52 protein-coding genes are annotated in these 53676 nt (G+C 64.1%); 43 read left to right on the forward strand and 9 right to left on the reverse strand.

The window, feature by feature from the left end:
• Positions 1 to 338: 338 nt before the first annotated feature.
• The gene (locus FOA17_RS00995) at positions 339 to 1679 is read right to left on the reverse strand and encodes a DUF7986 domain-containing protein (protein ID WP_149139654.1); all 1341 of its coding nucleotides are present in this window, start codon (positions 1677 to 1679) and stop codon (positions 339 to 341) included.
• 537 nt (positions 1680 to 2216) lie between these two features.
• Here FOA17_RS00995 and FOA17_RS01000 point away from each other — a divergent pair.
• The 3 genes from FOA17_RS01000 to FOA17_RS01010 all read left to right on the forward strand — a co-directional run bounded on the left by FOA17_RS01000 (position 2217) and on the right by FOA17_RS01010 (position 5659).
• Positions 2217 to 3818 (forward strand): hypothetical protein, encoded by a 1602-nt coding sequence (locus FOA17_RS01000; protein ID WP_149139655.1) that lies wholly within the window; start codon positions 2217 to 2219, stop codon positions 3816 to 3818.
• Positions 3805 to 4761: a hypothetical protein gene (locus tag FOA17_RS01005; protein ID WP_149139656.1), complete on the forward strand. Its 957-nt coding sequence runs from the start codon at positions 3805 to 3807 to the stop codon at positions 4759 to 4761. The genes FOA17_RS01000 and FOA17_RS01005 overlap by 14 nt, the downstream gene beginning before the upstream one ends.
• A gap of 298 nt (positions 4762 to 5059) precedes the next feature.
• Entirely contained in the window at positions 5060 to 5659 is a 600-nt protein-coding gene (locus FOA17_RS01010) for a hypothetical protein (protein ID WP_149139657.1), read from the forward strand.
• 25 nt (positions 5660 to 5684) lie between these two features.
• On the opposite strand, the gene FOA17_RS01015 is transcribed toward FOA17_RS01010, so the two are convergent.
• A complete protein-coding gene (locus FOA17_RS01015) occupies positions 5685 to 6950 on the reverse strand; it encodes a tyrosine-type recombinase/integrase (RefSeq protein ID WP_149139658.1) in 1266 nt (421 codons plus the stop codon).
• Between the two features lie 592 nt (positions 6951 to 7542).
• On the opposite strand from FOA17_RS01015, the gene FOA17_RS01020 reads away from it, so the two are divergent.
• From FOA17_RS01020 to FOA17_RS01040, 5 genes are read left to right on the forward strand one after another with little or no spacing between them, the layout of a single operon-like run.
• Entirely contained in the window at positions 7543 to 7785 is a 243-nt protein-coding gene (locus FOA17_RS01020) for a helix-turn-helix transcriptional regulator (RefSeq protein WP_238991682.1), read from the forward strand.
• Positions 7782 to 8021 (forward strand): hypothetical protein, encoded by a 240-nt coding sequence (locus FOA17_RS01025; protein WP_036708684.1) that lies wholly within the window; start codon positions 7782 to 7784, stop codon positions 8019 to 8021. Before FOA17_RS01020 ends, FOA17_RS01025 begins: the two co-directional genes overlap by 4 nt.
• Positions 8018 to 8413: a VRR-NUC domain-containing protein gene (locus FOA17_RS01030; protein WP_149139660.1), complete on the forward strand. Its 396-nt coding sequence runs from the start codon at positions 8018 to 8020 to the stop codon at positions 8411 to 8413. Before FOA17_RS01025 ends, FOA17_RS01030 begins: the two co-directional genes overlap by 4 nt.
• Positions 8410 to 9417 carry a helix-turn-helix domain-containing protein gene (locus FOA17_RS01035; protein WP_149139661.1) on the forward strand — a complete coding sequence of 336 codons (1008 nt, stop codon included), beginning with the start codon at positions 8410 to 8412 and terminating at the stop codon, positions 9415 to 9417. Before FOA17_RS01030 ends, FOA17_RS01035 begins: the two co-directional genes overlap by 4 nt.
• Complete coding sequence (locus FOA17_RS01040) at positions 9414 to 10091, forward strand: hypothetical protein (RefSeq protein WP_149139662.1); 678 nt, start codon at positions 9414 to 9416, stop codon at positions 10089 to 10091. Before FOA17_RS01035 ends, FOA17_RS01040 begins: the two co-directional genes overlap by 4 nt.
• A 58-nt stretch (positions 10092 to 10149) precedes the next feature.
• Here FOA17_RS01040 and FOA17_RS01045 read toward each other — a convergent pair whose 3' ends face one another.
• On the reverse strand, positions 10150 to 10653 hold the full coding sequence (locus tag FOA17_RS01045; protein WP_149139663.1) for a very short patch repair endonuclease: 504 nt from the start codon (positions 10651 to 10653) through the stop codon (positions 10150 to 10152).
• 67 nt (positions 10654 to 10720) lie between these two features.
• Between FOA17_RS01045 and FOA17_RS01050 the strand changes: the two genes are divergently transcribed.
• The 10 genes from FOA17_RS01050 to FOA17_RS01095 all read left to right on the forward strand — a co-directional run bounded on the left by FOA17_RS01050 (position 10721) and on the right by FOA17_RS01095 (position 24228).
• Positions 10721 to 12274, forward strand: a complete 1554-nt coding sequence (locus FOA17_RS01050; protein WP_149139695.1) for a DNA cytosine methyltransferase — start codon at positions 10721 to 10723, stop codon at positions 12272 to 12274.
• A gap of 297 nt (positions 12275 to 12571) precedes the next feature.
• Positions 12572 to 13999 (forward strand): ATP-binding protein, encoded by a 1428-nt coding sequence (locus FOA17_RS01055; protein ID WP_149139664.1) that lies wholly within the window; start codon positions 12572 to 12574, stop codon positions 13997 to 13999.
• Positions 13996 to 16719: a Z1 domain-containing protein gene (locus FOA17_RS01060; RefSeq protein ID WP_162528137.1), complete on the forward strand. Its 2724-nt coding sequence runs from the start codon at positions 13996 to 13998 to the stop codon at positions 16717 to 16719. Before FOA17_RS01055 ends, FOA17_RS01060 begins: the two co-directional genes overlap by 4 nt.
• Positions 16712 to 17692: a PD-(D/E)XK motif protein gene (locus FOA17_RS01065; RefSeq protein WP_149139666.1), complete on the forward strand. Its 981-nt coding sequence runs from the start codon at positions 16712 to 16714 to the stop codon at positions 17690 to 17692. Before FOA17_RS01060 ends, FOA17_RS01065 begins: the two co-directional genes overlap by 8 nt.
• The gene (locus tag FOA17_RS01070; RefSeq protein ID WP_162528138.1) at positions 17685 to 19763 is read left to right on the forward strand and encodes an AIPR family protein; all 2079 of its coding nucleotides are present in this window, start codon (positions 17685 to 17687) and stop codon (positions 19761 to 19763) included. The genes FOA17_RS01065 and FOA17_RS01070 overlap by 8 nt, the downstream gene beginning before the upstream one ends.
• A gap of 523 nt (positions 19764 to 20286) precedes the next feature.
• Positions 20287 to 21549 carry a site-specific DNA-methyltransferase gene (locus FOA17_RS01075; RefSeq protein WP_149139668.1) on the forward strand — a complete coding sequence of 421 codons (1263 nt, stop codon included), beginning with the start codon at positions 20287 to 20289 and terminating at the stop codon, positions 21547 to 21549.
• Entirely contained in the window at positions 21546 to 22049 is a 504-nt protein-coding gene (locus FOA17_RS01080) for a hypothetical protein (RefSeq protein WP_149139669.1), read from the forward strand. Before FOA17_RS01075 ends, FOA17_RS01080 begins: the two co-directional genes overlap by 4 nt.
• The gene (locus tag FOA17_RS01085; protein ID WP_149139670.1) at positions 22046 to 23413 is read left to right on the forward strand and encodes a site-specific DNA-methyltransferase; all 1368 of its coding nucleotides are present in this window, start codon (positions 22046 to 22048) and stop codon (positions 23411 to 23413) included. Before FOA17_RS01080 ends, FOA17_RS01085 begins: the two co-directional genes overlap by 4 nt.
• On the forward strand, positions 23410 to 23619 hold the full coding sequence (locus FOA17_RS01090) for a DUF7220 family protein (protein WP_149139671.1): 210 nt from the start codon (positions 23410 to 23412) through the stop codon (positions 23617 to 23619). Before FOA17_RS01085 ends, FOA17_RS01090 begins: the two co-directional genes overlap by 4 nt.
• Positions 23620 to 23847: 228 nt before the next feature.
• A complete protein-coding gene (locus FOA17_RS01095; RefSeq protein ID WP_162528139.1) occupies positions 23848 to 24228 on the forward strand; it encodes an HNH endonuclease in 381 nt (126 codons plus the stop codon).
• Between the two features lie 14 nt (positions 24229 to 24242).
• Here FOA17_RS01095 and FOA17_RS01100 read toward each other — a convergent pair whose 3' ends face one another.
• Both FOA17_RS01100 and FOA17_RS01105 read right to left on the reverse strand, forming a co-directional pair.
• A complete protein-coding gene (locus tag FOA17_RS01100; RefSeq protein ID WP_149139673.1) occupies positions 24243 to 24809 on the reverse strand; it encodes a DUF3489 domain-containing protein in 567 nt (188 codons plus the stop codon).
• Positions 24810 to 24946: 137 nt separating this feature from the next.
• The gene (locus FOA17_RS01105; protein ID WP_149139674.1) at positions 24947 to 25174 is read right to left on the reverse strand and encodes a hypothetical protein; all 228 of its coding nucleotides are present in this window, start codon (positions 25172 to 25174) and stop codon (positions 24947 to 24949) included.
• Between the two features lie 116 nt (positions 25175 to 25290).
• Between FOA17_RS01105 and FOA17_RS01110 the strand changes: the two genes are divergently transcribed.
• The 25 genes from FOA17_RS01110 (at position 25291) to FOA17_RS01225 (ending at position 48904) form a co-directional block, all read left to right on the forward strand.
• Positions 25291 to 25827: a hypothetical protein gene (locus tag FOA17_RS01110; RefSeq protein ID WP_149139675.1), complete on the forward strand. Its 537-nt coding sequence runs from the start codon at positions 25291 to 25293 to the stop codon at positions 25825 to 25827.
• Positions 25775 to 27817 (forward strand): phage terminase large subunit family protein, encoded by a 2043-nt coding sequence (locus FOA17_RS01115; RefSeq protein WP_149139676.1) that lies wholly within the window; start codon positions 25775 to 25777, stop codon positions 27815 to 27817. The genes FOA17_RS01110 and FOA17_RS01115 overlap by 53 nt, the downstream gene beginning before the upstream one ends.
• Positions 27817 to 28032 carry a phage head-tail joining protein gene (locus FOA17_RS01120; RefSeq protein ID WP_149139677.1) on the forward strand — a complete coding sequence of 72 codons (216 nt, stop codon included), beginning with the start codon at positions 27817 to 27819 and terminating at the stop codon, positions 28030 to 28032. The genes FOA17_RS01115 and FOA17_RS01120 overlap by 1 nt, the downstream gene beginning before the upstream one ends.
• Before the next feature lie 2 nt (positions 28033 to 28034).
• On the forward strand, positions 28035 to 29546 hold the full coding sequence (locus tag FOA17_RS01125) for a phage portal protein (protein WP_149139678.1): 1512 nt from the start codon (positions 28035 to 28037) through the stop codon (positions 29544 to 29546).
• Positions 29546 to 30862, forward strand: coding sequence for a S49 family peptidase (locus FOA17_RS01130; RefSeq protein WP_149139696.1), 1317 nt, complete (start codon positions 29546 to 29548; stop codon positions 30860 to 30862). Before FOA17_RS01125 ends, FOA17_RS01130 begins: the two co-directional genes overlap by 1 nt.
• 53 nt (positions 30863 to 30915) lie before the next feature.
• Entirely contained in the window at positions 30916 to 31296 is a 381-nt protein-coding gene (locus FOA17_RS01135) for a head decoration protein (RefSeq protein ID WP_113900854.1), read from the forward strand.
• Positions 31297 to 31323: 27 nt separating this feature from the next.
• A complete protein-coding gene (locus tag FOA17_RS01140) occupies positions 31324 to 32346 on the forward strand; it encodes a major capsid protein (protein ID WP_149139679.1) in 1023 nt (340 codons plus the stop codon).
• Between the two features lie 12 nt (positions 32347 to 32358).
• On the forward strand, positions 32359 to 32673 hold the full coding sequence (locus tag FOA17_RS01145; RefSeq protein WP_149139680.1) for a head-tail joining protein: 315 nt from the start codon (positions 32359 to 32361) through the stop codon (positions 32671 to 32673).
• 4 nt (positions 32674 to 32677) lie between these two features.
• Positions 32678 to 33301, forward strand: coding sequence for a DUF6441 family protein (locus FOA17_RS01150; RefSeq protein WP_149139681.1), 624 nt, complete (start codon positions 32678 to 32680; stop codon positions 33299 to 33301).
• Between the two features lie 93 nt (positions 33302 to 33394).
• Positions 33395 to 34108 (forward strand): hypothetical protein, encoded by a 714-nt coding sequence (locus FOA17_RS01155; protein WP_149139682.1) that lies wholly within the window; start codon positions 33395 to 33397, stop codon positions 34106 to 34108.
• 9 nt (positions 34109 to 34117) lie between these two features.
• Positions 34118 to 34540 carry an acyl-CoA transferase gene (locus FOA17_RS01160; RefSeq protein ID WP_149139683.1) on the forward strand — a complete coding sequence of 141 codons (423 nt, stop codon included), beginning with the start codon at positions 34118 to 34120 and terminating at the stop codon, positions 34538 to 34540.
• Between the two features lie 24 nt (positions 34541 to 34564).
• Entirely contained in the window at positions 34565 to 35503 is a 939-nt protein-coding gene (locus FOA17_RS01165; RefSeq protein ID WP_149139684.1) for a phage tail tube protein, read from the forward strand.
• 2 nt (positions 35504 to 35505) lie between these two features.
• Positions 35506 to 35943: a hypothetical protein gene (locus tag FOA17_RS01170; protein WP_149139685.1), complete on the forward strand. Its 438-nt coding sequence runs from the start codon at positions 35506 to 35508 to the stop codon at positions 35941 to 35943.
• A gap of 68 nt (positions 35944 to 36011) precedes the next feature.
• Positions 36012 to 36173 carry a DUF7697 family protein gene (locus tag FOA17_RS20255; protein WP_420841669.1) on the forward strand — a complete coding sequence of 54 codons (162 nt, stop codon included), beginning with the start codon at positions 36012 to 36014 and terminating at the stop codon, positions 36171 to 36173.
• On the forward strand, positions 36166 to 38628 hold the full coding sequence (locus tag FOA17_RS01175) for a phage tail tape measure C-terminal domain-containing protein (protein ID WP_149139686.1): 2463 nt from the start codon (positions 36166 to 36168) through the stop codon (positions 38626 to 38628). The genes FOA17_RS20255 and FOA17_RS01175 overlap by 8 nt, the downstream gene beginning before the upstream one ends.
• Positions 38629 to 38637: 9 nt before the next feature.
• The gene (locus FOA17_RS01180; RefSeq protein WP_149139687.1) at positions 38638 to 39264 is read left to right on the forward strand and encodes a DUF2460 domain-containing protein; all 627 of its coding nucleotides are present in this window, start codon (positions 38638 to 38640) and stop codon (positions 39262 to 39264) included.
• Positions 39261 to 40145 (forward strand): DUF2163 domain-containing protein, encoded by an 885-nt coding sequence (locus FOA17_RS01185; protein ID WP_149139688.1) that lies wholly within the window; start codon positions 39261 to 39263, stop codon positions 40143 to 40145. The genes FOA17_RS01180 and FOA17_RS01185 overlap by 4 nt, the downstream gene beginning before the upstream one ends.
• Entirely contained in the window at positions 40142 to 40588 is a 447-nt protein-coding gene (locus FOA17_RS01190) for an NlpC/P60 family protein (protein WP_238991683.1), read from the forward strand. The genes FOA17_RS01185 and FOA17_RS01190 overlap by 4 nt, the downstream gene beginning before the upstream one ends.
• A 9-nt stretch (positions 40589 to 40597) precedes the next feature.
• A complete protein-coding gene (locus tag FOA17_RS01195; RefSeq protein ID WP_149139689.1) occupies positions 40598 to 44596 on the forward strand; it encodes a baseplate multidomain protein megatron in 3999 nt (1332 codons plus the stop codon).
• 11 nt (positions 44597 to 44607) lie between these two features.
• Complete coding sequence (locus FOA17_RS01200; protein ID WP_149139690.1) at positions 44608 to 46530, forward strand: DUF2793 domain-containing protein; 1923 nt, start codon at positions 44608 to 44610, stop codon at positions 46528 to 46530.
• A gap of 33 nt (positions 46531 to 46563) precedes the next feature.
• On the forward strand, positions 46564 to 46872 hold the full coding sequence (locus tag FOA17_RS01205) for a hypothetical protein (RefSeq protein ID WP_068767754.1): 309 nt from the start codon (positions 46564 to 46566) through the stop codon (positions 46870 to 46872).
• A 73-nt stretch (positions 46873 to 46945) separates the two neighbouring features.
• A complete protein-coding gene (locus tag FOA17_RS01210) occupies positions 46946 to 47620 on the forward strand; it encodes a YcbK family protein (RefSeq protein ID WP_149139691.1) in 675 nt (224 codons plus the stop codon).
• Positions 47617 to 47862, forward strand: coding sequence for a hypothetical protein (locus FOA17_RS01215; protein WP_074969954.1), 246 nt, complete (start codon positions 47617 to 47619; stop codon positions 47860 to 47862). Before FOA17_RS01210 ends, FOA17_RS01215 begins: the two co-directional genes overlap by 4 nt.
• A 22-nt stretch (positions 47863 to 47884) precedes the next feature.
• On the forward strand, positions 47885 to 48013 hold the full coding sequence (locus FOA17_RS20260; RefSeq protein WP_269458819.1) for a hypothetical protein: 129 nt from the start codon (positions 47885 to 47887) through the stop codon (positions 48011 to 48013).
• 330 nt (positions 48014 to 48343) lie between these two features.
• Complete coding sequence (locus tag FOA17_RS01225; protein ID WP_083412889.1) at positions 48344 to 48904, forward strand: hypothetical protein; 561 nt, start codon at positions 48344 to 48346, stop codon at positions 48902 to 48904.
• Positions 48905 to 49038: 134 nt separating this feature from the next.
• On the opposite strand, the gene FOA17_RS01230 is transcribed toward FOA17_RS01225, so the two are convergent.
• Genes FOA17_RS01230 through FOA17_RS01245 form a run of 4 tightly spaced genes read right to left on the reverse strand, consistent with a single transcriptional unit; the run spans position 49039 to position 53416 of the window.
• The gene (locus FOA17_RS01230; RefSeq protein ID WP_074969950.1) at positions 49039 to 49626 is read right to left on the reverse strand and encodes a hypothetical protein; all 588 of its coding nucleotides are present in this window, start codon (positions 49624 to 49626) and stop codon (positions 49039 to 49041) included.
• Positions 49623 to 50369, reverse strand: a complete 747-nt coding sequence (locus FOA17_RS01235; protein WP_149139692.1) for a hypothetical protein — start codon at positions 50367 to 50369, stop codon at positions 49623 to 49625. The genes FOA17_RS01230 and FOA17_RS01235 overlap by 4 nt, the downstream gene beginning before the upstream one ends.
• A 32-nt stretch (positions 50370 to 50401) precedes the next feature.
• A complete protein-coding gene (locus FOA17_RS01240; RefSeq protein WP_149139693.1) occupies positions 50402 to 51352 on the reverse strand; it encodes a helix-turn-helix transcriptional regulator in 951 nt (316 codons plus the stop codon).
• A 51-nt stretch (positions 51353 to 51403) separates the two neighbouring features.
• Complete coding sequence (locus FOA17_RS01245) at positions 51404 to 53416, reverse strand: ATP-binding protein (RefSeq protein WP_149139694.1); 2013 nt, start codon at positions 53414 to 53416, stop codon at positions 51404 to 51406.
• Positions 53417 to 53676: the final 260 nt, after the last annotated feature.

Here is a 53676-nt window from a genome sequence, read left to right on the forward strand (position 1 = left end):
TGTGGCGTTGATGTAAACCGAAATGCCTAAAACCCGACGATTTACGTCGGGTTCTAAGTATCTGACATATTTGAGAGATTTGGTTGCGGGGGCAGGATTTGAACCTGCGGCCTTCAGGTTATGAGCCCATGGACGGCCAAAACCGAATAATCAGCGGAACCAGTCACTTACGGGGCAAGCCTTTGTTTTAGCGTGATTTTGACCCTCGCAAACATCCGCGTCAACACGGATTAAGAGGCAAAACCGGCACGAAGCCCGCAGTCGCAGGTTGATGTGGTGTTGATGTAGCCCACGCGCCCATCCCACTTGATCATAATCGCGCACCACTGCATTGGCGATCATCGCCGATGTTCCTGCAGGCCAAGCTCGACCCACATCCAGCCGAAATCGTACTCGGCAATCGGACCCTCGCCGTGCCCGGCGCTCCGGTTCTCCAGCATCTTCAGCCAGTCGATCACCTTCTCGCGCCCAGCGGACGTGCGCACAGCCTGGCGCGGTGACTTGCCGCCCAGCGCCGGAATCGGCGCGTCTAGCGTTTCGCGGTAGTGCTTGTCCAGGTGATCCCGCATGAGCTGGCGCGCGATCTCGGGCGGGATTTCATCCGCCGCCTCGCGTGGCTCGTCACGCCGTTGGTCCGCCCGCATCTGCTCAACCGTCCGGATCGTGGTTAACGGCGCCCTCAGCAGATCCCCGGCAGCCGCGCCAATCAACGTCTGGACCTTGGCCGCGCGCTCGGCAGAGTTGACGGTAACGACCAGCGTCTTGCCCGCCAATTCCAGCGAACCCAGAACGGTGGCGCCCTCCATCTGCGTATCCAGCATGATGCCGCCGCCCGCCTTGCCACCGCGCCCCTTCCGCGTGGCCAGCCAGTTCCAGAACTTCGGTCCTTCCGGCAGGAAGCCGTTCACCCGGTCCAGCCGCTCCGCCACTGCTTTCTGCGTTACGCCGCTGGCAAGCGGGTACCGCAAATCGTGGAACAACACATCGTCGCCGTCCGAATTGGTGAACTGCGGCTGTGCCGGGCTGAGGGCGCGGTCAATCTCGATGAACAGCCAGGCGGAGGTGAAGATGGGCGCGCAGCCCATCAGCTGATCGTGCGAGAGCCGCAGCGCATCTCGCTTCTTCAGCTTCAGGGCATCGCGCAGCCCGGCAAACAGGAAATCCACCGCCTCGGCCCGGAAGGGCAACAGCGCCCCGGAGATCACATGATGATCACGCTCGGACACCACCCGCACGGCAATCCGGTCCCATTGTTTCAGCGTGCGCGTGGCGGATTTCTCTCTCACCATGACCGGCGCGGCATCCGACAGCAGGTCGCGCAGCACCATCGACGTGCCGGGCTGGACATCGCTGACTTCGTATAGACTGACCGGCGCATCCCGCAGCGCGGCGAAATAGGCCCGGTTCAGCGCCGTTTCCTTCCAGCCGCGCCTTTTCAGATAGAGATCGACGATGTTGCCGTCTTCATAGCGCTGTCCAAGGAAATCCTCGAACCCACACCCCCACAGGACGCCTGACCATTGTTCGCCCAGCAGGTCGGCCAAGCCGCCCTGATCGATCTCGAATTCTTCGAGCGCGGGCATCAGGTGTTCGGCGACCACATCTTGCAGCCGTTCCCGCCAGTCCCCTTCCCGGCCGATGAAGGCCAGAAGGCCGGAAATGTCGTTGCGTTCAGCCATAAATCCTCACAGCCGCGGATCACCTTTGCTTAGCAGGATCTGCGACCGTTAGGCCAGACAGTGGGCGGGACAGAGCAAAGATCAGTTTGCCTGCGAGCAGCGTAGCACATCAACCCGAGCACCAATGGAAGATCATCAGAGCGCAGGATGCTGGCAGTGAGTCTGACAAAATCTCCATTTTACTCTTGGAAAGTTTGCCTTTGATGCTGCCAAGACTCCTCCGAACGGCCATCTGGCGTTATGGCTGAGGAAACGTCGGGAGAACCAACATGCTCAGCCACCATGCCTCAGTGCGATGCCAGCAACGCGGCATCAGGCACGACTTGCTTCGTGACCTTCTGTTCCATGCCGACATTGAATTTCACGTTGGCAACAATTGCCGCCTGATCAGAGTGAGCCGGTCCCACGCCGTCCGCGAACGACTTGACCAGCGGCTTTCACGCTACGCGGTCATCGTCAGCGATGACAGCCAATGTGTCGTCACGGCCTATCCCGTAAGGTCCAGGGCGGCCATCTCTCGATCGAGAAGGGCATGAAATGAGTGAAGCCAAGCGAGACATTTTCGAGCAGGTGCATCATCACGACCGGCAACGCTTGCGCGCGGTGCTCGGAGATGCACGGCAAGGCTACACGCTCCGGGATCGCCAGCGGTTCGACGCAGCGCTCGAACTCGGCAAGCGATACAATGCAATCATTCGGGAAGTGAAAGGTGGGCGAAGTGCGTTTGAAGGCCGCGTGATCGAAATCCTCGATGAGTACGGTTACAGGACCGACACGTTTGATGTCGCAAAGTGGAAGTTGTCAAAGGGAGTTGAACAGGTCGACACCACCGTAAGGTCAAATCCGAAATACCGATCAATCCCTCAGAAGTCGCTGATCCACTATCTGTCCGCCATTCAGGCGCTCGCCGAGTTCGCAGGCGAAGATATTGAGAACGCACTCATCTCATTTCTGAAGGCCGCCCGGATGTGGAAAGACGAACCGCTTCCCGATAGCGCTGAAGACAACTGGGATGCGATCAGCCGACTGCACCATATGCTCACCGCAGTCTGTCAGGGGGTCGCAGCACAAACCGGCATGATGGATGTATTCCGCCGTCTCTATTCTATGCCGCTAACGTGGCGATACCTCGAGCAGCGCCTGCAGCTTGGCACGATCAGCAATTTCGCTGGCGACTTTAGTCCAGTCGATCGATCCCCACTGTTCGACATCAATATCGACGAGACCTTTCCTTTTCCATCGGTTCCGCTGTTGCGCATTCCTCTCGCCTGGGGCGACCTCGCCGTCGAAATCGAAGAAGGCAAAACCTGCATAGCGGCGGAACCTGGCGACGCTCGTGGGGACGGCATCTTCATGCGTCGTGAGGCGCGGGTAATCCAATATCGGGACATCCACCTGGCCATCGCTCCGCTGAACGACCGCGACGTTGGTCCAGTCCTGATGTCGCGGGGCCTTGTGGGGCTTCGCATCCCGTCATCGTCGCCAAAAGTGTCAATGGTGTTCGGCACACTCCACTGGTTGGATACATTGGCAATCCAGCAGGAAGTTCTGCATGACGGCGGTTGGCGACGGATCAAGCTGGAGTTCGATCCTGATCAGGATCGACTGGATCATCAAATAGCCGGTCCCGGCGACGATTACTCTTGGGAATGCGATCCCGTCGAATACCCGGGAGTTCTCAATTCCGGGGGTGACTATGTGGTCTATCACCGCATGTCGGTCGATCACTTGCACCATTGGCTCATTGGCGATCACGCACTTGACGGCGAAGGGGCGAACTGCCCGTGGTCCCCGTTTGACGGGGAACCGTGGACTGAGCGTCCCGGGCTCGTGCTCCCGCCGACCGGCAACCTCTGGGAAGATGCATTCCACGATGCGGACGGGAAAGCTTTACCACTCCTGAGTCCAGTTCGCACAAACGCATTCTATGTGGAAGCCGCCCTTCACAAGGGTCGAATCCACAAGGCCTTGCTCAACCAGGCCGAAGCACTTCGGCGGCAAGCCGTCCATCTCGTGGAACAACGCCGTATTGAAGCAATCGCGGCGCAGGAACGGCTGATGGCTTCCTGGAAATCCGCTCAGCATCCTCAGTCGCTCGGGGAAACACAGGACAAAGGGACGAGAAATGACACCGAATAATGCCAAGTTGATCCCCGAAGCGACCTACTGGTGGCAATTACTTCCCGCTCTGCCCGAGCGCGCCAGCCAAGAATACTACGCGCTGCGCCGCATCTGGGCCGACCACACGATGAACACGACCAAACGCGGCCGCGGGTTCTACTGGTGGGGAACGGAAGACAACATGACGCCAGTCCTGTTCCAGAACTGGGCAGTTCTCGAATCTCCCGAGAGCTTCGCCCCGTTCATTGAAGCGTGCGGCCACAAGGTAAGGAACCTCCGCCGGGTCAGGTGGGCATACGCCTGTGAGGAAGCTATCGCAGTCGGCTCTTTCCCGGGCGTTGAGGGTCGATTTCTCATCCCGGACATCGTTCTGCACTTTGAAGATGATCTGGGGCCCGGGCTTTTAGCATTCGAAGTGAAGCGCCCCAAGGTTCGTCCGACCGAAAAGGATGCGAACAAGCTTCGCGCCTACACACGTCTCGGCTCCATGCGCGCCATCGAGCGCAAGGTTGGTTGTTTCCTTGTCGGATCGACCATGGTGAACGAGGCTACCGCGCTTTCAAGAGACGCCCCTGTAGTTTCTTGGGAGCAGCTGCTGGAACTGCAGCGGTCTGCGATGATGCGTGAAAATCCGACCCTCGTACCATGGCTGGAGCGGACCTATGCCTTGCAGGGGATCGGCATGGCCAAGGCGCCGCCACCTGCTGCACGCAACGGGCATGCGTCAGAGGAGGCCAGAACTACCATAGTGAGCCTGAACATGCCGGAACGGCAAAAGCGCTTCCTCCTCGGCGCAGAAACCGTCGAAGCCCATCTCGGTGGGACCAAGGTTCTTGCGCCCATGGAATGGCTGACGCAGGAGCCGAGTCGTGAGCACCTGTCAGCAAGCCGACTGCAAACGACAGCAGCAAGGCGGATTTGTCGATGGGGCGACGGCTGGAATCCGCGGCAGGAGCACTGAGATCGGCCATGCCAAGGTGGGCCGCGCGGCCGCCCACCTGCTTCACCTCGTTTGTCCACAGCTTCATTCGGACCACCCCCTTGCTCCGAATCGAAGCCAGCGTCAGGGTGCATCCTTGAGGAGAGCAGCCCTCAACCAAAAGCATAACAGGTCTATCGGAACACCAGTCGCTCTGACCGAAGGCGCCTCGGCGCCTCTCGAGTCGTTGCGCCCGATCACTTAACCCGTGCCGCCCCCGGCACGGGCTGCAGGCGGTATGAGTTCGGCCCGTCCTCGGTTCATGTGAGGATGATCTGTCATGGCTTTGCCGCCCCGCGTTTACTACACCCTTCAGGAAGTCACCGCCCGTTGGGGCTGCAACATCGCCGACGTCGCAGGCTGGGCCGCGGCGGGCAAATTCCACATCATGACCGGCATCGGCCTGGTGCGTTGCGGCGAGGAGATCGTCGCCGGTCGGGTGGTTCTCTCGCCGATGGACTTGATGCCGTTGTTCCGGCGCTGCGGGACCGGCCCGACCGAGGGCGTAGTGCGCCGAATCATGACGGGCGACAAAAGCCAATGGCAGATCATCACCGATCCTGTCGGCGGGGTCACGGTGGCGGTCGCGGACATGATGATCATGGCCGATGAGGTGCATGGCTTCGAGGAAGAGAACGATATGGTGCGGCGTGTGCCGAGCGGGCCAGGTGCTGCCACTCCCTACGATTGGGAGGGCATGAACATTGCCCTGATCGTGCGGATCCATGACCACGGGCTGCCCGCCACTCAAGCCGAGCTGGTTGCCGAGATGCAGGACTGGTTCGCGGATCGGTCGGACGGCAAGAAGATGCCAGACAGCCGTTCGATCCGGCGCCGGATCACGCCGATATGGAGGGCGCTGCGACGGGAGGAAGCGTGATGATCAGGGTCCGTGCGGGCCCGGGTCAGGCGGTCTTTCGGCCGCCCTGATCGTCAGCGTCATGGACCAGCCGTGGCTTCGGCCGGAAGGCGCTGGCGACCGCGTCCACCCCGGCGCGCAGGGGTGAGTCCATCAGGTGGGCATAGCGCAGGGTCGTTTGCATCTGGCTGTGCCCCAGAAGCTTGCCGATCATTTCCAATGATGCGCCGCCGCTGACCAGAAGCGAGGCGAAGGTGTGGCGCAGGTCATGGATCCGGACGTCCTGCAGCCCGCACTGCTTCTGGACCTGCGCCCAGAAGCGGCGCACCTCCTGAACCGGCTGGCCGGGCGTGTCGCCGGGAAAGAGCCACGGCGATCCCTTCGGCACCAGCAGCTGGCGCTGGCGCACAATGGCAGCGGTCTCGTCCGAGATCGGGACTCGATGGGCGCGGCGCTGTTTCGTCATCGTGGGCGGCTTCGACCAGCTCATGTGTTCGAGGTTGAACTGTTCGAACCGCGCCTGTCGCACCTCGCCCAGCCGGGCGCCGGTCAGCATGCACATCCGGATGATGTCGGCCGCGCGCCGGTCCTCGGCGGCGTCCAGCGCCGCAGCCAGCTTGGCGATTTCCTCCTTGGACAGAAACCGTTCGCGCGGGGTCTCGGTGCGGCGGTGAAAGCGCTGGGCAGGATTGTCTTCGCAACAGCCCCACTGGACCGCCAGCGTGAACATCTTGCGCAGCACCTCGCCGATCCGGTTGGCACGCACCGGCGTGGGCTTCGCGCCCTGCAGCTTGCGCGCCCGGTTGTTGGGCTTTTCCTTGTGGGGCCGCGCCCTGCCCTCGGCGATCTTCGTCAGGAGCTTGTCGACGTCGGTCGGCGTGATCTCCGTCACCAGCTTTCGGCCCCAGACGGGCTCCACCATCTTGCCCAGCGCCGACCGCTGGTCTGCCGCGCTGCGTGCTGACAGTTTAGGAAGATGGTCGGCGCAGTAACGTTCGATCAGGTCGGTCACGCGGGGGGCTTCGCGCTTTGCCTCGCGCTGGCCCAGGGGATCGACCCCGGCGTCGATCTCGCGTCGCAGTTCCTTGGCCCGCTCCCTTGCCGCCGACACGGACCATTCCGGCCAGCGTCCAAAGGTCATCCGGCGCTGGCGCCCCGCATGGCGGTAGTCCAGCGTGAAGGCCCGTCCGCCGCCGCGGTAGATGCAGGCGGCAAAGCCTCGAACGTCGGTGTCGAAGATCTGGTAGTCCCGCCCCGGCACCGGCTCGGCGTCGCGCAGCACTTTCTCGGTCAGCTTGATGCGTTCGGGCATGGCTTCGGTCCTTCTTGCATCCGACATGAGGCGTGGTTTCGCCTGGTTATCAAGGCAAGCATGACGAGGATGGTGGCGGGGAGGCGGAGGGTGGCAGGAAGGTCGCCAGAACCGTGCCACCCCTTGTTTTCATGGGATTTCGGCGCTGGGCGTATCGATGCGCGACTGGCGACGATAGGCGCAATTTGACGTGTGAAAGAGCAAGCACGGTCGTCGCGCTGCAAATCCGGCATTCAATGACCAGCAGAGCGACAAATCCTCAAGGAATTCAATGGGTGGCAGGGGTACTGTGTCGGGTGCCACCCCCTCTTTGCACGTCAATGCCGGTCAAACACGGTCAATGCGACTGTTCGCCGGTGTTTGCGGCCTTGGCGTCCGTTTCGCCCATTTGGCAAGACCGGCCGTTATCGTCCCCCGCCACCCGACCACCATCGGAAACCCCAACAAAACCAGGGGTGGCACAAAGGCGTCATCCTTTCTGCCACCCTCCGCCTCGCCGCCACCCCTCGGGCTCTGCGCTCACTGGTCCCTGCAAGACGTCCCCGATCTTCGGGGCCAGGACCAGGAGACCCCGATGCCGCATCTCGGATCGATGCCAGACCCAAAGGACAAACCCCGCTCGCTGCTGGTCGGCTGGATCAGCCGCCTCGACCTTGCGCTGGAACTCGGCCTTTCGGTCGACACCCTGCGCCGCTGGGAGGCCATGCGGACGGGTCCGCCCTGCGTGCGCGCCGGGCGGAAGGTGTATTACCGCCGTGCCGCCGTCGAGGACTGGCTGGAAGAGCAGGAACAGGCCGCCCCGCGCCGCCGTCGTGCCGGAGGACGCCGGTCATGACCATCCAGCCCCGCAGTTCCGCCTGGCCCGCCGACCGCGTGGCCGAGGCCCGCGCCGTCATCGCCGATGTCGCGCATCACAGCGATCTCCTGATCCGGCTCGCCTGCAACGTGCTCGTCCAGCATGGCGAGACCCCGGGCGAGCGTGCTGATGCCCAGCGCCTGCTGGTGGTCGTCGATGCACGACGGCCGGTACGGCGCGCCCAGCGCGAAGACCAGGGGAGGGCCGCGCGATGATGCGCCGTGGCACACCCGAGGCCGATCTGCAGCGCGCCGTCGTGCAGGCGTTGCGCATCGCCCTGCCTCGCAACGCCATCATCCACCACTGCGCCAACGAGGTGACCGAAGCCGGGCCCCGCGGGGCGAAGCGCCAGGCGATTCTTGTCGGCATGGGCGTGCATGCCGGTTTCGCGGATCTGATGGTGATCTGCGAAGGCCGCGTGCTGTTCCTCGAGCTGAAGGCGCCTAAGGGGCGGCTGCGGCCGGAACAGGAGGCATTCCGCGACGCCGTTCTGGCTCAGGGGTTCGGCTGGGCGCTGGTCCGCAGTCTCGATGACGCGCTGGGCGCGCTGGCCGATCACGGCTTCACCACGCGGATCGCCCCTGCCCCGCGGAGGCCCGCGCAATGAGCCACGAAGCCACCAACTGGGCCATCAAGCAGCGCGGGTTGAAGCCCACGACGAAGATCGTGCTCTGGCATCTTTGCGACCGCTTCAACCCGGACTACGGCTGTTTCCCCTCGCAGGACCGCCTGGCGCATGACTGCGAGATCAGCCGGTCGACGCTGAACGACCACCTCGGCCAGCTCGAGGCCGTAGGCCTGCTGCGGCGGGTGCCGCGGCTCGATCCCGTGACCAAGCGCCAGCTGCCCACCCGCTACATCCTGGGGTTTGAGCCGGGGTTCACACCCGTGGCTGTGGTGCCGTGTCCGGAAATCGGACACGGGGACGACGACGGTGCGGAAAGCCTCGACGGTGCCTATGGTTGCGACGTCGGCGGCATGGCCGATGCCCTGCCGTGTCCGGCTTTCGGACACGGGTTTGGCGGTGAAGCCGTGTCCGATTTTCCGGCCGAGCCGTGTCCGGAAAATCCCGAAAGCCGTGTCCGAAATCCGGACACTAACCCTGTAAGGGAACCTCTAAGTAAACCAGTAAAGGAGGAGGAGGGCGCGCAGGCGCGCGAGGCGATTTCCGACCAGGTTTTCGGAGATCTGCTGGCAGCGCTGGGCCTCGATCCCGCCGCCCTGCCCGGCTGGTGGCAAGGCTGGCCACCCCGGCTGCACGTTCAACGCTGGCGCGACGAGTTGGGGCTGAGCGAGGCGGAGATCATCGCCGCGGCCGAAGCGAGCCGCCAGGAGCACCCCGAACCGCCCGATGGGCCGAAGGCACTGGACCGGGCGATGCAGCGCGCCGCCCAGCGCAAGGTGGAGGATGCCGGGCTGAAACGGCGCAAGCCCAAGACGCCCTCCGCCCCGGCTGCGAAGCCGATCACCGACCTCCCCGCCTTCTACGCCGATCTGGTCAACTCTGACCGCTACCTGCCGGTCAGCGCGATCAGCAACACTATGCGCGACGCCATGCTGGCTCGGGGGCTGGTCACGGCCGAACGTCTGCGCGAGCGCGGGGTGCGATGACCCTGCATCGACCGATCAGCCGGGCGGGCGCACGATCCGCGAAGCGTGCGCTGGGCGTGCAGGCAGCTCTGGAATGGGCGTTCCGGAGCGAAAAGGCGCAACTGGAACTGCCGATGCCCCCAGACGTCACTGAGGAAGGCTTCGGCTTCGGCCTCGAGTACGTCCTGCTGCAACGGGCCGTACTTGGCTGCAAGATCGACGGCGGCCAGCACAAGATCGGCGGTTACACTCACGAGGACGCTGAGGTCATCGCCGCCACCGTCGCCGGGATCCCCGACAGCCTCGGCGGCAAGCGCATGGCGATCCGGGTCGCCGAACTGGCCCGCGCCGGGCTGACCCCGGACTGGATGCCCGGCGCAGTTCCACGCTGCGTGCCGATCATCGTCAAGCAGAACCAGCATGGGGCGCATGTGGGCACCATCGTCGTTGGCACCGAGCGCATTCGGGTGCGTGGTGCTGGCGCGCGCGCCACTTGGAAGACCATCGACATCCTCGCCTGCCCGGTCACGTTCACGCCCCACCCACAGCAGATCGAAGCCGCCCGGCGCGGCTATGACGACTGGTGCCAGGCGCTGAGCTGGGTTCGGGACGGGCTGATTGCGGGCGGGATGTTGCGAGAGGTTGAGGTGACAGGGGCGATGCCGAAGGCGCGGCCGTGGGAGGGGAGCCGGTGACATGTCAGACGGACCGTCATATTGCAGCTCCGGACTGTCCGACCCACGCTCGGCCCTTTCATGTCCGTTCAGACCCTACCGGGCCGCTTCTCCGGTGTTTGGGCGCCCCAATATCCGCCTCTCCGACTTCAAGCTCTCGACCATCACCTTGAAGCCATCCCGAAACGACGTCCCGGACGGCTGCAACACCAGCCTCGGCTCGCAAGGCGCATTCCCAGATTGTCGCAACCCTCCAACCGGCCAGCAACAAAGCCGATCGAACTGCCCCGTCCCGCATCACATTCGCGCTGAACTTCGACGCCCAGAACTCCGGGCGTGTTGCTGGAGTGCTTGCGTAACGGCAGCCCGGGTGCCGGTGCCAGAAGCACCCGTGCACGAAAATAACGGCCTTGTATTTCGGCAGCACAAGATCCGGCTTGCCGGGTATGCCTTTCGCATGGAGGCGGTAGCGGAAGCCCAGCGCGTGCAGGGACCGCCGGAGCACCAGTTCCGGCTTCGTATCCTTTCCGCGGATGCCAGCCATCATCCGGGAACGGGTCTGGCTGTCGACGATGTCGGTCATTTGCCTCCTGGCCTCGGCCGATGGACCTAGTATACAGCCAGTGATCCGAATTCGAGAGGTCTCTGATTTGCCAGCCACTTTCGGCATTGTCGATCTGTTCGCAGGTCCGGGAGGCCTTGGAGAGGGGTTCGCCTCGCTGGAGGCTGGCGGCCAGCACCCGTTCCATATCGGCATTTCCGTGGAGAAGGAGGCATCGGCACATCGGACACTTCGGCTCCGCGCCTTTCTGCGTGACCATGTCTCGCGACACGGCGCCCTGCCGGAAGCCTTCGTGAAGTTCCATGCCGGTCTGACGGACGAACCGGACTGGTCCGGGGTGGATGCCGCCGCATGGGCAGAGGCGACAGCCGAAGCTCGCTGTCTCGAGCTGGGCAGTGAAGCAACCGCAGCAGCCATCGACGAGGCTATAGGTCGGCTGCGACAGCGCTTCGACGACACGATCCTGATCGGGGGCCCGCCCTGCCAGGCCTATTCGCTAGTCGGACGGGCCCGTTCGCGTGGCATGGCGGACTATGTTCCCGAGGAAGACCACCGGCATTACCTGTTCCGCGAATACATCCGTGTGCTGGATCGGCTGCGACCGGCCGCCTTCGTCATGGAAAACGTCAAGGGCATGCTGTCCTCGACCGTCGAAAGCCGCCTTGTGTTCGAGATGCTGATGGAAGACCTGGCCTCGCTTGGCACGGGTCACGGTCATCATTACGAGCTGCGGGCGATCCGTCTCGCGGACGGAAGGGCCATTCTGCAGGAAGCCGCAAAGCCATCCGATTTCATCGTGCGTGCCGAGGAGTTCGGTGTCCCGCAGCGCCGCCACCGCGTCATCATAGTCGGCATCAGGTCAGACCTGGCGGCCCGGGCGGACGGCGCAAGCGTTGCGGTATCGGGCGCCACCCGAACGGTGGCAGAAACCATCGGCAACATGCCCTCCCTGCGCAGCGGCATCAGCCGCGCGACCGATACCGCAGCAGCATGGCAGAGGGAGGTCGCAGGATTCGCAAAGCTTCTCGCGAAAATTTCGAAGGGCGACGAAGACGGTACCCTCGCATCGGAATTCCGGGAGATCAGGGAAGTCCTGAAGCACGGCGCCGAAACCCGCCGCTCCTCCTCCATGCTTCCTGCGGGCTATGGAACATCGAATGACGACCTGATGCGCTGGCTGGAGCGTCCAGGCTTCCACGCACTGGCCCAGCACGAAACCAGGGGTCACATGTCCTCGGACCTCGGCCGCTACCTGTTTGCCGCCGTCTTTGGCAAGGTGCGTGGCTACAGCCCCAAGGCGGTCGATTTCCCGCTTGCCCTCAGCCCGGATCACCGGAACTGGCACAGCGGTGTCTTCAACGACCGCTTTCGCGTCCAGCTTGCGCACGAGCCCTCGACAACGGTGACCAGTCACATCTCGAAGGACGGTCACTATTTCATCCACCCGGATCCGCTCCAGTGCCGCAGCCTGACGGTGCGCGAGGCTGCCCGGTTACAGACCTTCCCCGACGACTATCTCTTCCTCGGCAACCGGACACAGCAGTATGTCCAGGTTGGAAATGCGGTCCCGCCTTTCCTGGCAAGGCAGATCGCAGCGCTAGTCCATGCATCCCTGACAAAACCGGACACCCTCAACCTCTGAGGCACCTCCTGCACCTTGTAACAACAATCCGTTCGCGCCAGAGTAGATCGTGATCGTACTGCCAAGGGTTCGCATGCAGGAAATTGTTGTTTCAAGACGGGCAGATGAGGCGCGTCATACGGCCGCGGCGAGCACTACGGGTTCGTTGATCATCTCCAACAACATTTTGGCGCATTTCGCGTCTGGCAACCGAAGTGCAGACCCGCATCAGCAATGATCAGAAACAGCTGGCTTAGTCTTTAGCCGAGGCAGAACGCATTGAAGTACATCTCAAATCCTCCGGACGCAGCATCGTTGATGACCACTGCACGAAGCTTCGGCAACTATGACCTGCCGGGCGCGCTCGCCGACCTAATCGACAACTCGATCAAAGCACGCGCAAAAAATGTCCGAGTGCACTGCGTCTTCTCCAACGTCGACCCGGTTGTCCGCATCATTGATGACGGCTGCGGAATGAGCCCAGATGAGCTTCAAGTGGCGATGCGCCCCGCTTCGACCAATCCAACAGTTGAGAGATCCCCAGACGACCTAGGTCGTTTCGGCTGGGGCATGAAATCAGCATCCTTCTCTCAATGCATGAAGCTGACAGTAGTATCGCGCAAGAATGGTGAACTGTCTGCTGCTGTATGGGACCTTGATGACGTCGACAATTGGAAGATGGGCGTCCTTTCCGAGAAAGAGATCGAAACACTCATTGATCCCTTACTCAAGGTTTCTGACGGGACAGAGATAATCTGGAATAAGTGCGACAGGCTTTTTGAAGGCGGCACCCTCACTCAGGAGCAATTCAACCATCTGATCGTGCACACCCGAAACCAACTCTCACTCACCTTTCACCGTTTTCTAGCCGGTGAAGTTCGTGGGTGTCGGCTATCGATCTATATCAACGGCACACCGATCGCCCCCTACGATCCGTTTTATAGTACACATCTAGCCACTCAGGCGTTGGGCCGCGAGGAAATTCGCCATGGACGATCGAATAGAGTTCGCATCCAACCTTACATATTGCCACACTATTCAAAATTGGTCCTCGCAGATTTTGATCGTCTCTCCGGCGCTGAGGGGTTGCTCCGCAACCAAGGTTTCTACGTCTACAGGCAAAATCGGCTAATTATCAGTGGGACTTGGTTTCGGCTCGTAAAGCACGGCGAGCTCTCGCACCTCGTTCGAATTGCAATAGATATCCCCAACACTCTCGACTCAATCTGGAAGATCTCGGTCGACAAGTCCGACGCCCAGCTGCCTGCCTTTCTTCGGAACCGCCTTCTGCAGATTATCGGATCGCTTCGCAACAAATCGGCAAAAGTCATTCGCTCCAAGGGAGCGAAGATAGCGACTGGTGGTAATATTTCTGTATGGAACCGCCATGTTCATGATGGTCAAATTCGCTACCTCATCAACCGCACTCATCCCGTCATCGAGGCTCTCTTCGATCCGAAGAGAAATTCAAAAGCGACCACAAATTCAGCGCTGCAGATCATCGAACAGTCAATGCCTGTTAACAATCTTAGTCAGGATCTTGGAGGCGATTCTGTCAAGGTTAACCAGGTCACCTTAAACCCACGGACAATCATCGAGCAGCTTGAAATCGCGCTACCGTCGATGCTTCTCGACGCAGGCGGCGCAATGGAAAGGCTTACAGCTGAATTGCGCAGAACTGAACCCTTTGCGCAAAACTGGAAACTCGTGGAAGGCCACATTCGAGAAAAGGGTTGGATAAAGTGAGAAACCTCGACGCTGAGCGTGCCTACCTGCGGCTGAAGATTGCCGCGAGATTTCAGCAGGAACTCTCTGGTGGAGCTGCCATTCCAAAGGAGGCAATCGCAGAAGAAGTCAACGCGTCGCCCTTTTCATTAACTCCCGACGAACGCGACCTTCTCGTTCGCGAGCTCGAGGAAAGTTTCACTACAACCCAAAAGAGAGGTGCCACAGTCCTTGCCGATTATAAGCCTTGGCTGAACAAACGCCGCGGAGGGATAGATTGGTATTACTGGGACCGACTGCGCCGCTACTACATGGAGGGCAATCGATTGCCACCTCAAGTAGTCGCCACACTCGACATTGTGACTGACGAAGTGCTCGATTACTGCGGCGACCCTAGCACTAAAGAGGAGTGGAAGCGCCGAGGTATGGTTATGGGGCATGTGCAGTCCGGAAAGACAACAAACTACTCAGCACTGATCTGCAAGGCAGCCGATGCTGGCTACAAAGTCATCATTCTGCTGGCGGGGATTACCAATTCGCTTCGTTCACAGACGCAGGAACGAATCGACGATACCTTCATTGGGCGAAAGTCGGTCTTTAATGCAGCCGTTGTCGAGGGCCTCCCTCTCCAAAGCTACGCAGCAAGAAAGCGCACTCCGGCCTACGGAACATCTCGTGACCGCGATTTCACAAAGGATGCAGCGGGGGTGTTCTTCAGTCTTGAGGCACACAATGAGCCAATTATCTTTGTCACCAAGAAAAACAGTCGAACGCTAGAGCTCTTGAGAGATTGGCTCAATGATCAGTCAGATGGGAAAAGACTGGCTTATCCCATGCTGCTCATCGACGATGAGGCTGACAACGCCTCCATTAACACAAGCAAAGATTCCAACCAGACAACTAAAATCAATGGATTTATCCGTGAAATCCTGGAGAATTTCGAGCGATCAACATATATCGGATATACAGCGACACCCTTTGCAAACATCTTCATCGATCCCGACAGCGAATTTGCGATGCTAGGCGATGATCTGTTTCCGCGTAACTTTATCAAGGCGCTTGACCCACCGTCGAACTATATAGGCGCAAGTAAGGTCTTCGCCCCCGATGGCGTGCTTCGCGCGAGCACCGTGCGCGTGATCAGCGACTTTCATGCTATTCTGCCTCTCACTCACAAGCGAGCGCAACCCGTCAACGCATTACCTCCTTCATTGAAGGAGGCCATTCGTGTTTGGTGCCTTGCGCGTGGCTTGCGCTATCTAAGAGGGCACGAGCACAAGCACTGTTCAATGATGATTAACGTGAGTCGCTTCAACGATGTTCAAGAAAGCGTTCTCGGCCTTGTCTATTCCTATCTCGAGGCCATTCGGAACGCACTTCTGTCTAACGGAGCCTTGCCATTTCACGAGATTAGTGATGCTTGCATCAGCGATCTCGCCGCAACATTTGGGAAGGAGTTTTCTAGCGGAAATCACACCTTCGAAGAGGTGCTGCCCATCTTGGGCGATGCCTTGAATGGGACATCTGTTCTAACGGTCAATATGCGCGGCGGTACGCTGGACTATGCACGACACCGCAACACAGGTCTTCGAGTTATTGCCATCGGCGGCCTTGCCCTTTCACGAGGCCTGACGTTGGAAGATCTCACGGTGTCCTACATTCTACGGAACACTGCAGCTTCGGACACGCTCATGCAGATGGCGCGCTGGTTCGGCTATCGCCCCGGATACGAAGACCTCTGTCGTGTATATCTTCCTCAGATCTCCCTTGAACACTATGAGGAAGTGAACGAAGCGATCGAAGAGCTGCGCTCCGAGGTGAAGAGGATGCAGCTCAACGGTCTCACCCCACAAGATTTTGGACTACGTGTCCGTGAAAGCCCCACCGCCATACGCATTACCGCAGCAAATAAAATGCGGACTGCGCAGAAGATGATAATTGCGCAGAGCTATGCGGGTCGCCATGTTGAAGGCTATGCGTTGTTCGATGACTGCAGCGTGAATGAAGATAACCAGACCGCGGTGACCGACTTCCTATCAGAGCTGGGGAGCGCTAACTTGAGGGAAGGGCATCTTTTCTGGGCAGACGTCAAAGGCTCATCGGTCCTCAGTCTGCTCGATCGGTTCCAATTTCCAGATGCTCATGGTGATCTCAAACCCGTGAATGGTCGTAGGTCGCTGCTTGGCGACTATATCTCTGACCGTCTCAATGCTGATCTTTCATATTGGGACGTCGCCATACCCCATCTGCGGACTCCAGGCGCAGAGACCGTCCGTGTGTTTGGGTTGGACATTCCCGTGCGCCGCAGAGAAGGGGGAATGATCGTCGACGTTGCGTCGGAAGGGGCGAGGATCTTCCGGGTTTATGGGATGAAGAACCGTGTGGCCGACCCAGGCGATGTGGCTCTCGGAATGGGACCCGAAGAGATCAGCAGTGCCTTAGCAGAAAGGGACGATCCGGATGGAGAGCGCGGCGATCGAGCATTCTGTCGCCATCGCAAGCGGCCGCTGCTCGTGATCCACGTCTTCCGAACGAACGGAGTTGCGACCTCCGCTGACGGCAGCGGCGCAGTAGTTCCAATCCTCAAGGATCCGGTGGTCTCCCTGAGCTTTGCGCTGCCGGCCACCGCTGTACGTGCCAAACCAAGATCATACCAAGTCAATAAGGTCTATGTCCGACAACTCGACATGATGGCCGAGCCCGATGACGACGAAGTAGCAGTCGAGGCAGGCGATGTCTGATCCTTGGTCGAACATCGCAGCTAGCGGGCAAGTGGGCATCGATAACTTGCGTCGTGCAAGCGCTGAGCATCCTCTGGAATTTTGGTGGGGGCGGGATCACTCTGGGCGCTGCCTGCTAGCTCTCGATTATGCGGTTGCGAAATCGCGGCCCCAGTTTCCTGAGCTAGCAGGGCTTGAGATCGTGACATTTTCCCGTGATGCCAAGGTCGGACGATTGGTGCTGACACTTGTTGATGACACTGACCGAGACATCTTCCTCGCCCTCTGCAATGACATGATCCATGCTACAAGCAGTCTCGGGCGAGGCGACAGCCAAAATGGGGTCTTGATCGTCATCGCGCGGCTAGCCAGATGGCGCGAGCTCTTCCGAAACCGACGCGACCGGCTTTCATTCGAACGGGTCATTGGTCTTGCGGGTGAACTCTTCTTCTTGCGCGATTGCCTTCTTTCACGTCTCGATGCCGCGACTGCGGTCAGCATGTGGCGTGGCCCCTACGGCGACGAACAAGACTTCGTCGTGGGTCGCAGCATCATTGAGGTAAAGACCCAGCTTTCAACAGCTGACGCCAAACTGCAAATTTCCTCCGAGAACCAGTTGGACACCACTTCAGGCGCTGTCATTCTCGTTCACCAACTGCTCGGTCAAGCCCTACCTAGTACAGAACATGCGCTGTCGCTCAACAAGCTGGCGGCTGACATTCGCGGCATGATCTCAGCGGTTTCGCCTGCCTCAGCTGACACATTCGATTCCGGACTCCTTGCAGCAGGGTATGTCCCTCTCGCACCCTACGACGAGCCCTTCTGGATTCTCGCACGACGCGACGTGTACCGTGTCGAGCAAGCATTTCCGCGGATCATTCCCACGATGTTGCCAACAGGCGTTGAAAAAGTGCGGTACCATCTCCGGCTAGATGCCTGCCTACCGTTTCAAGTGGATGCGACGCAAACTCTCGAGGCACTCCTCAATGAGTGACGAACTCGCAACTGATTTCGACACCTTCTGGGACGAGCTTGACCTTGAAGTCGAGGCTTCTGGTGAACTTTCCCCCGCCGCCTTTTTTTCTATCTTCGCGCGGCTGGCCGCTGACAATGGTGATTGCGCCGATCTCTCCTACACACCGGTCACTCGAGAGGGTCGCGGTGGCTTCCAAATCGACGGCATGGCGCTGGACTTGGAACGAAACGAGTTGCATGTCGCCGTATGCGACTTCCGACAGTCGCGAGAACTCGAGACGGTCAACGCGCGCGAAATTGAAAGCCATTTCATGCGTGCCAGCCGGTTCATCGAAATCGCCTCCCAACACGACTTCATCTCGGCACTTGAAGAGGAGAGCCCGGCATTTCAAGCAGCGTATCCGATCTTCGAGAGCTTGCAGAAGGTCAGACGCATCCGCATATTATTGTTAACCAACGCTCGCCTTGCAATTCGCTCTCAGCCGGAAGCAATCGGTGAGATCCTTGGCATTCCCGTAGTTAGGAACATTCTCGACTTGCGCCGGTATGGCGAAATCATGCGTTCTCGTGGCGCTCCCGAACCAATCGAAATCAATTTTGAGACACTTAACAATGGTCCTTTGGCGTGCCTTCCAGCGCATGGCAGCAGTGGCACCTATGAGGCGTACCTTGTCGTATTGCCGGGCGAACTCCTAGCAAAGATTTACGGGCTATGGGGAGCAAGGCTGCTAGAACAAAATGTCCGCTCATTTTTGCAGGCCAAGACAAAGGTGAATAGGGGTATCATCGAAACGATTCAGAACTATCCAGGTATGTTCTTTGCCTACAACAATGGAATCACTGCAACCGCATCGGGTATCTGCACTGTTCCGCTCAAGGGTGGCGGGCTTGGCATCTCCTCAATTCGAAATCTTCAGATCGTCAATGGTGGGCAAACGACTGCGTCGATTCTTTATGCAAAAGATAATAGCAAAACGGCCGACCTTTCAGAAGTCTTCGTTCAAATGAAGCTTTCGGTGGTAACTCCCGAGCTGATCGAAGAGGTTGTTCCCGACATCTCGCGGTTTGCGAACACACAAAATAAAGTCAGTGAAGCTGACTTTTTCTCTAACCATCCATTTCATGTTGAGATGGAAAAGCTCTCGCGACGGCTGCCCGCACCTCCAAAGCCTGGATCATTCGTTGGCACCAAGTGGTTCTATGAACGGGCAAGAGGTCAATATCGATACGGCCAAGCATCAGGGCAATTGAGTGATCGGCGCAAGTTCGAGGTGGAGTTCCCTCGTGATCAAGTAATTAGCAAGACCGAAGTGGCTAAATATGTGCTCACCTTTGATCAACTGCCGCACATCGTCAGCCGTGGAGAAACAAAGTTTTTCCTCGATTTCGCGGAACGGATTGGCACGGAATGGGCTGCCAACCAAGAGAATTTCAATGATGCCTACTTTAAATCTCTCATCGCGAAAGCAATCATCTTTCGTCATTTGGACAAACAGATAGGTCGATCTGACTGGTATAAGGATGATCGAGGCTACAAGGCGCAAACAGTCACATATTCGATTGCATGGCTCATTCATCATCTTGAGAAGGAGCTCAGCCGTGGGCTGGATTTGATGAGAATTTGGAACGAGCAGGGGCTGCCGACAGAGCTTGATGAATTGCTAATGCATATTGCACCTCGTATCGCCATCGAACTTCGAAATGCCCCACCGACCGTCAAGAACGTTGCAGAGTACTGCAAGCAGAAGATATGCTGGGATGCAATTTGCACACTCAATCTTTCGATACCATTTTACGAGAGCGTCTCCATACCGCAGGAGGACGTACGCAAGGGTCTGCGGGACGCCCGTGAAATCAAGCGCACGGATAAGGACATCGAGTTCGACATCCTTCTCACGAAGATTCCCGCGGCAGTTGGCCAGATTGTCGATTTCGCTCGCTCGCGCCGACTGCTCAGCCCAAAATCCAATGCCGCCCTTACGAAACTGGCCCGCGGAAAGCTCAATCTCGCTATCCCCGAGCGGAATGCGATGAAGAACCTGGTGCAGCGAATGCAAGAAGCAGGTTTCGACTTCAGGAAGCTTGTCTGATTCAACAGGAAGCTATGGTTTTTGATGTGAGGCGCGCCAACCAAGAAAGCTGTCCAGAATTCAATTCTGAGTTTCCTTAAGACCCGCTTCAACAGTTATTGCATCGCGACTTTCCTACCTACGGCAGCCCCCTCCTCTGGTTCCTCCCCGGCCCCGAACGTATGCGGGGGGGCGCAGCGCGGCGGTTCGTTAGCGTGAGGCGTTTTCACCGGGGAAGCCAGGCGGAAGCCACCTTGTGCGCTGATGCCGGAATTCTTGAGTCAGATCAGCAGCTTGCGGAATCACGATCTGGCAGGGGTGGATTCCCGGCGGGAAGCCAGGGAAGCCACCTTCGGGGAAGCCAGGTGGCCAGAAGCCACCAGAGAAAGCCAATTCGTTAGAAGCTGTTGAATCCGCTTCACTTTTCGGATTGACAGACCTGCCCCCATTGACCTACCCCTTGATCATCGAAGAATTGCGCCCGGAGGAACCCCCTCGCGGGCGCTTTTCATTCCCCCTCCCCCCACATCCCGAGCCCCATCCCATGCACCTGGTCTTCGCGCCGAGCCAGATCGAGAGCTGGCCGATTGCCCGGCTGCGCCCTTATGCCCGCAATGCCAAGATGCATGGTGACGACCAGGTGGCGAAGATCGCCGCCAGCATGGCCAAGTTCGGCTGGACCGTGCCCTGCATGGTGGCCGACGACGGCGAGCTGATCGCGGGTCATGGCCGGGTGCTGGCGGCCACCATGCTAGGGCTGACCGAGGTGCCGGTGATCCGGCTCAGCCACCTCGACGAGGCCGAGCGCCGGGCCTACCGCGTCGCCGACAACAAGCTGACGGAACTGGGCGAATGGGACGAGGCCCTGCTGCGCGACGAGATCGCGGGGCTCTTGGCCGAGGATTTCGACCTGACGCTCCTGGGCATCAGCGACGATGACCTCGACGCGCTGCTGCGGGATCCCAAGGCGCCGGGCGGGGATGGCCCGGTCGAGGGCGAAGACGATGTTCCGGAGTTGCCGGTCGCGCCGGTGTCCGTGCCGGGCGATCTCTGGCAGCTGGGCGCGCACCGGCTGATCTGCGGTGACAGCACCTTGGCCGATGTCGTTGGGCGCTTGCTAGGGGATGTGCGGCCCCTGCTGATGGTCACCGATCCGCCCTATGGCGTGGAGTACGATCCGTCCTGGCGCAACCAGGCCGGGGCCGCAAAGACGAAACGCACCGGCAAGGTGCTGAACGACGACCGCGCCGACTGGCGCGAAGCGTGGGCGCTGTTCCCCGGTGACGTCGCCTATGTCTGGCACGGTGCGCTGCATGCCGGGACCGTGGCCGACAGCCTGGCGGCCGCGGGCTTCGCCATCCGGTCTCAGATCATCTGGGCCAAGGACCGACTGGTCCTCAGCCGGGGCGATTACCACTGGCAGCACGAACCCTGCTGGTACGCGGTGCGCACCAAGGGCAAGGGTCACTGGGCAGGAGACCGCAAGCAGACGACGCTCTGGCAGATCGCCAACAAGGATCAGGACGCGGCCACCGTTCACGGCACGCAGAAGCCGGTCGAGTGCATGCGGCGGCCGATCCTGAACAACTCCAGCCCCGGCCAGTCGGTCTATGAGCCCTTCATGGGTTCCGGCACCACGCTGATCGCGGCCGAGACCACGGGGCGGGTCTGTTTCGGGGTCGAGTTGAACCCGGCCTATGTCGATGTGGCCATCGACCGCTGGCAGTCGTTCACAGGGCAGGAGGCGGTGCTGGTGGTAACCGGTGAGACTTTCGCGGCCCTAAAGGCCCGGAGGCTGGCAGCATGAACCAACCCATCGCCATCCGGGAGGCTGCAGCCAGCCCTGACGAAGTCGCCGCTCTTGCCACCGCGGTGACCGAGTTTCAGGAGAAGCTGCGCGACGCGAAACGCTATCCCCGGATCCATGCGCTGCAACAGGATCTGCAGGCGACGCGCCAGCGCCTCTCCGTGCTGTTCGGCGAACGCCGTGGCTGGCACCAGTCCAAGTCCGCCTTCTCGCCCTCGGTGCTGGCGCGGCGCGGATTGTTCAATGGCCGCGGCAATCACGCTGATCCTTGGCCGCGCGAGCTTGTCGACGACGGGTATTTCTACCGCAAGGACAGGAAGGCCGCCGCGGTGGCCGCGCATCTCTACGGTACTTTCGATGCCGCGAAGCGTCAGGACACCGAGGCCACGGCTGCGCTTTACGGGCTTCGCGTGACCTGGCCCGAGGATTTCCCGAGCTGGTATCTCCCAGGCCGAACCACGCTGATCGTCTGCACGCCGCTTTCTGGACCTGCGTCATGATCATGCCACCCGGACGGGTCGAACTCTGGCCGCTCGCCCGTCTCCGGCCCTACGCCCGGAATGCCAAGACCCATGACGCCGACCAGGTCACGAAGATCGCCGCCAGCATGGCCGAATTCGGCTGGACCGTTCCCTGCCTCGTCGCCGCGGATGGCGAGCTGATTGCGGGCCATGGCCGCATCCTGGCCGCAACCCAGCTCGGGCTGACAGAGGCGCCGGTGATCGTGCTGGGCCATCTGACCGAGGCGCAGCGTCGGGCCTACCGGATCGCCGACAACAAGCTGACCGAACTGGGCGGGTGGGACGAGGCGCTGCTGCTCGAGGAACTGCGCGGCCTGATGGCCGAAGATTTCGACCTCGGGCTGATCGGGATCCCCGAGCACGAGCTGGACGCGCTGCTGCACGATGCCGACGACCGCGCGCCCATCGACGATGACACCGCCGACACCATCCCCGAGGCCCCGGCCGAGCCGATCACCCGCCCCGGCGACATCTGGGCGCTGGGCGATCACCGGCTAATCTGCGGCGATGCGACCGACCCGGCGGTAGTTGCGCGGCTGATGGACGGCGCGCTGGCCTCGCTGATGTTCACGTCCCCGCCCTATGCCCAGCAGCGCGACTATGGCGCGGCGAAGGAGAAGGTCGGCGACTGGGACACGCTGATGCAGGGCGTGTTCGCCGCAGCACCCGTCGCCGCCGAGGCCCAGTTGCTGGTCAATCTCGGCCTCGTCCACCGCGATGGCGAGTGGATCCCGTATTGGGAGAGCTGGCTCGACTGGATGCGCGCGCAGGGCTGGCGGCGCTTCGGCTGGTATGTCTGGGACCAAGGGCCGGGCCTGCCCGGCGACTGGAACGGCCGCCTGGCACCTTCCCATGAGTTCATCTTCCACTTCAATCGCCAGCCCCGCAAACCGAACAAGACGGTCGAGAGCAAGCACGCAGGCGAAACCCTCGGCGGCGGTGGCCTCCGCGGGGCCGACGGCACGGTCCACCGCAAGACCGGTTCCGGCAACGCGATCCAGAGCCACCGCATCCCGGACTCTGTGTTCCGCATCATGCGCCACAAGGGCGGGTTGGGCGCGGCCGGATCGCACCCGGCCGTGTTCCCCGTCGCGCTGGTCGAGGCCATGCTGGAGGCCTTCACCGATCCCGGCGAATTGGTGTTCGAGCCCTTCTGCGGCTCAGGCACCCAGCTGATCGCGGCTGAACGCACCGGGCGGCGCTGCTGCGCGGTGGAACTGGACCCGGTCTATTGTGACGTTGCCGTGCGGCGGTGGGAGATGGCGACGGGGCGGACAGCCAGCCGGGTCACGGAAGCCGAGGCGGCGACAAAGCCTGCGCGCCAGTCGAGAAAGCGCGCATGACACAGTCCCGCCGCATGTCCCTGGTCGAAGCCGCAACCAACGTGATCGTCGGCTATGCCCTCGCCGTCGGAATGCAGATCGTGGTGTTTCCAGTCTTCGGCATCCACATCGCGCTGGGCGATCAGCTGGCAATCGGGCTTGCCTTCACAGCCATTTCGCTGGTGCGAGGCTATGTGTTGCGCAGGTTGTTCGAGAGATTCCGTTGACGGGAAATCCGCAGTTCTCTACCGTTCGCCCAAACGAAGGCTCAGAAATGAGCTTTGACGGCGGCATAAGCCCCCTCAGGTCGGCAGTGAAAACCCTGACGGCATCGTTGTACGGACTGCGGAACCACGAACGATCGGGTCTCGCGCGAGCATAAGCTTCCCGCCGGGGAGCGCCCCTCCAAGGCGCCGCGCATTCGCTTCTCACGAAGTTGAATGGAGACCCCTTGGATGGGAAAGCTGTCGAATATTCGTCGAACCAAGATGCTGGCGCAGGGCGGCCGGTGCTATTACTGCGACCTGCCGATGTGGGATCCGGAGCTGGATAATGCCGTGCCGGAAATCTGCCGGGCACCAGCCATGCGGAAGTACCTCCGCTGCACGGCAGAGCATCTGCACCCCCGCTCCGACGGCGGTGCCAACGTGGCCGCGAACATCGTCGCTGCCTGCTGGTACTGCAACACAAGGCGGCATCAAAGGAAGGAGCCACCCTCCCCGGACATCCATCGCGCACGAGTCCGAGAGAGGATGGCAAATGGGAAATGGCTGGCCGCGCAACTGAAAGACATCAGCAACGCTGTCGGCACGGGTTCGGGTGCCAGAAGGGTCTGATGCTGCAATCCTGATCAGGGCAGCTTGTACACCGTCCCCCTGCCCTCGACCTTCTCCGCGGCGATGGGCAGACCCAGCTTCTTCTTGAGCGCCCCGGAAATGGCTCCCCTCGCGGTGTGGGCTTGCCAAGAGGTCGCCGCCACGATCTCGGCGATGGACGCCCCCTCGGGGCGCTGGAGCATGGCGATGATCTGGGCCTGCTTGGTGCCAGCGCGGATGGCGACGGGTTTCGCGGTGTTGGTGTCGCAGGGCGTCTGCACCGGCTCCGGTTTAGCCTTGGGCTTCACCCTCCGCGCGCTGGCGATGGCGCTGGCCACCACCGGCTCGATCCCGATGGCCTCCAGCCCGGCCTCGGTGGCGATCAGCGTGGTGCCGTGGCCGTCGCCGGTTTCGCGCCACATCGGCTCGCCGCGACGCAGGTTGGCCTCGACTTCCTCGAGCCAGCCGCGGGCGATCATCTTGCCGACCACCATCTTGGCGGCGGCGCCGACCAGCCCCTCGGGCAGCGGCAGGGCGAGGTTGCCCGGCCGAGTCGCAGCGCGGGACAGGATCAGGGACTGGGTGTCGGACGGGGTGGTCATCGGGGCCTCCGGGCGCTGTGGCGCGCGGTGTGCGCGCCTTCTACGGACGTTCGCCCGACTTACGCGGCCCCACTGGGGCCACGGTCCGGGCTCACCCCCGTCGTCGCACGGGACGGCCGTTGCGCCGTGTGGGCGCGTCAGGCGGCGTGTTCGCCTTCCTTGAAGGCGCTGTCGGTGATCTGGCGCAGCAGGCCCGCGTAGTGCTTCAGCGTCCCGACATGGCCCCAATGGATCTCGTCGGGGTGGGTCTCGAAATGGTCGTCGCTCAGGGCCTTCAGGCGCTCCAGGATCACGTCGATCTCTGCCTTGGCGGCGATGAAGGCGTCGAGGGCCTTGTCGTTCTGGGCTGTGCGGCGGGTGGTCATGGCAGGGTGTCCTACACTGAGTTGCATCGTTTCCTTGCGATCAGACTCGCTCTGTCGCGCCGCCTAATCAACTGAATACCAATCGATATCATCAGCTTGATCGGATTATCCACGCCATGAAGGGCATGAGCGAACGCGAGTATGCGGCGCATTCCGGCCTCTCCCGCGGCGGGGTGCAGAAGGCGCGCAAGAACGGGCGGCTGGTGGTCCATGACGATGGCTCGATCAACGCCGCAGCCTCGGACGTTCGGCGGGCGGAGATGACGGATCCCGACCAGCAGCGCCGCAGCCTGGGTGGGGACGGGCTGGCCAGCGGCCCCGGCGACACGACATCCTACATAAAGGCGCGCACGGCGCTGACGGTCTATGCGGCGCAGGAACGCCAGCTGGCCGTCCAGAAGAAAAAGGGGGCGCTGGTCGACCGCGCGCGGGCGGAAACGCTGGTGTTTCGCCTGGCGCGGCAGGAACGGGATGTCTGGGTGACCTGGCCCGGACGGGTGGCCGCACTGATGGCGGCGCAGATCATGGCGGAGGTGGAACGGCAATCCGGGGCATCGGTGACGATCGAGACCGCGATCATGCAGAGGGTGCTGGAAGCCCATGTCCGCGAACAGCTCGACGCCCTCGCCGACCTCCGGGTTTCCCTCGGATGACGACAACGATCTGACGGCCGACCTCGACCTCGGCTTCGATGGCGCCGAGGACCTGCTCCGGGTCTGGCGGCAGGGCCTGCGGCCCGATCCGAACCTGACGGTGTCGGAATGGGCGGATCAGCATCGCTGGCTGTCGTCGCGGGGCGCGGCCGAGCCAGGGCGGTACCGCACCGCCCGCGCGCCCTACCTGCGCGAGATCATGGATGCGCTGTCCCCAGGCCATCCCGCCCAGCGCATCACCTTCATGAAGGCCGCGCAAGTCGGTGCGACCGAGGCGGGCAACAACTGGATCGGTTTCGTGATCCATCACGCCCCGGGGCCGATGCTGGCGGTGCTGCCGAGCCTCGAACTGGCGAAGCGTACCTCGCGCGGCCGTCTTGATCCGCTGATCGCGGATAGCCCCGCGCTGCGCGAACGGGTCAACCCGGCCCGGTCGCGGGATGCCGGGAATTCGATGCTATCGAAGGAGTTTCCCGGCGGCATCCTGGTGCTGACCGGGGCCAATTCGGCAACCGGCCTGCGGTCGATGCCCGCGCGCTACGTCTTCCTCGACGAGGTCGACGCCTATCCAGCCTCGGCCGACGAGGAAGGCGATCCGGTCACGCTGGCTGAGGCGCGGACGACGACCTTCTCGCACCGGCGCAAGGTGTTCATGGTCTCGACGCCGACGATCCGGGGGCTGAGCCGGATCGAGCGAGAGTTCGAGGCTTCCGACCAGCGTCGGTACTTCGTGCCCTGCCCGCATTGCGGAGCGATGCAGTGGCTGCAGTTCGACCGCCTGCGCTGGGCAAAGGGGAAGCCGGAAACCGCCGCCTATCATTGCGAGGGTTGCGAACGCCCCATCGCCGAGCACCACAAGACCGAGATGCTGGCCCGCGGCGAATGGCGGGCAACAGCCGTGTCCAGGGATCCGAAGGCCATCGGCTTCCACCTCTCGGCGCTCTATTCGCCCTTGGGCTGGAAAAGCTGGTCCGACGTCGCGCGGGAATGGTTGGCGGCCCAAGGGTCGGACGAGACGCTGCGCGCCGCACGCAACACGCTTCTGGGCGAGACATGGGTCGAAAGCGGCGATGCGCCGGAATGGCAGCGGCTGGCAGATCGGCGCGAGGTCTGGAAGCCGGGCATGGTGCCGATGGCGGGGCTGTTCCTGACCGCCGGGGTGGACGTCCAGAGGGACCGCATCGAGGTCGATATCTGGGCCTGGGGCCGGGGCCTCGAGTCCTGGCTCGTCGATCACATCGTCATTCCGGGCGGGCCCGATGATCCGGCAGCTTGGGACAAGCTGGCGGCCCTCCTCGGTCGGTCGTGGCAGCACTCCAACGGCGCCTTCATGACGGTGGCGCGCCTCGGCATCGACACCGGTTACGAGGCTGCGGCCGTCTATGCCTGGTCGCGCAAGGTCGGCTTTGAACAGGTGGCGCCGCTGAAGGGCCTCGAGGGCTTCAATCGTGCCGCCCCTGTGTCTGGCCCGACCTATGTCGATGCCACCATCGGTGGCAAACGCCTCCGCCGCGGCGCCCGTCTCTGGTCGGTGGCCACGGCAACGTTCAAGGCGGAGACCTACCGCTTCCTGCGGATCGAACGGCCCTCGGACGAGGACCGCGCCACCGGAATGCTCGACGCTCCCGGCACGATCCACCTGCCCGGATGGGCCGATACCGAATGGCTGAAGCAGCTGGTGGCGGAACAACTGGTCACGATCCGCAACAAGCGCGGCTATGCCCATCAGGAATGGCAGAAGATGCGCGAACGGAACGAGGCGCTGGACTGCCGGGTCTATGCCCGCGCCGCCGCGTGGATCCTTGGCGCCGACCGCTGGGACGAGGCCACCTGGCGACGACTGGAAGCGCAGGCGGGCGTGGAAACACGTCTGCCGGTGGCTGTCGCCGCGGCCGCCACACAACCCGACCCGGCCCAACCCAAGGCCGGAACCCTGACCACGCCACGCCGGAAACGGCGGGCTTACACCCCGAACTTCATGAGGGACTGATGGACCTGGAACGCATGCAGGCCCTGCTGACCGCGCTGCAGGAAGCCCGCTTCGCCGGGCTGCGCAGCGTCAGCTACGACGGCAAGACCGTGAATTATGGTTCGGATGCGGAACTGGCCGCGGCCATTCGCGATCTCGAAGGTCGCATTGCCTCGGCCAGTGGCACATCTGCCCGCCGCCGTCGCTGGGGCACCGTCGCGACCAAGGGGCTTTGACGATGGTCTTCGACGCCTTCCGCGCGCGGCTCGGGTCCATCATCGGTGGCTTCGACGCCGCGCAATCCCACCGCCGCATGCGCGGGTTCCGCGCCACCCGGGCGCATGTGAACACGCTGATCGCCGCCTCAGGCGAGACGATCACCGCCCGGGCGCGCTGGCTGGTCCGGAACAACGGATATGCGGCGAACGCCGTCGATGCCTTCGCGAACCACGTCGTCGGGGACGGCATCAAGCCCTCGTCCAAGATCGCCGATCCCGCAAAGAAAGAGGAGCTGCAGAAGCTCTGGCTCGCCTGGACCGACGAAGCCGATGCAGAGGGGCTGACCGACTTCTTCGGCCTGCAGCGCCGGGCTGCGCGGGAGGTGTTTCTGGCAGGCGAGGTGTTCCTGCGCATCCGCACCCGGCGGCCGGAAGACGGGCTGACGGTGCCGATGCAGCTGCAGATGCTGCCCTCGGAAATGCTGCCCCAGGACATGACCCGCGTCCTGCCCGGGGCGGGGTCGATCCGGCAAGGCATCGAGTTCGATGGCATCGGACGGCGCGTGGCCTATCACTTCCTGCGCCGCCATCCGGGCGACCTGACCGATCCGGGGCTGGCGGGCGAGACGGTGCGGGTTCCAGCCTTCGAGGTGATCCACATCCTCGACCCGGTCGAGGCGGGTCAGCTTCGCGGCGTGTCGCGCTTCGCGGCGGCCGTGGTGAAGCTCTTCACGCTGGACCTCTACGACGACGCGGAGCTGGAGCGGAAGAAGACCGCCGCGATGTTCGCGATGTTCATCACGTCGCCAGCCCCGGAAACCGCCCTCGATCCGGCCGAGGACGATCTGGAGGTGGAACCGGGTCAGGTGGTGCGACTGGACCCGGGCGAAGATGTCACCACGCCGTCCACCCCGGACTCGGGGTCCACCTATGAACCCTTCCAGTACCGGACACTGTTGCAGATCGGCGCCGCGCTGGGCGTGCCCTATGGCTATCTGACCGGCGATACGGCGAAGGGCAACTACTCCAACACCCGGATCGCCTTGGTGGACTTCCGCCGCCGCATCTCGGCCATCCAGCATTCCGTGATGGTCTATAAGCTCTGCCGCGCGGTCTGGACGCGCTGGATGGACATGGCCGTACTGGCGAGCGCCATCGACCTGCCGAGCTATGCAAGTGAGCGGCGGGCATACCTTGCCTGCGACTGGCTTCCGACCAAGTGGGATTGGATCGACCCGGCCAAGGATGCCGCGGCAGAAATCCTGCAGATCGAGGCTGGCCTGAAATCCCGCACGCAGGCCATCGCGGAGCGCGGATACGACGCCGAGCAGGTGGACCGCGAGATAGCTGCCGAACGCAAGCGCGAGGCGGAGCTGGGTCTGGACTTCCGGCGGCCGGGATCGCCCGCACAGGCGGCGGGTGGCGGCGCGCAGCCGGGTGATGCCGAGGGCCAGCGGCAGGATCAGCAGGACGGCAGCAATCAGGAAGACGACGGCGAGGACCGGGAACCCCGGCCCGCGGAGGAAGGATGATGCATCACACTCAGATCGCCCAGCGCGTCTTCAACACGCCCTTGATGGTCGATCCCGCCAAGGCGCTGGCCTTCCTGACCGGGCTTGGTCCGCGGATCGTTGGGCGGGACATCAGCATCGAGGGGCTAGATATCGCTGCCGAAGATCGGGATGCCGCCAAGCTCCCTGCGCGCGCCTCTCTCTTCGGCGATGATCTCACCAACCGCCAGGCGCGGAATGGTGGCCAGCCCTTCGCTGTGGTGGACGGGATTGCAGTGATCGAGATCGCGGGCACGCTGGTGCATCGCGGCGCCTGGATCGGGCAATCCTCCGGTCTGACCTCCTACGAGGGCATCGCCGCCCAGCTTCAGGCGGCGCTCGCCGATCCTGCGATCCGCGGCATTGCGCTGGATATCGACAGCTTCGGTGGTGAGGTCGCGGGAGCCTTCGATCTGGCTGATCGCCTTCGCGTGGCAAGGGCGCAGAAGCCGGTCCATGCCTTCGTCGCCGATCACGCGCTGTCGGCCGCCTACGCCCTCGCTTCCCAAGCCGACCGGATCATCCTGCCCCGCACCGGCGCCGTCGGCAGCATCGGCGTTGTGGCCATGCACAGCGACATGAGCGGGGCGCTCGATCAGAAGGGCATCGCCGTCACGCTGATCCATGCCGGGGCCCGCAAGATCGATGCAAACCCGTATCAGCCGCTACCCGAGGCCGTCCGCGCCCGGATCGCGAGTGAACTCGAAGAATTGCGCCAGCTCTTCGCCGAAACCGTCGCCGAGGGTCGTGGCCGCCGCCTCGACACCCTTAGGGCGCTGGGCACCGAGGCCGCCGTGTTCCGCGGCGAGGCGGCGGTCTTCGCCGGTCTTGCCGATGAAGTGGCCGATCCGGTCACCGCCTTCCGCGCTTTCGCCGCCGCACCTCGCGGCACATCCACCCCCAGAGGAAAGGGCCCGATGATGACCACAGCCCCCGAAGACCATGCACAACTTGCGACTGCGACTGCGACTGCCGCCAGCACTCCGCCGGAACCGGCCCCGCCCGCGGCAAGCGCGCCGCTGCAAGCCACGGCGACCGCTATGTCGCCCGAAGCGATCCGGGCCGAGGCGGCCGAGGTCGCGCAGGTCTGCGCGCAGGCTGCCCGGCTCGGCGTGCAGATCGATGCCGCCGATGCCGTGGCCAAGGGTGTGAAGCCCGAGGCGCTGCGCGCCAAGGTCCTGGCCGATCTCGCCGCCCGCAGCGATGCTGCGGGCATCATCGCCACCGCCCCGGCCATGGGCGCGAAGGAAAGCCCCATCGTCATGGCTGCGAAGAAATCGGCCGCCGCGTCGCGCTGACAATTCCGCCCGCGCTGGGCGCCCCCATCCCCCAACATCCTGGAGACTGAACCATGCCCGTCCTGACGGAACCGCCCAGCATGGGCGACGTCCTCAAATACGAGGTCAACCCGAACTACACCCGCGAAGTGGTGACGCTCCTCGCGGGCATGCCCTATCCCGTCGGCTCGGTGCTGGGGAAGATCACCGCCAGCGGCAAGTACACCCTGTCGCCCGCGACCGGGGCCGACGGATCGCAGGTCGCCACTGCCGTCCTGCTCTATGCCGTCGACGCCACGCTGGCCGATGCCACCGGCATCGTGCTGGTCCGCGGCCCCTCCATCGTGTCGCGCGCGGCCCTCGCCTACGGCGCCACCGTCGATGACGGCACCAAGATCGCCGCCAAGATCACCCAGCTGGCCGCCGTCGGCATCGTCGCCCGCGACGGCGTCTGATCCCCCTCATTCCCCCGGAGCATTCCAATGACCATCGTCCGCAATCCCTTCGACGCTGGCGGCTATTCGCTGGCCGAGATGACGCAGGCCATCAACATCCTGCCCAACCTCTACACCCGCCTCGCCCAGATCGGCCTCTTCCGCTTCGAAGGGGTCAGCCAGCGGTCCGTCATCATCGAGCAATACGAGGGCGTCCTGAGCCTCCTCCCCTCCGTCCCCCTCGGCGGCCCCGCCACCGTCGGCACGCGCGAGGGTCGCTCGATGCGGTCCTTCGCCCTGCCGTGGATCCCGCATGACGACGTGGTCCTACCTGCCGACATCCAAGGCCAGCCTGCGCTGGGCGCGTTCGATGCGGCTGATCCCCTCGTCGAGGTGATGAACCGCAAGCTGCTGCTTATGCGGCGCAAGCATGCCCAGACCCGCGAATACATGGAGATGAACGCGCTGCGCGGCATCGTGAAGGACGGGGCAGGCACCACCCTTTACAACTACTTCACCGAATTCGGCCTCGCGCAAATCTCCGTCGACTTCGTGCTGGGCACAGCCGGAACGAACGTGCAGGGCAAGGTCCGCGAGGTGCTGCGGGCCATCGAAGACAACCTTCTGGGCGAGGCCATGACCAGCGTGCACGCCCTCGTCAGCCGCGAGTTCTTCGACAAGCTGATCGCGCATCCAAAGACCGAGGAGGCTTACAAGTTCTACGCCTCGACCGGCGCCCAGCCCCTGCGCGAGGATGTGCGGCGGAACTTCCCCTTCGGCGGGATCCTGTTCGAGGAATATTCGGGCACCGTCACTCTTTCGACCAAGACAACCGAACGGCTGGTCCCCGCGAACGAAGGCATCGCCTTCCCCTTGGGCACGATGGACACCTTCACCACATATGGCGGCCCCGCGAACCTCTTGGAAACCGCCAATACCATCGGCCTGCCGCTCTACGCCCGCCAGCATCTCGACGAGAAGGGGCGCTGGATCGACCTGATGACCGAGGCCTCGATCCTGCCGGTGAACAAGCGGCCGAGGCTGGCGATCCGCTTGCACACGTCGAACTGACGGACGCACCCCGTGTCCGTCTTTGCCGCCGCCATGGACCGCATCTTCACCCATGCCTCCATGGCGGCCCCGGCCCTCTGGATCTCGGCCACCACATCCGAGGAACGCCCGATCCGCATCATCCGCCGCGCTCCCGACCGCGTGACCGACTTCGGCGCGGGGCGCTTCGTCAGCGACACGACGGTGGTGGACGTCCGCGTGGCCGACCTGCCCGCCCCGCGCCCGGGCGATGTGATCGTCATCGGTGCCGACAGCCATGTCATCCAGGGCGAACCGCTGCGCGACCGGGAACGGCTGATCTGGATCCTCGATCTCCGCCCGGCGTGATTCGATGAAACTGAAGCTCACCATCGATCCTGACATCGTCGCGATGATGCAGGCAGAAGTCGCCGCGGGCGAGATGGCAGTTACCAACGCCATGCGCGAGGCGGGCGCGGGCCTGAAATCCGCCTGGCGCGGGCAGATCACCGGCGCGGGCCTTGGCACCCGGCTCGGCAACTCGATCCGGCTGGCCACCTATCCCAAGGGCGGCGAAAGCCTGAACGCCGCGGCGCTGGTCTGGTCGAACGCCCCGGTGATCGTCGGCGCGCATGACGCGGGGCCGCTGATCCGGTCACGCAACGGGTTCTGGCTGGCCATCCCTACCCCGGCCGCAGGTAAATCAACCCGCGGCGGCCGCATCACCCCCGGCGAATGGGAACGCCGCACGGGGCTGGGGCTGCGGTTTGTCTACCGCCGCCGCGGGCCCAGCCTGCTGGTGGCTGAGGGGAGGCTCAACAGCAAAGGCCGTGCTGTGGCGTCCCGCGCAAAGACCGGCCGCGGGCTGACCACGGTGCCGATCTTCCTCCTGGTGCCGCAGGTCAAGCTGCGCAAGCGGCTGGATCTGGCGCGGGATGCCGAGCGGGCTATCGACGGCGTTCCGGGGCGGATTGTGGCGGGGTGGCGAGCCAACTAAGAACGAGTATGATGTCGCAATTTCACAAGATCTGAGAGATTGAACTCCGTGAAGGAGTAAGCACTAAAGTCGCCATCGCAATACAGGTGCACTGTGTGGAAAGAAAAACTCGAGGAATTTCTTGGCGGCCCGCGCCTGGCGCGTATGGAGCAAAGCCTGGGCAGAGACGCCGCGCAGTACGTTTTTGACAGCACGAATATCTCGCGGATCCCCGACTTCGATATTGCGTGGTTCTTTCGGGCAATTGAGGCTGGATATCTTAGGGAATTGCCGAACGGCGACTTTATTGCGCGACAAGATGGCGGCGTAGAGAGGGTTTATTGGCATCTCAACAAGAGTGATCCGCAAGGCCCAGGTCGGGTTACGGCCGCCGTTGAGGCAATCATTGCCATCGGCGCTGTCGCACGCATGGTCGAGCAGTTTGGTTGGGAAGCTGACAGGATCGGTCTTCAGTTTAAATGGGGTCGCCACTGGCCCTTCGACCTCACGATCCGCGAAGCGGATGGCGGTATCGGCATCCAGTGCGAAGTGAAGACAAGAGCGGCCGAGGTAGACAGTCTTTGCCAATACCTGCAGAATATACTGAATGGAGCGCCTCCGGTCGCCAAGCTTCCGGCCAAGACCAAGTCTAACTTCGAGCCGAAGGCCATGTGCCTGATCGAAACACCACCAAAGGTGTTCTGGGCACTGGGGCCTGATGGATACGAAAAGGTGTTCCGCGTCGCGAGAACTGAGGAAACCAACCGACCGTTACTGATTGCGGCGGAAAACAATGCGCTGCACCGGCTTCATGTCGAAGGCAGCTGAAGGCCAGTCATGCCCACCACCCGTGAACTCGTCCTCGCCGCGCTCCACGCGCGGCTTCAACCGCTTGCTGCCCTGACCCTCCGTGACGAGGTGCTGCCGGAGCGGATCCCCGCGGCGGGGCTGATCATACTGCGCGACGGCCAGCCGAGTGAACCCGAGGTAACGCTTTCGCCGCTGCGCTATCACTACCAGCACCGCGCCGAGCTGGAGGTCGTCGTCCAGGCGGGTAACGGCCGGGCAAGCATCTTTGACGATCTGATCGCCGCCATCGGCACGGCGCTGGAAGCAGACCGGACGCTCGGCGGCCTTTGCGATTGGGTCGAAGCCGAGGCCCCGGCCTCGGTCGACCTGCCCATCGAGGGTGCGGCGGCGCTGAAGGCGGCGGTGATCAGCGTCGTCCTGCACTACACCACCACCGGCCCCTTGGCCTGACATCCCACTCACAAGGAGACCCCAATGGCACGCGCACACGGCGCGCGGGCGCAGATGGCGCTTGCGTTCGAAACCGTTTACGGCACCCCGCCCGTCAGCGGCTATCGGCTGATGCCTTTCGCCCGCACCACGCTGGGCGCGGAACAGCCCCTGCTGAACTCCGAACTGCTGGGCTATGGCCGCGATCCCTTGGCCCCGATCAAGGACGCCGTCACCGCCGATGGCGAGGTGGTGGTGCCGATCGATGTGGAGGCCTTTGGCTTCTGGCTGAAGGCCGCGTTCGGCGCCCCGACCACCACGGGGACCACACCCAAGACCCACACCTTCCAGTCGGGGAACTGGACGCTGCCCTCGATGGCCATCGAAGTCGCCATGCCCGAGGTACCGCGGTTCGCGATGTATGCTGGTTGCGTGATGGACCAGTTGTCCTGGCAGATGAACCGCTCGGGCCTGCTGACCACCACCGCCCGTCTGATCGCGCAGGGCGAAACCATCGCAGCCGCCACCGCGGCAGGGACGCCCACCGCGCTGGGCCTGCAACGCTTCGGCCATTTCAACGGCGTGGTGAAGCGCAACGGTACGGCGCTGGGCAACGTCGTCTCGGCCGAGATCACCTATGCCAATGGCCTCGACCGGATCGAAACCATCCGCAACGACGGCAAGATCGAGGGCGCCGACCCCGGCATGGCGGCACTGACCGGCCGGATCGAGGTGCGGTTTGCCGATAGCGCCCTCGTAACCCAAGCCATCGACGGCACGCCTTGCGAGCTCGAGTTCGCCTACAGCCTCGGCGCGAACGCCAGTTTCACCTTCACCGCCCATGCCGTCTACCTGCCGGTCCCGCGGATCGAGATCCCCGGGCCCCAGGGCATCCAGGCGACCTTCGACTGGCAGGCCGCCCGCGCCGCCAGCCCCGCCCGCATGTGCACCGCCGTCCTCGTCAACACCGTCACGGGATACTGACCATGATCCGCCTGAACCTCACGAACCGGCCCGAATGGCTGGACTTGCTGCCCGGCCTGCGAGTCCTTGTGGCGCCGCTCACCACCGCGCTGATGGTCTCCGCCCGCGCCGATCCGGCCATCGATGGCCTGTCGGAGGCGTCAAGCCAAGAGGACATGGCACTGGCGATGGCCAAGGCCGTCGCCCGCCGCGCGCTGCTGGATTGGGAAGGCGTCGGCGACGATGACGGCAACCTCGTGCCCGTCAGCCCGGCCGGGATCGACGCCCTTCTCGAAATCTGGCCCGTCTTCGAGGCCTTCCAGGCGCAATACGTCGCCCGTGGCCTGATGCTGGATCAGGAAAAAAACGCCTCCGCGCCCTTGCCGACTGGTCCTTCGGCGGGGGCGACGGCTACTGCGCGGCCTGCACGGGCCCCTGCCCGGACTGCCCCGCAAGACTGAACCGACCGCAGACAGTCGAAGGCTGGCAAGTCTGGGACCTCACCCAGCGTCTTGGCGGCCAGCTGCGCATCGCGCCAGGGGCGGTCATCGGATGGGACATGGGGGCGGCCCTCGCGCTGGCACAGGCGCTGGGCGTCAACGCACTGATCACCGCCGAACTGCTGCCCGAGATCGAGGCGGTGATGGTGCGCAAACTCAACGAGCAGATGGAAGGACGCCGGAATGGCTGAGAAGAGGGTCTCCGTCCGCCTTGTGGCGGAGGGCGGACGACGGGTGCGCGCCGAGCTGGAAGGCGTCGGCGAGGCCGGAGCACGCGGGTTTGGCCGCCTGTCGCGCGAGATGGAACTGGCGAACACGCGGCTGGCCGCCTTTGCACGCCGGGCGGGGCTTGCCCTGGGTGCAGCGGCGGCGGCCGCTACAGCCTCGCTCGGGCTGATCGTCCGCTCCGCCGCCGAGAGCGCGGCGCAGATCCGGCAGTTCGCGCAGGTCGCCAATGCCACCCCCGAGGCGCTGCAACGCTGGTCGGCCGGGGCGCGGACGGTCGGGATCGAGCAGGAGAAGCTCGCCGACATCCTGAAAGACGTGAACGACCGGGTGGGGGATTTCCTGCAGACCGGCGGCGGGCCGATGGCGGACTTCTTCGAAAATGTCGCCCCGCGCGTGGGCGTCACGGCCGACCAGTTCGCCCGCCTCTCCGGCCCCGAAGCCCTCCAACTTTACGTCGATACCCTCGAGCGCGCCGGTCTCAGCCAGCAGGAAATGACCTTCTATCTGGAGGCCATGGCATCGGACGCCACGCGCCTGCTGCCGCTACTGCGCAACGGCGGGGCCGAGATGGCCCGGCTTGGGGATCAGGCATCGGACCTTGGCGCGGTGCTGGACAGCGACGCGCTCGAAGCCCTACGCCGCACCCAACTCGCTCTGGGCACCGTATCCCTCGTGTTCGACGGCCTGCGCAACCGCATCGCCGTCGCCGTGGCCCCGACCATCGAGGCGCTGGCCAATGCCTTCGTGGCGCTCGCCTCCGATGGCGGGATCCTGCGCTCGGCCATCGACACGCTGATCGGCAACCTCGGCCGTCTCGCCTCCTACGCCGCCACTTTCGCAGCTGTCATGGCCGGGCGCTGGGTGGCCGGGCTTGCCGCCGCCGCGCTGTCCGTGCGCGGCTTGGCCACCACCTTGGTGTTCCTCCGCGGCGCCCTGATCCGCACCGGGATCGGGGCGTTGATCGTCGGGGCGGGCGAGCTGGTCTATCAGTTCTCGCAGCTTGTCGCCCGGGTCGGCGGCGTAGGGGAGGCGTTTCGCCTCCTCGGCGATCTGGCCCGCGAAGTCTGGTCGCGCATCGGCCTGTCCTTGGACGCGGCCCTCGCGCGGATGGCGGCCGGATGGGAGGGACTGAAGGCGGCGGGACTATCGGCGCTGGAAGGCACCATTGCAGGCGTCGTCAGCTTCGGCGACCGGACGGCGGCGATCTTCCAGGGGGCCTACGACGCTGCCGTCGCCATCTGGGGCAGTCTGCCCGGTGCTATCGGCGACTTCGCCTTCCAGGCAGCGAATGGGCTGATCTCAGGCGTCGAGGCGATGCTGAACGGCGTCGTCACGCGCATCAACAGCTTCATCGAGACCCTGAACGCGGCCCTCGCGCTGTTGCCCGAATGGGCCACGGGCGAAGGCGGCGTGAGGATCGGCATCCTCGACCCTGTGGAACTGGGGCGTATCGGCAATCCGTTCGAGGGAGCCGCGACCGCAGCCGGTGCCGCCGCCGCGGATGCCTTCTCCGCCGCGCTGGCACGCAGCTATCTCGAACCGCCCGATCTCGGCCTCGGGACCATGGCCGACGACGCCCGCGCCCGGGCAGATGGCTATCGCGAAGCGGCCGGAATGCTGGCTGACGCTGCCGGTCGGCCGCTCGCCAGCTGGCAGGCGCTGAAGGATGCCGTGACCGGCACGGGGGCCGAAGCCGAAACCGCTCTGTCGGATGCCGCCGCTTCTGCCGATGCCCTGACTTCCGGGCTGAACGACACCGCCACCGCGGCCGATGGCGCGGGCGGCGCCGCGCGTGACGCCGGGGCGGCTGCGGCGCAAGGCACGGACACCGCCCTCACTGGCTGGCAAGCAGTCACCGCCGCGCTCGCCGACTATGCCGCCAAGGCGCGCGACATCGGTGGGGATATCGGCAGCGCGCTGGTGGGCGCCTTCCAGAGCGCCGAGAACGCCATCGGTGACTTCGTGAAGACCGGCAAGCTCGACTTCCGCGACCTGGTCACCTCGATGATTGCCGATCTCGCAAAGCTGGCGGCGCGGCGGTTCATCCTCGGCCCCATCGCCAATGCCCTTTCCGGCGCGCTGGGCGGCGCGGGCGGGATCTTCGCAAACATCCTGCATGCGGGCGGCATGGTCGGCGCCCCTGGTCCCGGCCGCATGGTCCCTGCCTTGGCCTTCGCGGGCGCGCCGCGCATGCACAGCGGGGGGTGGGCCGGTCTGCGGCCCGACGAGGTGCCCGCGATCCTGCAGCGGGGCGAGCGGGTCCTTTCCCGGCGCGAGGCGGCAGGGTACGGCCAAGCCAGCGCCTCGACGGTCAATGTCACGATCAACGCCCGCGACGCCGAGAGTTTCCGCCAGTCGCGAACGCAGGTCGCCAGCGACATCGCCCGCGCCGTGTCGCTCGGCCGCCGCGGCATGTGAGGAACCGCCATGGCATTTCACGAGGTCCGGTTTCCGGACAACATCAGCCGGGGCGCGCGTGGCGGTCCCGAACGGCGCACACAGATCGTCGAATTGACGAGCGGCGCCGAGGAGCGCAACGCCAGCTGGGCCAACAGCCGCCGCCGCTATGACGTCGCCTACGGCATCCGCCGCGCCGACGATCTGGCGGCGGTCGTCGCCTTTTTCGAGGCAAGGAATGGCCGCCTCCACGGCTTCCGCTTCAAGGACTGGGCCGACTTCAAGTCCTGCCTGCCGTCACAGACGCCCGCCTCAACCGATCAAACCATCGGCACTGGCAACGGGTCGGCCACGCAGTTCCAGCTGGCCAAACGCTACACCTCGGGCGCGCAGTCCTGGACGCGGGCCATCACCAAGCCCGTCGCCGGAACGGTGACCATCGCCTTGAACGGCACGTCCCAGGCTTCCGGCTGGTCGGTTTCCACGACCACCGGTCTCATCACCTTCACCACGGCGCCCGCCGCTGGCATGTCCATCACCGCAGGCTTCGAATTCGACGTCCCCGTCCGCTTCGACACCGACGCCCTCGACGTCACGCTCGACCTCGAACGCCTCGGCTCGATCACTTCCATCCCGCTTCTGGAAATCCGCACATGAAATCCCTGAACCCGGCGCTGCAGGCCCATCTCGAGGACGGCACGACAACGCTCGCGTGGTGCTGGCGCATCACCCGCGCCGATGGTGTGACCTTCGGCTTCACCGACCACGACCGAACGCTGTCGTTCGACGGCACCGAGTTCGAACCGGAAAGCGGGCTGACCGCGTCAGAGGTCCGGTCGGGATCCGACCTGTCGGTCGACGCGCAGGACGCGCAAGGCGTGCTGTCGTCGGACCGGATCACCGAGACGGACATCCTCGACGGACGCTGGGACGCCGCAGTTGTCGAGGTCTGGCGGGTGAACTGGGCCAGCCCGGCGCAGCGCGTGCTGCTGCGCCGAGGGGCCATCGGCCAGATCCGACGCGGGCGGCTGGCCTTCGTGGCCGAGGTGCGGTCGCTGGCGCACATCCTTGGCCAGACGGTCGGGCGGACGTTTCAGGCGAGTTGCGACGCCGCGCTGGGCGATGCGCGCTGCGGCGTAAACCTCGAGGCCCCGGTCTACAAGAGAAGCGGCGCGGTGATCGACGTACTGCGGGATCGGGCCTTCACCGCTTCCGGCCTTGGCACCTTCTCGGCAGGCTGGTTTGCCTTCGGGCTGGTGGAATGGTCGACCGGCGCGAATGCCGGGCGGCGGGTCGAGGTGCTGTCGCATGACCTCGTCGATGGCGTGGCGATCCTGACCCTGCTGGAAGCGCCGGTGCGTCCGATCACGGCGACGGATGCCTTCGTGATCCGGGCGGGCTGCGACAAGCGTATCGCGACCTGCGGGACGAAGTTCGCCAATGTCGCCAACTTCCGGGGCTTCCCCCACATCCCGGGCCAGGACGCGGTCCTGCGCTACGCGACGAAAGACGGCGGCCATGAGGGGGCGGTGCTGTGATCGTGCCCGTCCCGGCCGCCGATCCGGCCCGCGTCATCGCCGTCGCGCGGTCGTGGCTTGGCACGCCCTACCACGACCAGGCCAGCCTGCGCGGGGTCGGCTGCGATTGCCTCGGCCTCGCGCGCGGCGTCTGGCGCGAGGTGGTCGGGCCAGAGCCGTTCCCGATACCGCCCTACAGCCGGGATTGGGGCGAAACCGGGCCGCGCGAGGTGCTGGCCGATGGGGCGAGGGAGATGATGCCGGAGGTTCCGGTGCAATCGGCAGGCCCCGGTGCGCTGGTCCTGTTCCGGATGGTGCCGCGCGCCATCGCCAAGCATGTCGGCATCCTGACCGGTCCTGACACCTTCCTTCACGCCTATGAACGCCTCGGCGTGATCGAGGAACCGCTAACACCCACCTGGCGACGCCGCATCGCCTTCGCTTTCAAATTCCCTGCACGCTGAGATTTTCCCATGGCCACCTTAGTCCTCGGCGCTGTCGGTTCCGCCATCGGCGGGGCCTTCGGGGGCGCGATCCTCGGCTTCTCTGGCGCAGCCATCGGCGGCTTCATCGGATCGACCATCGGGTCGGTGGTCGACAGCTGGATCGTGTCCTCGCTGGCGCCTGCTCAGAAGATCGAGGGCCAGCGCCTCGACAGCCTGCGGATCACCTCGGCCACGGAAGGCGCGATCATCCCGCGCCTCTACGGGCGCATGCGCATTGGCGGCAACATCATCTGGGCCACGGATTTCCGCGAGGAGACGAAAACCACCACGCAGGGCGGCGGCAAGGGCAGTGGCGGCGGCCGGGTCCAGACGACGGAATACCTCTACTACGCCAGCTTCGCAGTCGCCTTTTGTGAAGGCCCGATCACCGGCATGGGGCGCATCTGGGCCGACGGCAAGCCGCTCGACATGACCGGGATCACCTGGCGCTGGTATCCGGGGAACGAGGCGCAAGCGGCCGATCCGTTCATCGCGGCGAAGATGGAAGCGGCGAACACCCCGGCCTATCGCGGCACGGCCTATGTGATCTTCGAGGAATTGCCGCTCGCCACATACGGCAACCGTCTGCCGCAGCTCAGCTTCGAGGTCTTCCGGCCGCTCGCGGATCCCGACACCGCCGAGGGGCTGGTGAAGGCGGTGACAATGATCCCCGCCTCGGGCGAGTTCACCTATGCGACCGAAGCCGTGCGCAAGACCGTGGGTGCCACGGCCACGGTGTTCGGCCAGACGACCGGCGGCACCACCTCGGCCGAGAACCTGAACGCGTTGCCGGATGAAGCCGACATCGTCGTGGCGCTGGACCGCCTGCAGGCCATGGCCCCGGCCGTCGAGAGCGTCAGCCTTGTCGTCGCCTGGTTCGGCAACGACCTGCGCGCGGGCAACTGCACGATCAAGCCAGGCGTGGAGGTGGCGGCGAAAGTCACCAGCCCCAAGGTCTGGACGGTCAACGGGGTTTCCCGCGCTGCAGCCCATCTCGTCAGCCGCGATGCCGAGGACCGACCGGTGTATGGCGGCACGCCTGCAGATTTCGCGGTGGTGCAGGCGATCCGCGAGATTAAGGCGCGCGGGCTGCGGGTGACCTTCTATCCCTTCCTGCTGATGGACGTGCCGCCCGGCAACACGCTGCCGAACCCCTACAGCGCGAATGCCGCGGCGCCCGGCCAGCCCAGCTTCCCCTGGCGCGGCCGGATCACCTGCTCCCCGGCGGCAGGATTCGCAGGGACCGTCGACAAGAATGCCGCAGCGGCGACGCAGATCTCGGCCTTCTTCGGCGCGGCCACCCCGGCACAGTTCGCGATCTCTGGCGACACGGTCAGCTGGACCGGCCCGTCCAGCGACTGGGGCCTGCGCCGCATGATCCTGCACTATGCCCATCTCTGCGCGGTCGCGGGCGGGGTCGATGCCTTCCTGATCGGGACCGAGATGCGTGGACTGACGACGATCCGGTCGAACGCCAGCGCCTATCCGGCCGTCACCGCCTTCAAGGCGCTGGCGGCGGATGTGAAGGCCATCCTCGGGCCGGGCACCAAGGTCGGCTATGCGTCCGACTGGTCCGAGTATTTCGGCCACCAACCGGGGGACGGCAGCGGCGATGTCTATTTCCACCTCGACCCGCTCTGGTCCGATGCCAACATCGATTTCATCGGCATCGACAACTACATGCCGCTCTCCGACTGGCGGGATGGCTTCGACCATGCCGATGCCCTACAAGGTTGGCCTGCGATCCATGATCGCGGCTACCTGCAGGCCAACATCGCAGGCGGCGAGGGCTTCGACTGGTTCTATGCCAGCGCGGCCGACCGGTCGGCGCAGATCCGGACGCCCATCACCGATGGAGCCGCGGGCAAGCCCTGGGTGTTCCGCTACAAGGATCTGCGGGCCTGGTGGTCAAACCCGCATTTCAACCGGCCGGGCGGGGTGGAGAGCGGCACGCCGACGGCATGGGTGCCGCAATCCAAGCCTGTCTGGTTCACCGAACTGGGGTGCCCCGCCATAGACCGGGGCACCAACCAGCCGAACGTCTTCTTCGACCCGAAGTCGTCCGAGAGCTTCACGCCTCACTTCTCCCGCGGCTGGCGCGACGATGCGATCCAGCGCGCCTATCTCGAGGCGAGCTACCTCTGGTGGGACGCCCCAGCCAATAATCCGGTTTCGGCCATTTACGGCGGCCGGATGGTGCATGTCCCCGAATGCGCCGCTTGGACCTGGGATGCCCGACCCTATCCGTTCTTTCCCGAACTGACCGGGATCTGGACGGATGGTCCGAACTGGCGGCTAGGTCACTGGCTGACGGGCAGGCTCGGCGCGGTGTCATTGGCCGCGCTCGTGCGCCATCTTTGCCTGCGCGCCGGGCTCAATGAGGCGTTAATCGACGTCAGCGGCCTCTGGGGTGCAGTCGAGGGTTATGTGATCGGCGCGCTGGAAAGCCCCCGCGCATCGATTTCCACGCTGGCCCGCCACTTCGGCTTCGACGCCATCGAGACGGAGGGCATGATCCGCTTCGTCATGCGCGGGCGGGCGTCCAGCCTGACCCTCACGGTGGATGATCTCGTCGCCAGCCGCGAGGGCGAGGCTTTCGAGCTGACCCGCGGCCAGGAGACCGAACTGCCGCAGGCCCTGAAGTGGCAGGTGGCGCGGGCGGATGAGGACTATGACGCCGCCCTCGTCGAGGCCCGCCGCATCACGGTCGATACGACGCGCATCGCTTCCGAGTCCTTCCCCATGGCAATCCCGCCCGAGGAAGCCGAACGCCGCTGCCGCCGTGCGCTGATGGAAGCCTGGATCGGCCGGGAAAGCGCCACCTTCCGCCTGCCACCCTCGCGACTGGCCCTCGATCCAGCCGACGTGATCCGGCTGGCGCATGATGGCCGTGAGGTGGAATTCCGCCTCGTCTCCGTCGCCGATGCCGAGGCGCGCGGGATCGAAGCCGTCCGCCAGGATCGGGCCGCCTACGACCTGCCGCCCGGCGATCCCCGACCGGCCTCGCTCGCCAGCCCCGTCGTCTTCGGCACGCCGGATGTGGTGATGCTGGACCTCCCGCAGATCTCTGAGGACCAGCCTGCGCATCGCCCCCTGATTGCCGCGCATGCCAGCCCCTGGCCCGGCGAGATCGCGGTCTTCCGCAGCGCCTCAACGGATGGTTTCAACCTGCTGACCACCTTCGGCAGTCGGGCCCGGATCGGCACGCTGGCCTTCGACTTCTTTCCCGGCCCAACCTCGCGCTTCGATCTGGGCAACGCGCTGGTCGTCGATCTCCTGTCGGGAACGCTGGAGAGCGTGACGGATGTTGCGCTGTTCGGCGGGGTCAATGCGCTGGCGGTCGAGAGTACGGCTGGCCAATGGGAGATCGTGCAAGTGGGTCAGGCAGAACTGGTCGCACCCGGCCGCTATCGCCTGTCCCGCCTCCTACGCGGCCAGCGCGGAACGGAACATGCCATGGGCAATCCGACACCGGCCGGGGCGCGGGTCGTGGTGCTGGACACGACACTAGCCTCCCTGCCCATCGCCGAGGCTGACCTTGGCTTGCCTTGGAACTGGCGTGTGGGTCCAGCCGCGCGTTCTGTCACGGATGACAGCTATGCTGCGCTGGGCTTCACCCCGACCGGGCGGGGTCTTGTGCCCTTCTACCCGGTCCATCTCGAACAGCCGTGGCGGGTCGCGCGCGCCCCAAGCGATCTGACCATCCGCTGGACGCGGCGCTCCCGCGCGCTGGTCGCCGATGCCTGGGAACAGGTCGAGGTGCCGCTGGACGAAGACGTTGAGTCCTACGATGTGCAAATCCTCGACGGCGCTGCGATCAAGCGCACGCTGACCAGCAGCACGCCCTCCGTCCTCTACACCGCCGCGCAGCAGACTTCCGATTGGGGCGCGCCGCTCGGGCCCGGCCAGACGCTGGCGATCCGCATCTACCAGCTCTCGAGCCGCCTCGGCCGCGGCACGCCCGCGTCCGTGACCCTCCAGTTCTGACGGGATTTCCCATGTCCGATACCACGACTCATCTGGGCCTGCCGTATCTTCTGGCCGCCCAAGCCCAGAAGCATGTCACCCACAACGAGGCTCTGCGCCTGCTCGATGCCATGGTGCAGCTCTCCGTCCTCGATCGCACACGGACGGCCCCGCCTGCCAGCCCGGCCGACGGAAACCGGCATCTGGTCGCTTCGGGCGCGACCGGCCTCTGGGCCGGATGGGATCTGAACATCGCCTTCTGGGTGGACGGCGCGTGGATCCGGCTGGTGCCGCGCATCGGCTGGCTCACTTGGGTCGCGGCCGAGGGCCTGTTCCTCGTCTGGACCGGCAGCGCCTGGGATGTGGTGGGCGAGCCCCGCGATGTGTCGGACGCGGTCTTCAGCCTGGTGAACGACGCAGATCCGACGAAGAAGGCGACCTTCTCGCTGGCAGGGATCAGCGCCGGGACGACGCGCAGTTTCACCCTGCCGAACACGTCTTCCGAACTGGCGATCCTCGCAGGCACCCAGACATTCACCGGCAACAAGACCTTCTCTGGCACGCTGACAGCATCCGGAACCGTGACGGTGTCGGCGGGGTCGGCCAGCATCGGGACGGCCACGACGACCGCCACCTACGGGATGGGCACCGGCGCCACGACCACGGGCGTGACCAAGACCGTGAACCTCGGCACGGGCGGCGCGTCCGGATCAACGACGGTCGTGAACATCGGCTCGGCGACCGCCGGGGCGGGCGGCACGACCGTCATCAACACCCCCTCGGTCACCTTCGCCAATGCCGTGACGCAGGTCGGCATGCCGCAGGCGAACCTGACCGCGCAGCTTCTGGGCCTCGGCGGGGCGACGGCCGACAGCTACAACCGGCTGTCGGTCAACACGCCCGCAGTGCTGCTGAACAACGCTGGCGCGGGGATCGAGGCGACGGTGAACAAAGCCGCCGCAGGCAATGACGCTGCCTTTGCCTTCAAGACCGGGTTTTCGGCTCGGGCGCTGATCGGTCTCCTTGGCAATGACGATTTCAGCTTCAAGGTCAGCCCGGATGGCTCGGCCTTCTTCGACGCGATCCGGATCGATCGCACCAGCGGCCAGGTGGAACTGCCGCAGCCGACAGTTCTGCCGGGGCTGAGCGCTGCGCCGACCCCGCCGCCCGCAGGGAAGGCCGCCGTCTACGCCCGCAACCGCGCCGGGGCGCCGTGGATCGACGTGATGCGCCCCTCGGGGCGGGACTTCCCCCTGCAGCCGCATTTCGGGGTGAACCGGATCGCCAACTGGGCGCCCTCCACCGGCACGACGATCACCAGCGAAGGCCTGCCCGTCACCTCGGTCGGCACGGTCTCGCATCCCACGCTGGCCGTCACGAACCTCGCCGCCTCGATGCGCCGCTGGCGTCTGACATCGGCGGCGATCGCGGACTCGGTCTCCGATCAGCGATCCGCTGGCTGGGCTTGCTGGCGCGGCAATGCGGCGGGCCTCGGCGGCTGGACCTTCGTGACGCGTATCTCGCTGACGACGCTGCAGGCGACAGGCATGGGGTTCTTCGGGCTCTATGGATCAACCGCAGCACTCGCCATCACGCTGACGCTGGCCGCCGTCGTCAACTGTATCGGCATCGGCTTTCAGCGCGGCACCCACACCCGCTGGCAGCTGGTCGCAAACGACGGCACCGGGGCTCCGACCCTGACCGACATGGGCGCGAGCTTCGCCATCGCCACAGGCGGCGTGCTGACGCTCTTCATCGCCACCCCGCCGAATGGCAGTTCGGTCTGGGTGCGCGTCGTCGACGAGGTCTCAGGCGCGATCTTCGAGCAGGAGATCACCACCGACCTGCCCGCCGCGACGCAATTCCTGTCGCCGCGGCTGTTCCTGAGTACCGGCGCCACGGCCGCCGCAGTCGCTTACGACTGCGCTGGGGTCTATGTCGAGACGGATTTCTGACCGACCGCGCCTCGCGGCAATGAAAGGACCACCATGAACGACCAGACCACTCTCGCCGGGGAGGTCGCGCGGGCCTTTCGGGACCACGGGATCACCGCCGCGCTGACCGCCCTGATCGGCGGCACCATGGCCCTGATCGCGGCGATCACGCGCAAGGCTTTCACCAACGAGGCCCTGCTGGATCGTCTTGATCGCGAACTCATCACCGAACGCGACCGGACTGACAAGCAGCGCAGCGAGGATCGCAAGGTCGATGGCGACCGCCTCGACCGGATAGAGACCGACATCCGCTCGATGCGGGACATGCTCTTCGACGCCTTCCAGCGCGGCCGATCCGACTGACCGCCTGGCGACCATACCACGACGACCACATCCCCCGCCCCAGAGGCGGGTTTTTTCATCTGGAGGATCCACCATGCCGACCCTGACCTACCCCCATTGGCGCGATGTGCCCACACACGCCTGGCGCTGGCCGAATTTCTCTGCCGCCGAGATTGCCTGCCGCGGCACCGGCGCGATCAAGATCAACACCGAAGCCATGGACAAGCTGCAGGCCCTGCGCGACCGGTTGGGCAAGCCGCTGATCGTCCGCTCTGCCTATCGCAGCCCCGAACACAACCGCGCCGTCGGCGGGGCCCCTGCCTCGAAGCACATGCAGGGAACGGCCTTCGACATCGCCATGGCGAACCATGATCCCGCAGCCTTCGAGGTAGCAGCGCGGGCGGTTGGCTTCCTGGGGTTCGGGTATTATCCCCGCTCCGGCTTCATGCACATCGACCTTGGGCCCGCTCGTTCGTGGGGCGATCCGTTCCCGGCGCGGCCGGTGCCTTTTGCACCTGAACTGCCACTGGCGCGCGAAGTGCTGTCGGCAAGCCGCACGCTACGTGGCGGCGGGGCGGCCGGTGCCGCCACGGTCGGCGCAGCTGGGGTCGAGGTACTGCAGGACGTTCTCGCCGAGACCCAGTCCACCATCCAGCCGCTGGTGCCCTACCTCGACACGCTGCGCTGGGTGCTGATCGCCATCGCGCTGATCGGCATCGCGGTCACCATCCACGCCCGGCTCGACGACTGGAAGCGGGGCCAGAGATGATCGGCTGGCTCTTCACCCGCGGCCCGGCGCGCAAGGCGCTGGGCCTGATCCTCGGAGCGGCGACGACCCTGCTGTTCCTGCTGAATCTGCGCCGCGCCGGGGAGCGTGCCGGGCGCGCCGCCGAACGCCTTGAAGCCAGAGAGAGAAACCATGCCATCCACCGCCAGATGCTCGATGCCGCCAGCCGCCGCCCCCCTGATCGCGATGCTCTGGCTGAGCGGCTGCGCGACGGCAGGTTCTGACAGTGCCCCTTGCCCGCCGGTGGTGGAATACAGCACCGCCGAGCAGACCCGCGCTGCGGTCGAGGTCGAGGCGATGCCGGAAGAAGCCGTGCTGGTGCGGATGATGAGCGATTACGCCGTCCTGCGCGATCAGGCGCGGGCCTGCAGGTGAATACCGGGCCGGGCATTGCCATGCGGGAAGCACCAGACGCCTCGACCGCAGCACCATGCCCGGCCCGGTTCACGGATTCACAGTTTCAAAAAGCGGCAGGGATTCGCTGCGCAGGGATCATCGCACGGCAAGCTCCGGTCTGTCCCACGGCGAGATGAGCACAATTGTGCACATCAGGAGAACGGGGCCTATGCGGTTTCCTGCACGCTCAAAGCGCCATAACCTCCTTGGCGCAGGAAACGGGTGCATTACGACCTCATCTTGGCATGGCAACGCCCCCGATGCAGGTTACCGTACCTACGCCACCCCGCCCTGCCCCAAGGAGAACGCATGGCCCATTTCTTCACTGCCGACACCCATTTCGCGGATGACCCGGTGCGGCGCTTCTTCGACCGGCCCTTTGCCTCGGTTGAGGCGATGGACGCCGCGATGATTGCTCGTGCGGGCGTGGTTGGACCCGATGACGACCTGTGGATCATCGGAGACTTCGCCGCCTGCGAGTCCGACGCCGGACGCATGGCCGCGCAGGCGGGTTTTGCCGCGCTGCCGGGGCGGAAACATCTGGTGCGCGGCAATCACGATCCCGACTGGCTGGTTCGCGCGCTGCCATGGGCATCGGTTCACGATCTGGTCGAGATAGGCATCGGAGAGCGCCGCTTTGTCCTGTGCCACTATCCGCTGGTCACCTGGAACGGCGCGCGGGCCGGAGCGATCCAGCTTTTCGGTCATGTCCACACCCGCTGGCGCGGTGCCGAGGGTCAGGTGAATGTCGGCGTTGATCAGTGGGATTTTGCGCCGGTCACCCCGGATCAGGCAGAGTTGGAGGCATTGATGCTGCCTCCGTCTCGTTTGCATCAGATGGCTGAGGGTGTGGAGACGGTCGCAGAATGATCGACCTATGTTAGCAGCAAAAAGGGCTGCGAGGGGCGAAGAAATTGGAACCAGAAATCAAATCGCGAAACCGGACACAGATCAGGCTGTCGTCTGCCGGACCGGGCGCGATGTCCCGATCCGGCGACGATAGCTTAGGGGCGCGGCGGCAGACACAGCTTTTCGCGAATCGCTCCAAGCACCTCAACAGGGTTTTCGCCTTCCACAAGTCGCCGCATCGGCGTGGTAATATATTTTTCCACATCATCCGTGCTGATCAGGGCATCAAGGGGAACTGCGAAAAGCCAGCTTACCTCGTCTGAGTGAAGCCAGCGATACTCGTCGGTGACGCACTCCTCGATATAGCCTGACGAGTTGGGGCCTTCGCTATCAAACCCCCATGCGTCCTCAAAATCTCTGGACGGCGCATACGCCGCAAGAACCTTGGCGCGTTTTCCGTGTTGCCAGTCGCCCTCAACGCCAACGTCGCAGGTAAGCTGGATGGCCAGAGTTATCCAACCGACATCCTTCTTTTTCCCGTTTGGTGCCTGCCTGACTTTGTAATAAGCCTCCCAGACCGGATATATCCATCCACTATCCTGAGAACCTTCATCAGAATGCTCTATAACAAGTTTCTTCTCGTCGCATTCGATCACACTGAATGCCTCGCAGAGCTTGTCGAGGTTTTCAGAAGATCTCAACAGATTCTGGGCAGATTGCCAGATGGCTTCGTCAGTGGTCATTTGTGCCTCTCGGTAAAATTGAATTGCGCTGCAGGTACTGATCCGACCGCATTTCCGGGATCAAACTGCCTGCCTGCTGCGAAAGTAAAACTTGCGGCCGGCGGCATCATGATATCAGGAGGCCATGATCCCAGCACACTTCCCTTCGGAGTGCCCCTGAGAAAATCTTCAGCCGTTCTGGTCCACGAAATCAATCCGGGATCGTCATTTTTTTCGGTGGACAGACGGCGCAGCCGCTCTGTTACCGCTGGCCATGTCAGGCTATGGAATGTCAGTTTGGAAAACTCTCCCTCGGCTACCTGCATGGCTTCCGTATGCTTCATCTCCGCTCCGAGCAGAGTATAGCCAATCACGTTCCGATTTTCAGCGGGCAGGCCGCCGCGGAGACATTCGCCATCACGAAGTGTCCGGACTTCACGACCGACTTGCTCATCACCGAGAGGTGCGCCCCACTTCACCTCCACGATCCAATAGGCAGGGCCATCATCAGTGCGAATTCTCAGGACCACATCCGGCTCTGCATTTTCTTCCGGGTGCCTCAGATACGGCCAGAGAAAGATTTCTGCGTCACCACGCAATTCCTGACCGATCAGTGCCTTCAGTGCCAACTTCTGCGCAGGTGCGGAAAGAAACTGGATCGTGCCAAACAGCGCCGAGGTTATCAAATCCTCGCGCGGCTGCTTTCCAACGCCGTCTATCACCCGATCGAGCCTAGCTTTTCTTGCGTTTATCGCATGAAACATTACCCACCCCCGTCATGCCTTGAGATTTCCGGTCACATATCATTCAGGTTTCCTTTTGATACGACTTCCACATTCTCCCCCCATCTGGCCACATACCATTCCATTTCCTGCCGCCCGCCAGCCCGGAACCGCACCACCAGCGAGCCGTTGGGCAGCCGCTCCGTTTCCTGCTTCGGATGAAAGACATAGGTCGCCGCCTCGTCCGCGACTTCGGGCAGAAAGCGCCATTCCACGTCCTGCGGCTCTTCGCGCCAGATGCCGAAGCTTTCGGCCAGCCAGTCCTGCAGGTCGAAGCCCTCGGGGCGCTCATAGATGTCATCCTCCAACGCGATGCGCTCAAAGCCGGCCAAGGCAAACAGGCGCAGGTCGTCTTGGTATTCGCTCCAAGCCAGCAGGTATTGCCGACCCTCACCGAACAGCATGGCGATCGGGCCAAGCCGGGTGTCGCGCGACAGCTTGCCCGAAGCACGGGCGCGGTGGTCGGCCGAGATCATCGCCCCGGCAAGAATCGCCTCGCGCAGCTTGCGCAGGATGTCGGGGTCAATGCGTTCGCGAGGACCGGGGCGGAAGGCGACGCCATCGGCCATCAGCTGCGCCTCGAGGTCGGCAGCGACGCGACGGCGGCGGTCCTCGCGGAACATCGCCTGCACCTTGGACAGCAGCCGTTCCAGCGTTTCGGCGGTGTCGAGGTCGCCCTCGCGCCGTGCGATGCTAGCGGCCCGGTGCCCGGCCGTCAGTTCGTCGATGGTGGGTTCCACCATCTTTCCCAGCGTGCCAGCTGGAAAGCGCCAGTATTTCTGGCCGTTCTCGCCCGGACGCTCCTCGAGCTGGGGGAAGGCGCGCAGCACGGCATCGCGCATCCGCTCGGCCGTGCGCCGGGACACGCCGAAGGTCTGTTCGATGTCGGCAATCGAGACACCTTCGGCCGAGCCCTGCATCATCACGGCCAGCCGCAGCAGATCTTCCTGACGGGAATAGCGCATGATGCCTCATTTGCCTCTGGCTCCGACTTTGGCCGTTGCGGTCGCGCCCTGTCAACGGCCGAAGCCGATGGGCCGGGCAGCGCCTTCCTTCGCCGCGGACTCGCGCCGCAGTTCGGCGAGGATGGTCGTCGTGTCTTCCTTACCAAGGGCGCGGATCCGGCGGGCGACATTGGCGAAGTCGCCCGGGGCCAGCCGGTCCAGCGCCGCGACCTCTGCCGGGACCGGCGCCGCGAAGTGCGCGGCCCAGGCAAGCGGTAACTGATCCGGGCGCAGCCAGTCGAACCGGATGCGGAAGGTGAAGCGCCGCTGCGTTGCCGGGTCGAGGTGTTCCGCCAGGTTGGTGGTGCAGACTAAGGGGAGCGGATGGCTCTCCATCCAGGTCAGCATCTCGTTGACCTGGCTCACCTCCCACTGACGGACAGCATTGCGCCGGTCGGCAAGCAGGCTGTCGGCCTCGTCGAAGATCAGCAGCGCCCCCTCGGCCCGGGCATCCGCGAAGGCGCGGGCAATCGCCTGCTCGGTGCCGCCGACCCACATCGACAGCAGGTCCGAGGCCCGCTTCTCGATGACCGGCAGGCCCAGTTGCCGCGCGAGGTGGCGGGCCCAGGCGCTCTTGCCCGTTCCGGCCGGACCGTCGAGGCAGAAGGACAGCCGCAGCGGTTTGGGGGTGGCGGCCAGTCGCGCTTCCAGCAGGGTCAGGCTGGTATCGGTGTTGGCCAGCGTCGGAACCCACGGCACCTCGGAGTGGTGGCGGGGCGGCGGCGCGACACCGCCATTGGTCACCTTGGCCGACGCCCCGAGAACCTGCTCGAAGGTGTCGATCCCGCCGCCGCAGGCCCGCGCGACCCGCATCGCGTCTGCCACCAGCGCCGGTGGCTGATTGTGGGATTCCGCGAGCGACGTGATCGCCGCGGCATCTTCGATTGCCACATGCCGATCCGCCAGGCGCTGCCAGATCCGTTTGCGGATTGGCCCTGCGGGCGGGCGCATCTCGGCCGAGAAGGCCATCCTGCGCAGAAAGGCCGGATCGCAGGTCTCGATCGAATTGGTCGTCCAGAGGGTCGGGACCGGATTGGTTTCCAGGAGCCGGTTGGCAAAGACTTTCGACGTCCGCTCCGGCCGGAAGAAGGGAAGAACGGGCCGACCTCCAAACAAATCTTCCATTTCATCCAGCAGCAGGACGGTGTCACGCCTCGACGCCAGCATCCGACCCGCGATGCCCAGTTCGGCCAGTCGCTCGCCCCGCGACGGTTCTTCGCCGCTGTCGTCCGCCTCGCCGACCGCGCGCAGGCTGGCGCCAAGTTCACGGGCCAGAACCTTGCAGAATTCGGTCTTGCCCGTCCCCGGCGGCCCGTAGAGCAGGATGTTCACCCCGCGCGTACCCTCGGCGAGGGCCTTCTGCAGGAGCTTGCGCATGATGGCTGCACTGTCGCCCAGCCCCGTGAAGTCGCCCCATTCCGCTTCGGGCGGCGGTGCGGGCGGGAACAGGAGCGCGACGAGTTCTTCGATGTTGCCGAAGTCGGCCATCAGCGCACCGGCGAGGCGATCCGATACCGTGTAGGGGATCGACTGGCGCGACCAGTTGCGCCCGTCGTTCTGCAAGAGCCCCGAAGTCCGCAGCCGACCATCTGGCCGAAGCGCCGCACGGACGGCAGTGTGATCGGCACCGGCGAACTGGGCGATCAGGAACGGCAGCGTCACGTCCTGCGTCTGGAGTGCCCGGTCGACCACATGCTCGAACATGTCGAAGCTGCGATAGCTGGCGAAGAACTCGAGGATCCGCGCCTCCACGTCGGTCAGGCCGAAGTGCTGCCCGAGGCGCGCCGCGTTGATCCGGACGAGGTTTTCCTCGCGTGGATCATCACCGCCACGCAGCTCCTCCAGAAGACCGCGTACTCTCCCCCACCAGGCCGCCCCTGGCCGGGTTCGCGGCCGTTCCGGGCATTCGACGTCGGTCAGGTATTCGATCCAGCCCGGCACCTCCTTGGCCACCTTGCTGCCGGGGCCGAAGCGATCGGCGAGGACCGCGACGAGTTCGAGTGCGAGATGTTTTTCCGTGGTCATCTTCTCTCTCCGTTGATGAAGAGAGGATGCAGTACGCGCACGTCAGAAACGGACGTATCGAACGGCGAAGCCCGGTGATGCCTGCCAATGCGGGCTTATGCGCGCCGTTGCGGTTTTTCTGGTGTCGTGTTGATGTGGCGTTGATGTAAACCGAAATGCCTAAAACCCGACGATTTACGTCGGGTTCTAAGTATCTGACATATTTGAGAGATTTGGTTGCGGGGGCAGGATTTGAACCTGCGGCCTTCAGGTTATGAGCC

Source organism: Gemmobacter caeruleus, assembly GCF_008271655.1.
Lineage (GTDB): Bacteria > Pseudomonadota > Alphaproteobacteria > Rhodobacterales > Rhodobacteraceae > Gemmobacter > Gemmobacter caeruleus.

What these genes read in the sequence shown, in the direction of transcription:
- FOA17_RS00995 (WP_149139654.1), bottom strand. Translation starts at nt 1,679, where the DNA reads ATGGCTGAACGCAACGACATTTCCGGCCTTCTGGCCTTCATCGGCCGG.
- FOA17_RS01000 (WP_149139655.1), top strand. Translation starts at nt 2,217, where the DNA reads ATGAGTGAAGCCAAGCGAGACATTTTCGAGCAGGTGCATCATCACGAC.
- FOA17_RS01005 (WP_149139656.1), top strand. Translation starts at nt 3,805, where the DNA reads ATGACACCGAATAATGCCAAGTTGATCCCCGAAGCGACCTACTGGTGG.
- FOA17_RS01010 (WP_149139657.1), top strand. Translation starts at nt 5,060, where the DNA reads ATGGCTTTGCCGCCCCGCGTTTACTACACCCTTCAGGAAGTCACCGCC.
- FOA17_RS01015 (WP_149139658.1), bottom strand. Translation starts at nt 6,950, where the DNA reads ATGCCCGAACGCATCAAGCTGACCGAGAAAGTGCTGCGCGACGCCGAG.
- FOA17_RS01020 (WP_238991682.1), top strand. Translation starts at nt 7,543, where the DNA reads ATGCCAGACCCAAAGGACAAACCCCGCTCGCTGCTGGTCGGCTGGATC.
- FOA17_RS01025 (WP_036708684.1), top strand. Translation starts at nt 7,782, where the DNA reads ATGACCATCCAGCCCCGCAGTTCCGCCTGGCCCGCCGACCGCGTGGCC.
- FOA17_RS01030 (WP_149139660.1), top strand. Translation starts at nt 8,018, where the DNA reads ATGATGCGCCGTGGCACACCCGAGGCCGATCTGCAGCGCGCCGTCGTG.
- FOA17_RS01035 (WP_149139661.1), top strand. Translation starts at nt 8,410, where the DNA reads ATGAGCCACGAAGCCACCAACTGGGCCATCAAGCAGCGCGGGTTGAAG.
- FOA17_RS01040 (WP_149139662.1), top strand. Translation starts at nt 9,414, where the DNA reads ATGACCCTGCATCGACCGATCAGCCGGGCGGGCGCACGATCCGCGAAG.
- FOA17_RS01045 (WP_149139663.1), bottom strand. Translation starts at nt 10,653, where the DNA reads ATGACCGACATCGTCGACAGCCAGACCCGTTCCCGGATGATGGCTGGC.
- FOA17_RS01055 (WP_149139664.1), top strand. Translation starts at nt 12,572, where the DNA reads ATGACCACTGCACGAAGCTTCGGCAACTATGACCTGCCGGGCGCGCTC.
- FOA17_RS01065 (WP_149139666.1), top strand. Translation starts at nt 16,712, where the DNA reads ATGTCTGATCCTTGGTCGAACATCGCAGCTAGCGGGCAAGTGGGCATC.
- FOA17_RS01070 (WP_162528138.1), top strand. Translation starts at nt 17,685, where the DNA reads ATGAGTGACGAACTCGCAACTGATTTCGACACCTTCTGGGACGAGCTT.
- FOA17_RS01075 (WP_149139668.1), top strand. Translation starts at nt 20,287, where the DNA reads ATGCACCTGGTCTTCGCGCCGAGCCAGATCGAGAGCTGGCCGATTGCC.
- FOA17_RS01080 (WP_149139669.1), top strand. Translation starts at nt 21,546, where the DNA reads ATGAACCAACCCATCGCCATCCGGGAGGCTGCAGCCAGCCCTGACGAA.
- FOA17_RS01085 (WP_149139670.1), top strand. Translation starts at nt 22,046, where the DNA reads ATGATCATGCCACCCGGACGGGTCGAACTCTGGCCGCTCGCCCGTCTC.
- FOA17_RS01090 (WP_149139671.1), top strand. Translation starts at nt 23,410, where the DNA reads ATGACACAGTCCCGCCGCATGTCCCTGGTCGAAGCCGCAACCAACGTG.
- FOA17_RS01095 (WP_162528139.1), top strand. Translation starts at nt 23,848, where the DNA reads ATGGGAAAGCTGTCGAATATTCGTCGAACCAAGATGCTGGCGCAGGGC.
- FOA17_RS01100 (WP_149139673.1), bottom strand. Translation starts at nt 24,809, where the DNA reads ATGACCACCCCGTCCGACACCCAGTCCCTGATCCTGTCCCGCGCTGCG.
- FOA17_RS01105 (WP_149139674.1), bottom strand. Translation starts at nt 25,174, where the DNA reads ATGACCACCCGCCGCACAGCCCAGAACGACAAGGCCCTCGACGCCTTC.
- FOA17_RS01110 (WP_149139675.1), top strand. Translation starts at nt 25,291, where the DNA reads ATGAAGGGCATGAGCGAACGCGAGTATGCGGCGCATTCCGGCCTCTCC.
- FOA17_RS01115 (WP_149139676.1), top strand. Translation starts at nt 25,775, where the DNA reads ATGTCCGCGAACAGCTCGACGCCCTCGCCGACCTCCGGGTTTCCCTCG.
- FOA17_RS01120 (WP_149139677.1), top strand. Translation starts at nt 27,817, where the DNA reads ATGGACCTGGAACGCATGCAGGCCCTGCTGACCGCGCTGCAGGAAGCC.
- FOA17_RS01125 (WP_149139678.1), top strand. Translation starts at nt 28,035, where the DNA reads ATGGTCTTCGACGCCTTCCGCGCGCGGCTCGGGTCCATCATCGGTGGC.
- FOA17_RS01130 (WP_149139696.1), top strand. Translation starts at nt 29,546, where the DNA reads ATGCATCACACTCAGATCGCCCAGCGCGTCTTCAACACGCCCTTGATG.
- FOA17_RS01135 (WP_113900854.1), top strand. Translation starts at nt 30,916, where the DNA reads ATGCCCGTCCTGACGGAACCGCCCAGCATGGGCGACGTCCTCAAATAC.
- FOA17_RS01140 (WP_149139679.1), top strand. Translation starts at nt 31,324, where the DNA reads ATGACCATCGTCCGCAATCCCTTCGACGCTGGCGGCTATTCGCTGGCC.
- FOA17_RS01150 (WP_149139681.1), top strand. Translation starts at nt 32,678, where the DNA reads ATGAAACTGAAGCTCACCATCGATCCTGACATCGTCGCGATGATGCAG.
- FOA17_RS01160 (WP_149139683.1), top strand. Translation starts at nt 34,118, where the DNA reads ATGCCCACCACCCGTGAACTCGTCCTCGCCGCGCTCCACGCGCGGCTT.
- FOA17_RS01165 (WP_149139684.1), top strand. Translation starts at nt 34,565, where the DNA reads ATGGCACGCGCACACGGCGCGCGGGCGCAGATGGCGCTTGCGTTCGAA.
- FOA17_RS01170 (WP_149139685.1), top strand. Translation starts at nt 35,506, where the DNA reads ATGATCCGCCTGAACCTCACGAACCGGCCCGAATGGCTGGACTTGCTG.
- FOA17_RS01175 (WP_149139686.1), top strand. Translation starts at nt 36,166, where the DNA reads ATGGCTGAGAAGAGGGTCTCCGTCCGCCTTGTGGCGGAGGGCGGACGA.
- FOA17_RS01180 (WP_149139687.1), top strand. Translation starts at nt 38,638, where the DNA reads ATGGCATTTCACGAGGTCCGGTTTCCGGACAACATCAGCCGGGGCGCG.
- FOA17_RS01185 (WP_149139688.1), top strand. Translation starts at nt 39,261, where the DNA reads ATGAAATCCCTGAACCCGGCGCTGCAGGCCCATCTCGAGGACGGCACG.
- FOA17_RS01195 (WP_149139689.1), top strand. Translation starts at nt 40,598, where the DNA reads ATGGCCACCTTAGTCCTCGGCGCTGTCGGTTCCGCCATCGGCGGGGCC.
- FOA17_RS01200 (WP_149139690.1), top strand. Translation starts at nt 44,608, where the DNA reads ATGTCCGATACCACGACTCATCTGGGCCTGCCGTATCTTCTGGCCGCC.
- FOA17_RS01205 (WP_068767754.1), top strand. Translation starts at nt 46,564, where the DNA reads ATGAACGACCAGACCACTCTCGCCGGGGAGGTCGCGCGGGCCTTTCGG.
- FOA17_RS01210 (WP_149139691.1), top strand. Translation starts at nt 46,946, where the DNA reads ATGCCGACCCTGACCTACCCCCATTGGCGCGATGTGCCCACACACGCC.
- FOA17_RS01215 (WP_074969954.1), top strand. Translation starts at nt 47,617, where the DNA reads ATGATCGGCTGGCTCTTCACCCGCGGCCCGGCGCGCAAGGCGCTGGGC.
- FOA17_RS01225 (WP_083412889.1), top strand. Translation starts at nt 48,344, where the DNA reads ATGGCCCATTTCTTCACTGCCGACACCCATTTCGCGGATGACCCGGTG.
- FOA17_RS01230 (WP_074969950.1), bottom strand. Translation starts at nt 49,626, where the DNA reads ATGACCACTGACGAAGCCATCTGGCAATCTGCCCAGAATCTGTTGAGA.
- FOA17_RS01235 (WP_149139692.1), bottom strand. Translation starts at nt 50,369, where the DNA reads ATGTTTCATGCGATAAACGCAAGAAAAGCTAGGCTCGATCGGGTGATA.
- FOA17_RS01240 (WP_149139693.1), bottom strand. Translation starts at nt 51,352, where the DNA reads ATGCGCTATTCCCGTCAGGAAGATCTGCTGCGGCTGGCCGTGATGATG.
- FOA17_RS01245 (WP_149139694.1), bottom strand. Translation starts at nt 53,416, where the DNA reads ATGACCACGGAAAAACATCTCGCACTCGAACTCGTCGCGGTCCTCGCC.